The sequence below is a fragment of the Streptomyces sp. NPDC058701 genome (assembly GCF_042715295.1).
Classification (GTDB): domain Bacteria; phylum Actinomycetota; class Actinomycetes; order Streptomycetales; family Streptomycetaceae; genus Streptomyces.
In genome coordinates this window covers 49,476-103,932 of sequence record NZ_JBHXSY010000024.1, presented here as the reverse complement: position 1 = coordinate 103,932, position 54,457 = coordinate 49,476, and the positions used below count along the sequence as shown (strand labels likewise).

The following is a 54,457-nucleotide window of genomic DNA, read 5'->3' as shown; positions in this document are numbered from 1 at the left end:
GCGTCGTTCTCCACGTGCACCGGGCAGCGGAACGAGCGCCGCAACCGTTCGCCGAGCGGCAGCCCGGTCCAGCCGGGCAGTGCCGTGCCCAGGCGGACCGTGCCGTCCGCCTCCACGATGCCGGGGCTGCCGACCCCCACCGCCCGGAGGGAGTCCCGGGGCACCCCGGCCCGGCGCAGCAGGTCGGCGACGGCCGCGCGCACCCGATCCAGCCGTTCGTCTGCGGTCGCCGTCTCCGCGACCTCCTTCGTGCCCGCGCCGATGATCCGCCCGTTCAAGCCGGACAGCAGCACCGCGACCCGGTGCGAGCCGATCTCGATGCCGAGCAGATGGCCCGCCTCGGCACGGAACCGGAACCGGCGGGCCGGCCTGCCCTGCCGCCGCGCGCCCTCTTCGGCACCGGCCTCGACGACGAGCCCGGTCGCGATCAGACCCTCCACGACCCCTTCGACGGTCGGCCGGGAGAGTCCGGTCACCCGGGTGAGATCGGTGAGCGTCGGCGATTCGGCCGCGCGCAGTGCCCGCAACACCACGGCGGAATTGATCCGCCGGAGCAGTGACGGGTCACCGCCGGTCAGCTGCCCCAACGTGTGTCCTCCCAGCTAGCGACCCTGTGAGGCGGATCGTACTGCTCGTCCGCCACGGCGGCGAGAAGCAGCCCCCCATAGTCCGGAACCGACCCCTCCCCGCCCCGACTCTATGCGGGAGCGACGAACCCCGACTCGTAGGCCATGATCACGGCCTGGGTCCGGTCCCGCGCCCCGAGCTTCGCCAGGATCGCGCTGACGTGCGACTTCACCGTCTCCGTGCCGACGATCAGCTCGGCGGCGATCTCCACGTTCGTCAGCCCCCGCGCCATGAGCCGCAGCACCGCCTCCTCCCGCTCGGTCAGGGCGGCCCGCGTCAGCGCCGTCCGCGCCTGGCGGTTCCCGTACTCGGCGGCCAGGGCCCGCACCGCCGCCGGGAACAGCAGGGTCTCGCCCTCCGCGACCAGCCGGACCGCGTGCACGATCTCGGACGGCCGGGCCCGCTTCAGCAGGAACCCGTCGGCACCGGCCCGCAACGCCTGGTAGACGTACTCGTCGTTCTCGAAGGTGGTCACCACGAGGATCTTCGGCGGCGCGTCCACCGACCGCAGGACGGCCCGGGTGGCCTCGATCCCGTCGAGCAGCGGCATCCGGACGTCCATCGCCACCACGTCCGGCCGTAGCTGCCGTACGAGCGGGACGACCGAGGCACCGTCGCCGGCCTCCCCCACCACCTCGATGTCGGGCTGGGCCTCCAGGACGGCGCGCAGGCCCGCGCGCACCAGGGGTTCGTCGTCGACGAGCAGTACGGTAACCGGCATCCGGTCAGCGTATTCGCTCCAGCGGAAGTCGGGCGCGCACTCTCCAACCACCCTCGTACGGCCCGGTCTCGGCCTCACCGCCGAGCAGCGAGGCCCGTTCCCGCATCCCGCGCAGTCCGGAACCGCCGCGGGTCATGACGGCCGGCCGTTCCGGCAGCGGATTCGTGACCTCCAGCACCAGCCGGCCCGGACCCATCTCCACCCGCACCTTCACGGGCACGGGACCGCAGTGCCGCAGCACGTTCGTCAGCGCCTCCTGCAGGATGCGGTACGCCTCCCGGGTGACCGGTCCCGGCAACTTCTCCAGCGGACCAATCAGTTGCGCCTCCACGTCCGAGCCGGAGGCCCGGGCCGCGTCCAGCAGCCGGTCCGCCTCGACCAGCGTCGGCCGCTGCGAGGGCGGTTGCGCCGACTCCCGCAGCACCAGCAGTACCCGTTCAAGGTCCTCCAGTGCCACGCGACCCGTCTCCTCGATCGCGCTCAACGCCCGTTCCGTGAAGGCGGGGTCACCGGCGGCCCGCGCCGCTCCCGCCTGCACGACCGCCACGGTCAGGGCGTGCCCGATCGAGTCGTGCAGCTCCCGTGCGATACGGGTCCGCTCCAGCAACTGCTCGGTGCGCGCCTCCAGCGCGGTGAGGCGCTCGGCCGCCGAAGGCCCGAGCAGCCGCCGGGCGATCGCGGTGATCATCTCCCCGAGCGCGACGACCACGGTGACGAGCGCGATCAGCGGTACCGGCGCGAGCAGGGCGGCCGCCCAGCGCGGCGGGACCAGCGGCAGCATCGGATCGGACGTCAGGTGCTGCCCGAGTGCGGTCGCGACGAGCTCGACGGTCATCACCGGCAGGACGACGGTCGCCCACATGGCCGCGCCCGCCACGACGAGCCGTATCTCAAGCCAGACCAGGGTCCGCCAGCGGTCGTTCCAGTCGGCCGACGGTGCGACGGTGATGCTGTCGTCCGGGGCGTCCCCGCCGTGCGGGGTCAGCAGGAACTGGGCCTGTAGGCCCTCGGCCAGCCGGACCCACGGCACGAACCCGAACGGTATGACGATCAGTAGCGGAGCCCACGGCCACGCGGGATTGACGAACATCCAGAGGGCCAGGAGCAGGAGCGGAACGCAGAGGTGCAGCCAGCGCGAGTACGTCACCGGTCGCAACGGAGCACGGAGCAGTCGGTACATGTACCCATCGTGACAGTGCCCAGGTCGCGGGCGTCTCCCCCACGTGGGGGAGACGAGACCCCCGCGTGGGGGAGGGAAGGGGGAGGAGCGGTCGCGAGTCTTGAGTCATGAACCGCATCGAGATCCGCGAACTGACCAAGGACTACGGCCGCACCCGGGTCGTGGACCACCTCACCTTCGATGTCCTGCCCGGCCGGGTTACCGGCTTCCTGGGACCCAACGGCGCCGGAAAGACCACGACGATGCGGCTGTTGCTGGGGCTCGCCAGGCCCACCGCGGGCACCGCCACCCTCGGCGGTCGCCGTTTCACCGACCTTCGGGAACCGCTGCGCCACGTGGGGGCCCTGCTCGACCCGCAAGCGCCGTACGGCGGGCGCACTGCCCGCGACCACCTGCTCATCCTCGCCGCCGGCAACGGCATTCCGGAGGGGCGGGTGGGCACGGTGCTGGAGCAGTGCGGCATCACCCCGGTGGCACGTCGGCGGATCAAGACCTTCTCGCTAGGCATGCGCCAGCGGCTCGGCATCGCCGCCGCGCTGCTCGGAGACCCCCGAGTGCTCCTGCTGGACGAGCCGACGAACGGTCTGGACCCCGAGGGCATCCTCTGGATAAGGGAGTTGATGCGCCGACTCGCCGGAGAGGGCCGCACGGTCCTCGTCTCCAGCCACCTGATGGCGGAGACCGCGTCGTTCGCCGACCACTTGGTGGTGCTCGGGCAGGGCAGGCTCCTCGTCGACACCCCGACGGCGGAGTTCATCGACGCGCACAGCTCCCCCCGGGTCCGGCTGCGGACCTCCGACCCGGACCGGCTGCTCACCGCCCTGGCGCGCCGGGGACGCGAGCTGGTCCCCGCGGAGGACGGGCGGTGGACCGTCGACGGGATACGGGCCGAGGCGGTCGGGGCCCTCGCGGCCGGCGAAGGGATTCCGGTGCTGGAACTCTCCGACGAGCGGGCCTCGCTGGAGCAGGCCTATCTCGCCCTCACGGCAGGCCGCGCCGACTTCTCCGCGAAGGCGGCCTGACCGCCCTCCGCGTTCACCACCCCGACGCCCCGACTCTCATTGGAGACCCTGCCATGACCACAGCCGCCCTGCCCACCGCACCCGTTCTGCGCTCGGAATGGCTCAAGATACGAACCGCCCGGTCGATCCTCGGCTGCCTGACGGCCGTGTTCGGGGTCACGGTGGGGATCACCGCCCTCACCGCGGCGGCGATCGGCACCGCCGAGGAGGGAGCGATGGGAACGGACCCGCTGCTCGCCGCCTTCTACGGCATCAACTTCGGTCAAATAGCGGCCATCGCCTTCGGCGCCACCGCCCTCGCCGGGGAGTTCCGCGACGGGGCCCTGCGGGTCTCGCTCACCGCGGTGCCCGACCGGACCCGGTTCTACCTGTCGAAGGTGACCGTGGTCGCGGCGCTCGCCTTCCTGGTCGGACAGGTCACGGGGCTCGTCACGTTCGTCTCCGGGCAGGCCTTCATGGGGGAGTACGCCCTCGGACTGGGCGATCCGGGCACGCTGCGGGCGGTGTTCGGCAGCGGCGTCTACCTGATGCTGATGGCCTTGCTCGCGGCCGGCCTGACCGCGCTGGTGCGCAGCGGCACCCTGGTGATGAGCCTGCTCATACCCTTCGTCCTGATCGTTCCGTTCGTGGTCGGGCAGATGGTCGGCGGTGCCGGACGGTTCATGCCCGACCGGGCCGGCCAGGCGGTGATGCGGATGAATGCGGAGGGTTCGCTCGGCCCGTGGACCGGTCTCGGCGTCGCCGCCCTCTGGTCGCTCGCCGCGCTGACCGCAGGCTGGATAGCGGTACGCCGGAGGGACGCGTGACGCCAGGCCAGTTGTCAGTGGTGGCCGGGATACTGACGGTATGACCACGGCAGAGCACCTCGACACGATCGACCGGCTCCGGGGCCGGGAGTTCCCGACGGAGCACGTCCGGTGCGGCGGGATGCGCAGCGGCCCGGGATACCACCTGGTCCAGGTCGGCCGGGCCGAGGACGTCTGGGAGGACGGCGGTTCGGGGCGGGCAGCGGCAGCCGACCAGGTCACCGCCGAGTACGGAGCGCTCACCCAGGCCCTGGAAGCCCGGTGGGGGGAGGCCCAGATATTCAGCGTGGCCTCGCTCAGACACCGGGGGATCGAGGGGGAGGAGATACCCGAGCCGTGGGACGAGGTGAGCAGCACGACCGATCACGTGCACGCCTGGCGGGTGGGAGCGCAGTGGCTCGTGGCCTACGCGGCACATTGGGACGGCGGCGAACCCCACGGGCTGATGGCGGGCGTCACGGTGGTCGACCCTCCGTAACACCCGCATCCGCAACCGCACCCGCACCCCTCTAGCCGTCGTAGCGGCGGCCCCGGCCGGCGTCGGCCGCGTCCCTCGGGTCAGGTGTCGTCGGGGAATTCGGCGGCGACGCGCAGGCGGGCGTACTCCTGGGCCATGGACTCGGCGGTCCAGTGGGCGTTGAGACCGCTCGGGTTGGGGAGGGCCCAGATGCGGGTGGAGCCGATGGTCCGCTCCTGGGGGCCGATCTGGGCCCGGCGTTCCCCGAAGGCGGTCCGGTAGGCGGTCACGCCGACCACCGCCAGCCACTGGGGGCGCAGCAGCTCCACCTTGGCCGTCAGGATGCGGCCGCCCTCGCGGAACTCCTCGGCGCTCAGCTCGTCGGCGCGGGCCGTGGCACGGGCCACGACGTTGGTGATGCCGAGGCGGTGGGCGAGCAGCTCCTCCTGTTCCGACGGCGCGAAGCGGCGGGGGGTGAACCCGGACAGGTGCAGGACCGGCCAGAAGCGGTTGCCGGGCCGGGCGAAGTGGTGGCCCGTCGCGGCGGAGAGGAGACCCGGGTTGATACCGCAGAACAGCACACGGAGACCGCCCGCGACCACGTCCGGGAGGACGCGGTCGCGGGCGGCGTTCAGCTCCTCGGGGGTCAGAGGATCGACCCCGGCGCGTACCCGGCGGCCTCCGGGTGCTGCTTGGCGATCGCCTCGATGCGGGAGACCACCACCGCGACCTGGTCGGCCGCCGCCCCGGTGAAGGACAGCTTGTCGGACATGAGGGCGTCGAGCTGGGCCCGGTCCAGCGGCATCCGGTCGTCGGCGGCCAGCTTGTCCAGCAGCTCGTTGCGCTCCGCGCCCTGCTCGCGCATGGCGAGGGCCGAGGCCACCGCGTGCTCCTTGATGACCTCGTGCGCGACCTCGCGGCCCACCCCGGCCCGCACCGCGCCCATGAGGACCTTCGTGGTCGCGAGGAACGGCAGGTAGCGGTCCAGCTCGCGGGCGACGACCGCCGGGAAGGCGCCGAACTCGTCGAGGACCGTCAGGAAGGTCTCCAGCAGGCCGTCGAACGCGAAGAACGCGTCCGGCAGGGCGACCCGGCGGACCACGGAGCAGGAGACGTCGCCCTCGTTCCACTGGTCGCCGGCCAGCTCACCCGTCATCGAGGCGTAGCCGCGCAGGATGACCATGAGGCCGTTCACACGCTCGCAGGAGCGGGTGTTCATCTTGTGCGGCATCGCCGAGGAGCCGACCTGACCCGGCTTGAAGCCCTCGGTGACCAGCTCGTGGCCGGCCATCAGACGGATGGTCTTGGCGATCGACGAAGGCGCGGCGGCCAGCTGCACGAGCGCCGTGACCACGTCGTAGTCGAGCGAGCGCGGGTAGACCTGGCCCACCGAGGTGAAGGCCTGGCCGAAACCGAGGTGGGCGGCGATCCGCTGCTCGAGGTCGGCGAGCTTCGAGGCGTCGCCGCCGAGCAGGTCGAGCATGTCCTGGGCGGTGCCGACCGGGCCCTTGATGCCGCGCAGCGGGTAGCGGCCCAGCAGGTCCTCCAGACGGTCGTAGGCCACCAGCAGCTCGTCGGCCGCCGTGGCGAAGCGCTTGCCCAGCGTGGTCGCCTGCGCCGCCACGTTGTGGGAGCGGCCGGCCATGACCAGCTCGGCGTGCTCGCCGGCCAGCTTGCCGAGGCGGGCGAGCACGGCGACCGTGCGGTCCCGGGCCAGCTCCAGCGAGAGCCGGATCTGCAGCTGCTCGACGTTCTCCGTGAGGTCGCGGGACGTCATGCCCTTGTGGACCTGCTCGTGACCGGCGAGGGCGTTGAACTCCTCGATCCGGGCCTTCACGTCGTGCCGGGTGACCTTCTCGCGCTCGGCGATCGAGGCGAGGTCGACGGTCTCCAGGACGCGCTCGTAGTCGGCGAGGGCGGCGTCCGGGACCTCGATACCGAGGTCCTTCTGGGCGCGCAGCACGGCGAGCCACAGCCGCCGCTCCAGCGTCACCTTGTACTCGGGGGACCACAGGACGGCGAGCTCCGCGGAGGCGTAGCGGCCGGCCAGGACATTGGGGATGCGGGGCTTGGCTGTCACGTGGAGGGATTCTACTTGGGCCCCGGCTGTGTGTTTACGCAGGTAGGGGCGCCCCCGCTGATTGTGCCTTGCTACGAGAGCGGAGAGTGCTCGTACGGCAGCAGCTCGGGGCGCTTGGCGGGGCGCCCGTCTCCGCTGGAGCGGCCCGTCAGCCGGCGGCCCACCCAGGGCAGCAGGTGCTGCCGGGCGAAGCTGAGGTCCTGGGACCGGCGCACCGACCAGCCCGCCGGCGCCGCGGCCGGCAGCGCGGTGTGCCAGTCCTCCTCCGGCGGCAGGCCCAGAGCCTGCCAGACCGCCTCGGCCACCCGGCGGTGCCCCTCCGACGTCAGGTGCAGCCGGTCGACGTCCCACATGCGCGGGTCGCCGAGCGCCGGAGACCCGTACAGGTCCACCACCAGGGCCCCGTGCCGGGCGGCCAGCTCCTCGATGATGACGAAGAGCTCCTCCATCCGGGGCCGGAAGCGTTCCATCACCGGCCCGTTGCGCCCCGGGGAGCGCATCAGGACGAGCTGCCCGCACGAGGGAGCGAGGAGCTCCACGGCCGATTCCAGGTGGGCCCGGACCCGGCCCATGTCGACCTTGGGGCGCAGGGCGTCGTTCAGGCCGCCGACCAGGGTCACGACGTCGGCGCCCATGGCCGCGGCCGCGGGGGCCTGTTCCGCGGCGATCTGGCCGATCAGCTTCCCGCGCACCGCGAGGTTGGCGTAGCGGAAGCCGGGCTCGCGCGCCGCGAGGCGGGCGGCCAGCAGGTCCGCCCAGCCCCGGTAGGAGCCGTCCGGGAGCAGGTCGGACATGCCCTCGGTGAAGGAGTCGCCGACCGCGACGAAACTGGTGTAAGAGGCATTCATCTCCATGGCGGAGCGATGCTACCGCGCGGTACCCCCGGCCCACGGGGCCGGGGGACCACAGCTCGGGGCCGGCTACGCGGAGGCCGGCCTGGCGAACAGCTCGCGCAGCACGTCCTCCATCGTCACCAGGCCCGTCATGGCGCCGTCCGCCCCGAGCACGGCGGCCAGGTGCGTACGGCTGCGGCGCATCGCGGTGAGCACGTCGTCCAGCGGGGTCTCCGCCCGCACCTGGGCAATCTGCCGCAGCGCCGACACCGGGAAGGGCGCGTCCCGCTCCTGCGCCTGCGCGTCCAGCGCGTCCTTGACGTGCAGGTACCCCAGGATCCCGTGGTGGGCGTCGACCACCGGGAACCGGGAATACCCCGACTCGGCCGACAGCCGCTCCAGCCCGGCCGGGGTGATGCCCCGCCGCGCCGTGACCACCCGTTCCGCCGACAGCACCACGTCGGTCACCGGCCGACGGCCCAGCTCCAGAGCGTCGTGCAGCCGCTCGCTCGCCCGGTCGTCCAGGAGCCCCGCCTCGCTGGAGTCCCTGACCATCCGGGCCAGCTCGTCGTCCGAGAACGTCGCCGAGACCTCGTCCTTGACCTCCACCCGCAGCAGGCGCAGCAGCGCGTTGGCGAAGGCGTTGATCGCGAAGATCACCGGACGCAGGGCCCTGGTCACGGCCACCAGGGGCGGCCCCAGCAGCAGCGCGGTGCGCACCGGCTCGGACAGCGCCACGTTCTTCGGCACCATCTCGCCGAAGAGCATGTGCAGGTACGTGGCCAGCGCCAGCGCCACCACGAAGGAGATCGCGTGGGTCAGCCCGGCCGGCACACCGAAGAACTCGAACACCGGAGTCAGCAGGTGCGCGATGGCCGGCTCGGCCACCACGCCCAGCACCAGGGTGCACAGGGTGATGCCGAGCTGCGCAGCCGCCATCAGGGCCGACACGTGCTCCAGCCCCCACACGACGGCGCGGGCCCGCCGGTCGCCCTGCTCGGCGTACGGCTCGATCTGGCTGCGCCGGACCGAGATCAGCGCGAACTCCGCGCCGACGAAGAAGGCGTTGACGACCAGGGTCGCCAGGCCGATCAACAGCTGGATCACGGTCATCGTGACTCCTCCCCGCCGTCGGTCTCGGCGGCGCCGTCGGCGAAGCCGGGTCCGGCCGGGGCGTGCAGCAGCACCCGCGCCGCCCGCCGTCCGCCGGCGTCCACCACGTCGAGCCGCCAGCCGTCCAGCTCCATGCTGTCGCCGACGAGCGGGATGCGGCCCAGCTCGGTCGCCACCAAACCGGCCAGCGTCTCGTACGGGCCGTCCGGCACCCGCAGGCCGATCCGCTGGAGCTGGTCGGTGCGGGCGGCGCCGTCCGCCGAGTACAGCGGGCGTCCGGAGTCGTCCGTTCCGGCCGGTGCCAGATCCGCGGTCTCGTGCGGGTCGTGTTCGTCGCGGACCTCGCCGACGACCTCCTCGACGATGTCCTCCAGCGTGGCCACACCGGCCGTGCCGCCGTATTCGTCGATGACCACGGCCATCGTCTGCCGGCCGGACAGCCGGTCCAGCAGCCGGTCCACGGTCAGCGACTCCGGTACGAGGAGCGGCTCGCGCAGCAGCGACGCCACCGGATGGCGGTGGCGCTCCTCGGCGGGCAGCGCCAGCACGTCCTTGATGTGAACGGTGCCGACGACCGAGTCCAGGCTCCCCCGGTAGACGGGGAAACGGGACAGGCCGGTGGCCAGCGTCGCGTTCGCCACGTCCTCCGCGGTCGTCTGCAGGTCCAGCGCGGTCACCTGGACCCGCGGGGTCATCACGTTCTCCGCGGTCAGATCGGCCAGGTTCAAGGTGCGCACGAACAGCTCCGCGGTGTCCTTCTCCAGGGCTCCGGCCTTCGCCGAGTGCCGGGCCAGGGCCATCAGCTCCTGGGGGGTGCGGGCCGAGGCCAGCTCCTCGGCGGGCTCCATCCCGAAGCGGCGCACCATGTGGTTCGCCGTGGTGTTCAGATGGCTGATGAACGGCCTGAAGGCCCGGCTGAAGGCCCGCTGAACCATGGCCACGCGCTTGGCGATCGCCAGCGGCGAGGAGATCGCCCAGTTCTTGGGCACCAGCTCGCCGACCACCATCAGGACGACGGTCGACAGCACCGTGCCGAGGACCAGGGCCGTGGTGGAGGCGGCGCCGGGGGACAGCCCCATGGCCTCGAACGGGCCCTGCAGCAGCGCCGAGATCGACGGCTTGGAGAGCATGCCGATGACCAGACCGGTCACGGTGATGCCGAGCTGAGCGCCGGACAGCTGGAACGTCAGCGTCTTCACGGCGGCCAGGGCGCTGTCCGCACCCCGCTCGCCGCGCTCGACGGCCCGTTCGAGGTCGCTTCGCTCGACGGTGGTCAGCGAGAACTCGGCCGCGACGAAGACCCCGCAGACAAGACAGAGCAGCAGCGCCAGGAGGAGCAGGAGCACTTCCGTCATCGGTCGATCACCTCCGTCCCATGATCGGCCAGGAGGAGGGGTGCCGCGCGATGTCGCGGACGGGAGTGTCGTTCATCGGCAGGCTCGCCCATGGGCGGACGCTCACACCTTTCATGCGGGAAGAGGAGGGATCGGAGTCCGGGTTCCGGGTCCGAGAGGAGATCGTTTTTCCCTGCGGTAGGGAGACCGTTTTTCCACACGGTAGAGGAAGGCCGCAGGGCACCGGTCCCGCGGCGGCGCCCCGTCCCACGGAACGGAAGCCGCCGACGGGCCTGGCGCCGCCGTGCTCGGATTCCGATCATGAACCAGCTGCGCATACGGACCGCCGCCGCCGGCCGACGCCGCGGACGTGCTCGCCTCGTGAACGAACGGGCCCGGCAGGCGTGGGCCGCGGCCGGGTACCACCGCCAGGACCGCTGGCGGCGCTGGGTGAAACCGTTCGAGCCGGTACGGGACACCGGGCGCGGGCGCGCCGACGGCCCGGTCAACTGACGCGGCGGGCCGAGCCGAGCACGCAGTACGACGTCGGGAGGGCCGGGCCGCGCTCGGGCAGCCGGAAGGCGCGGTGGGAGACGATACGGAACCCGGCGGCCTCGATCGACGCGAGCGGGTCACGGGCGGTGTGGCAGCCGCCGAACAGGCGCGGCCAGACGGTCCGGTCGAGCGCGCGCTGGATGCCCGCCATGCCGGGGCCGGGGGCCAGACCGTGCTCGAAGAAGCGCAGCTCGGCGTCGGGGCGCAGGACGCGGTGCAGTTCGGCGAGGGAGCGGGGCAGGTCCCGTACGGTGCACAGCACCAGCGAGGCGACGGCGGCGTCGAAGGCCTCGCTCTTCACGGGCAGTGCCTCGGCGGCGCCCGGTACGACGTCCACCGGCACCTCGACGTGCTGTGCGGCGGCGGACGCGAGGCGGCGCAGGGTGCGTTCCGGTTCGACGGCGACGACCTCGGACACGGCGCGGGGGGAGTGCGCGAAGTTCAGGCCGTTGCCGGCGCCGATCTCGATGACGCGGCCGGACACGCCGTGCAGCAGCTCGCGCCGGAGGGGGGCGATGCCGGCGCGGGTCTCGGCGGTGGTGCTGGCGCGGGCGTAGAACCGCGCGAAGAGGGGGTGGTGGACCGGGTCGTGGGGCGGTGCCGGTGCCGGGCTACGGCGGGGCATGGGCATGTGGGCCTCCGGGGCGGTGGCGGTGCCGGTACTTCCAGGGTGCCCGGTCGGCGGGGCCTCATCCCTGCCGGTGCCTGTCCGGGGGGCCGCCGGTTTCGGGGCCCCGCCGTGCCGCTGGCGCGACGGCGCGGCGGGAGCAGCGGGGGCGTGGTTCCGCGGCTCCGGCTCGTGGCTCCGCCCCGTGGCTCCGCGCCTCAATCGCCGGCGGGGCTGGGCGGGGCCAGGACGCTCATGCCGGTGCATGCGGTGAGGTCGTGGTTCCGGGGCCCCGCCGGGGCTCCGGCCCCGCGCGCCCGCGCCGCTGACGTCGGCGGGGCTGTATGTGCCGGCTCGGTGCCGGGATGTGCCGGATCCAGCCTCGTGGATGCGTGCCGGCCCCCCGGCCGGCCCCCCGGCCCCGGGCCCCGGCGGTCAGGCGGGCCAGGCGGTGAGGAAGGCGGTGGCGGACCAGGTGCCCGACAGGGCGGGGGAGAGCCAGGTCGGGGCCGCCGCGCGGAACCGGTCCGGCGGGAGGGTGCCCGAGCCCTCGGGGACCGCGCCCAGCAGCGGCAGGCCGGAGACCACCGGGAGGTCGGCCAGGTTGCAGCGGGAGGCCAGGTCCGGCGCGGCCGGCCAGCTGCCGACGACGACGCCCAGCGCGGTCAGCCCCCGCGCCCGCAGGGCCTCCGCGGTGAGGGCGGTCGCGTTGAGGGTGCCGAGGCCCGCCGGGGCGACGACCAGTGTCGGCGCGCCGAGCAGCCGGGCCGCGTCGGCCAGGGTGCGGCCCGCCTCGTCGAAGCGGACGAGCAGCCCGCCCGCCCCCTCGACCAGCACCAGGTCGTGCGTGAGCGCCAACCGGGTGGCCGCCTCGGCGATCGCCGCCGGGGAGAGGGTCGCCAGCCCCGAGCGCCGGGCCGCCGTGTCCGGGGCCAACGGCTCCGGGTAGCGGGCCAGTTCGAGCGGCGTCACCGACGGCCCGGCCAGCCGCACCACCTCGGCGGCGTCTCCCGGCTCATCCGGGTTCACGCCGGTCTGCGCCGGCTTGAGCACCGCCACCGAGCGCCCGGCCGCGACCGCGGCGGCCGCGACCGCCGCGGTGACCACCGTCTTGCCGATCTCGGTGCCCGTGCCGGACACCACCAGTACGGACATCTCAGCCCTCCTGAGCAGCCGCGACCACCGCGCGGCAGATGCGGGCCACGTCGGCGTCGCCCGTGACGTACGGCGGCATGGTGTAGATCAGGTCCCGGAACGGCCGCAGCCAGACGCCCTCCCGGACCGCCGCCCGGGTCGCCGCCGCCATGTCGACGTCGTGCGTCAGCTGGACCACCCCGATCGCGCCGAGGACGCGCACCTCCCGTACGCCGGGCAGCGCGGCGGCCGGAGCGAGGCCCTCGCGCAGACCCGCCTCGATCCGCTTGACCTCGCCCGCCCAGTCCCGGTCGAGCAGCAGGTCGACGGAGGCCAGCGCCACGGCCGTCGCGAGCGGGTTGCCCATGAAGGTCGGGCCGTGCGCGAGCACCGGTACCTCCCCCCGCGAGATGCCGTCGGCCACCCGGCTCGTGCACAGGGTCGCCGCCAGCGAGAGGTAGCCGCCCGTCAGGGCCTTGCCCAGGCACAGCACGTCGGGGGTGATCCCGGCGTGGTCGGCCGCGAAGAGGGCGCCCGTACGGCCGAAGCCCGTCGCGATCTCGTCCAGGATCAGCAGGACCCCGTACTCGTCGCACAGCTCGCGCAGCACGCGCAGGTAGCCGGGGTTGTGGAAGCGCATGCCGCCGGCGCCCTGCACCACCGGTTCCACGATCACCGCGGCCAGCTCGTCCGCGTGGGCGGCGATCAGAGCGCGCAGGTGGTCGGCGTACGCCGGGTCGACGGGCGTGTCGAAGTCGCCGGGCGGCGCGTCCGCGAAGACCTGCCGGGGCAGATGGCCCTGCCACAGCTCGTGCATCCCGCCCTCGGGATCGCAGACGGCCATCGGCTGCCAGGTGTCCCCGTGGTAGCCGCCGCGCCAGGTGAGCAGCCGGGTCTTGCCCGTCCGCCCCACCGAACGCCAGTACTGCAGGCACATCTTGACGGCGACTTCGACGGCGACCGAGCCCGAGTCCGACAGGAACACGTGCTCCAGACCCGCCGGGGTGATCTCGACCAGCCGCGCGGAGAGCCGGACGGCGGGCTCGTGGGTGAGCCCGCCGAACATCACGTGCGACATCCGGCCCAACTGGGACGTCACGGCCTCGTTCAGCACCGGGTGGTTGTAGCCGTGGACGGCCGACCACCAGGAGGACATGCCGTCGACCAGCTCTTCGTGCCCCTGCCCGCGGGCCGGGTCGGCGAGCCGCAGCCGGACACCCGAGGCGGAGGCGACGACCAGCGGCTCCTGCCGTCCGGGCATGGGGCCGTACGGGTGCCAGACGTGCTGCCGGTCCAGCGCGAGGAGTTCCGCGCCGGCCGGCGGCGGGTGGAGCGGATCAGGCATTGGGGGCGATGTCCGTCCCCGCGCCGCGACGGCGGACCGACACCAGGTCGGACCGGACGCCGCCGGCGTCGGCCTGCGCCCGTACGGGAGCCGCCTCGGCGTGCCCCGAGCAGCCGCCGCACGCCGAACCGCAGCCGGCCGCCTCCGCACCGTCGGCGGGCGCCGCGGAACCGCAGACCGAGGCGCCGCCGCCGTGCGAGCCGCAGCCGCCGGCCGGAGCCGCCGCCGCCCCGGTGTCCGCCGCCAGGTCGGAGCGGTGGGCGGGCAGGGTCGTCGTACCGGCGCCCTCCACCTCGAAACCGGCGTCCGCGATCATGTCGAGGTCGGCCTGACCGGCCTGGCCCTCACTGGTCAGGTAGTCGCCCAGGAAGATCGAGTTGACCAGGTGCAGGGCCAGCGGCTGCATCGAGCGCAGGTGCACCTCGCGCCCGCCCGCGAGGCGGACCTCGACGTCGGGACAGACGAAGCGGACCATCGCGAGGATGCGCAGGGCGCGCTGCGGGGTGAGGTTCCACTCCTTGGCCAGCGGGGTGCCCTCGAACGGGATCAGGAAGTTGACCGGCACCGAGTCGGGGTCGAGCCCGCGCAGCGAGTACACGACGTCGACCAGGTCCTCGTCGCTCTCGCCCATGCCCGCGATCAGGCCGGAACAGGCGGACAGGCCGGCGGCGTGCGCCTTCTGCACCGTGTCGACGCGGTCGGCGTACGTGTGGGTCTTGGTGATCTGCCCGTAGGTGGCCTCGGAGGTGTTGAGGTTGTGGTTGTACGCGTCGGCGCCGGCGTCCTTCAGGCGCTCCGCCTGACCGTCCGAGAGCAGGCCCAGGCAGGCGCAGACCTCGACGCCCTCGTTCTGCTCCTTGATCGCGGCGATCGTCTTGCCGACCCGGTCCACGTCCCGGTCCGTCGGCCCGCGGCCGCTCGCGACCAGACAGACCCGCTTCGCGCCGCCCGCGACACCGGCGGCCGCGGCCTGGGAGGCCTCCTCCGGCTTCAGCCAGGTGTACTTGAGGATCTCGGCCTTCGACCCCAGGCGCTGGGAGCAGTACGAGCAGTCCTCCGGGCACAGGCCCGACTTCAGGTTGACCAGATAGTTCAGCTTCACCCGACGTCCGAACCACTGACGGCGCACCTTGCCGGCCGCGGCCACCACGTCGAGCAGTTCGTCGTCAGAAGTCGCCAGTACGGCGAGCGCCTCTTCGCGGGTCGGCAGCTCGCGCCGCAGCCCCTTGTCCACCAGGGTGTTCAGCAGGTCCATGACGCCGATCCTGGCCTACACGACCACTCCCGGCCAAGGAGAGATGACACAACATGGCCGGATGGGAGTGTGTGTATCGCCACACATGACCCGCTGGTCACGCCCGGATAGGGTCGGGCTGGTCTGTGGACTGCCGACAAAAACGAGGACCCCCCGATGCCCGAGCACATTTCCGCCCCCGCGGACGTCTTCGCCTGGATCGACGACGCGGAACAGGCGCGCGAGCGGGCCGGGCTGGTCCGCACCCTGCGCCCGAGGCCGGCGTCCTCACCGCTCCTGGACCTCGCGAGCAACGACTACCTCGGACTGTCCCGGCACCCCGAGACCGTACGGGGCGCCCGGGACGCGGCCGAGCGCTGGGGCGCCGGCGCCACCGGCTCCCGCCTGGTCACCGGCACCACCGAACTGCACGCCGAGCTGGAGCGCGAGCTCGCCGCCTTCTGCGAGTTCGAGGCGGCGCTGGTCCTCTCCTCCGGGTACGCGGCCAACCTCGCCGCCGTCACCGCGCTGAGCGACCGGGGCACCCTCGTCGTCTCCGACGCGGGCAACCACGCCTCGATCGTCGACGGCTGCCGCCTCTCGCGCGCCGAGACCGCCGTGATCCCGCACTCCGACCCGGACACCGCGCGCAAGACGCTCGCCGCGCACGGCGGGCGGGCGCTGCTGGTCAGCGACTCGGTGTTCTCCGTCGACGGGGACGCGGCACCGCTCGCCGCGTACGCCGCCGCCTGCCGAGACGAGGGGGCCGCCCTGGTCGTCGACGACGCGCACGGGCTGGGCGTGCTGGGCGAGGGGGGCCGCGGCGCGCTGTACGCCGCCGGGCTCGCGGGCGCGCCCGGCGTGGTCGCGACGATGACGCTCTCGAAGTCCCTGGGCAGTCAGGGTGGAGCCGTCCTCGGCCCGGCCAAGGTGATCCGGCACCTGGTGAACACCGCCAGGACCTTCATCTTCGACACCGGGCTCGCCCCGGCCGCCGCGGGCGCCGCGCTGGCCGGCCTGCGCCTGCTGCGGCGGGAGCCGGAGCGGGCCGGCCGCGCCCGCGAGGTGGCCGACCGGCTGTACGGGCTGCTCACCGCGTCCGGCCTGACCGCGGCCCGGCCGGACGCGGCCGTCGTGTCGGTACGGGCCCCGTCGGCTTCGGCGGCACTGCGCTGGGCCGCCGACTGCCGCGAGGCAGGACTGTCCGTGGGGTGCTTCCGGCCGCCGTCGGTGCCGGACGGCATTTCCCGGCTCCGGCTCACCGCCCGGGCCGATCTCACGGGGGAGGAGATCGGCCGGGCCGTGTCGACGATCCTGCGCACCGCTCCGGCCGGAGCCACGAACCGGTAGGCGTGGCTACAGGTGTGCGTCCGCCCGTACCCGGGCGAGGAATCCGCTCCAGGCCGCCGCGGTGAAGAGCACGGCCGGGCCGTCCGCCCGCTTGGAGTCGCGGACGGCCAGCAGACCGCCGGTGAGGGCGGCCGCTTCCACGCAGTTGTTCATTCCGGTGCTGCGGCTGCTCCGCCGCCACCGCGCGCCGTTCAGAAGTCCGCTGGTGGCCAAGAGGGGTGCGGACACGGGGGTGCCTCCTTACGCGTCGTCAGCGAGTGAGCTGATGAGACCCGACGAGTCCCGGGGCGGGAGGGCGTGCGCCTGGATGGTGCGGAACGCGGCGCTGTACGCCTCGAGGTCTTCCTTCCGCTCGAGATAGAGGCTACTCGTCAAATGGTCGAGTACCACCACATCCAGATCGGCGATGTTCGGAAATGAGAAGATGACGAACGGTCCTGTGAGGCCGAGATGTCCCCCCACGCTGAACGGCAGCACCTGGAGGCTCACCTGGGGCAGCCGGGACACCTCCACCAGGTGCCGCAACTGCTCCGCCATCACCCCCGCGCCGCCGATCTGGCGGCGCAGCACCGCCTCGTCGAGCACCGCGCTCAGCTCCAGCGGTGGATCGGACCGCAGGACCGCCTGCCGCGCCAGACGTACGTCGACCAGGGCGTCCACCTTCGGCTCGGGCAGCCCGCCCAGCGCGGCGCGGGTCACGGCCCGCGCGTACTCCGGTGTCTGGAGCAGCCCCGGCACCACCGACAGTTCGACGGTGCGCGCCGACCGGGCCCCGGCCTCCAGGCTGATGAAGTCCCGGTACTCCTGCGGCAGCAGCCCCCGGTAGTCGTGCCACCAGTGCCGTCCCCGCCCCGTGGCGTCCCCTGCGGCGGGACCGGACGCCGAGGCGGACAGCGCCTCCAGCAGCGCGCGCTGCTGCGGACTCACGATCTCCCCGTACACGTCGAGCAGCACGCGGATGTCCTCCGCTTTCACGCCGCTGCGACCCGTCTCGATACGGCTGATTTTCGACTGGTGCCATCCCGCGATCCGGGCGGCCTCACCACTGGTGAGTCCGGACCGATCGCGCAGGGCACGCAGTTCCTCGCCGAGCTTGCGCCGACGCACCGCAGGACCGTGCTGCACACCCGCCTCCTTCCACCGGCACAGCTCGCACCAGTCTGCCGTCCAAATACGCTCTTCCGTAGCAGAGTTCACCGCATTGAGCGACAGATATATGCATGACTTGAGGGAACGGCAGAAACCTCGGCACGATGGGTGACACTCTGGCGTCCAGCACAGATCCGGGGCGGTTTCGCCCCGGTGGGAAAGGGACCGTCGCCATGGCAGACCACCAGGAAGCATCCATCACTCTGCCGAGCGAGCCCGCCTCGGTCGCCACCGCCCGACGCTTCGTGGCGGAGGTGCTGCGCGAATGGGGACTGCCCGACGACGCCGACACCGCGGACAGTGTCCGGCTGATCGTCTCGGAGCTCGCCACCAACGCCGTACAGCACACGTTCGGCCAGTCGCCCACCTTCACCGTCGACGTCCTGCTCGAACGCGGCGAGTGGCTCCGCGTCGGCGTGACCGACAGTCACCCGCGCTGGCCCAAGCGGCTCCCCGCGGCCGTGCAGCAGGACAACGGCCGGGGCATGGTCATCATTCGCTGGCTGACCGTCGAGGCGGGCGGCCGGCTGACGGTCAGCCCCACCGACGACGGCGGCAAGACGGTGTGGATCGCGCTGCCCTGGACGGTCGGACTGCCGGTGACGAGCCCCACCGGCTGCTGAACGCGCGCGGGGGGCGACGGGCCCGGCCGCCCGTCTCCCCGGCGACCGCTCAGGACAGGCCGCGCTCCGAGGCACTGCGCTCGATGCACAGCTCGTTGCCCTCCGGGTCGGTGAGCACGACCCAGCCCATGACGCCGTCCGGCGCGCGCCGGTCGTCGACGACCTCCGCGCCGAGCGCGACGAGCCGTCCGACGGTCTCGTCCCGGGTGCCGGACGCCGGCTGGATGTCCAGGTGCACCCGGTTCTTGACGGACTTCGCGTCCGGGACCCGGATGAACAACAGGCCGGGCACGCCCGGCTGTCCGGGCTCCAGCAGGACCTCGTCGTCTCCGTCCACGTCGTCCGGATGGATGGGGAAGCCGGTGACCGCGGACCAGAACTCGGCCGTCCTGTAGGGGTCGACTGCGTCGAAGGTGATGTGGCGGACGGGGTTGATGAACATGCGTCTCCTCGGAAGGGGCCGTGTGGGGCTTCGTATACGGAACCGGGCGCCGGGGACCCGGGAGCAGAACCGGGTGCCTCCCCGAAACGTGGGTTAACCCAACGGAAAAGCGGGGCGCATAGCGTGGCGCCACGTTCGACCGCCAATGATCACCCATCATCCGGTAAAGCGGCGGTGGGCGGGACGGAAAGCCTTTCCCCGCGTTGGGCAAGACACGCCTGGCCCGGATATGAGCTGGTCAACAGAGCGTTGGCACCCCGTACCGTTCGGCCCGGCGCGACGTCGACCTTGTCCTGGAAGCCTGGTGATAGCTGTGCAACTGACACCGCACGAGCAGGAGCGACTGCTCATCCATGTGGCCGCCGACGTGGCGGCGAAGCGGAGGGCGCGCGGTGTGCTCCTCAACCACCCCGAGGCGATCGCCCTCATCACCTCGCACCTCCTCGAAGGCGCCCGCGACGGGCGGACGGTGGCCGAGCTGATGGCCTCCGGCCGCACCGTCCTGCGGCGCGGTGACGTCATGGAGGGGATCCCCGAGATGATCCACGACGTCCAGGTCGAGGCGACCTTCCCGGACGGCACCAAGCTCGTCACCGTCCACGATCCGATCGTCTGAGGAGAAGACCCGCCATGATCCCCGGCGAAATCGCCCACGGGGACGGTCCGGTGCGCCTCAACGAGGGCCGCCCCGTCACCCGCCTCACCGTGCTCAACGCGGCCGACCGGCCCGTCCAGGTCGGCTCCCACTACCACTTCGCCGAGGCCAACCCCGGTCTCGACTTCGACCGGGCCGCCGCGCGCGGGCTGCGGCTGAACATCGCCGCCGGCACCGCCGTCCGCTTCGAACCCGGTATCCCGGTCGCCGTGGAGCTCGTACCCCTGGGCGGGCTGCGCACCGTACCGGGGCTGCGCGGGGAGACCGGAGGGCCGCTCGATGGCTGAGATCTCCCGCCAGGTGTACGCCGACCTCTTCGGGCCGACCGCCGGGGACCGGATCAGGCTGGCCGACACGGACCTCTTCGTCGAGATCGAGCAGGACCTCAGCGGCGGCCCCGGACGGGCCGGCGACGAGGCCGTCTTCGGCGGCGGCAAGGTGATCCGCGAGTCCATGGGCCAGGCCCGTACCACCCGGGCCGAGGGCGCCCCGGACACCGTGATCACCGGGGTGGTCGTCCTCGACCACTGGGGCATCGTCAAGGCCGACCTCGGCATCCGCGACGGCCGCATCTGCGGCATCGGGAAGGCCGGCAACCCCGACACCATGGACGGGGTCGAGCCCACGCTCGTGATCGGCCCCGAGACGGAGATCATCGCGGGCAACGGGAAGATCGTCACCGCCGGCGCCGTCGACGCGCACGTGCACTTCATCTCCCCGACCGTCATCGAGGAGGCCCTCGTCTCGGGCATCACCACCCTCGTCGGCGGCGGTACCGGACCGGCCGAGGGCACCAAGGCCACCACGATCACCCCCGGCCCGTGGCACCTGGCCAGGATGTTCGCCGCCCTGGAGGCCTACCCCGTCAACATCGGCCTGCTCGGCAAGGGCAACACGATGTCCCGCGAGGCCATGCACTCCCAACTGCGCGGAGGAGCGCTCGGTTTCAAGATCCACGAGGACTGGGGGGCCACCCCCGCCGTGATCGACGCCTGCCTCGGGGTCTGCGACGAGACCGGCGCCCAGCTCGCCATCCACACCGACACCCTCAACGAGGCCGGCTTCGTCGCCGACACCCTCGCGGCCATCGGCGGGCGGACCATCCACTCGTACCACACGGAGGGTGCGGGCGGAGGTCACGCCCCGGACATCATCACCGTGGTCTCCGAGCCGAACGTACTGCCCAGTTCCACCAACCCGACCCGGCCGCACACCGTCAACACCGTCGAGGAGCACCTCGACATGCTGATGGTCTGCCACCACCTCAACCCCGCGGTCCCCGAGGACCTCGCCTTCGCCGAGTCCCGCATCCGGCCCTCGACGATCGCCGCCGAGGACGTCCTGCACGACCTCGGTGCCATCTCCATCATCTCCTCCGACTCCCAGGCCATGGGCCGGGTCGGCGAGGTCGTCCTGCGGACCTGGCAGACCGCCCACGTGATGAAGAGGCGCCGCGGCTTCCTGCCCGGCGACGGACCCGCCGACAACCACCGGGCCCGCCGCTACGTCGCCAAGTACACGATCAACCCCGCCGTCGCGCAGGGGCTCGCCCGCGAGATCGGCTCCGTCGAGACCGGCAAGCTCGCCGACCTCGTGCTGTGGAACCCCGCCTTCTTCGGCGTCAAGCCCGAACTCGTCATCAAAGGCGGCCAGATCGCCTACGCCCAGATGGGCGACGCCAACGCCTCCATCCCCACCCCGCAACCGGTGCTGCCCCGCCCGATGTTCGGGAGCCTGGGCCGCGCCCCCGGACTGAACTCGCTCAACTTCACCGCGCAGGCCGCCCTCGACGACAACCTCCCCGAACGGCTCTGCCTCGCGAAGCCGTTCACGGCCATCGAAAGCACCCGCAAGGTGAGCAAGACGGACATGCGCAACAACGACGCCATGCCCCGGGTCGAGGTCGACGCGGACACCTTCACCGTCACCATCGACGGCGAGGCCGTGGAACCGGCGCCCGCCGCCGAACTGCCCATGGCACAGCGATACTTCCTGTTCTGAGAAGGGGACAGCTCCGATGAGCCTCGCCGCGCTGCTCGTCCTCGCCGACGGACGCTTCCCCGCCGGGGGACACGCCCACTCCGGCGGGGCCGAGGCCGCCTGCAAGGCGGGCCGCATCCACGACGCCGCCACCCTGGAGGACTTCTGCCGGGGCCGGCTGCACACCGCGGGGCTCACCGCCGCCGGACTCGCCGCGGCCGCCGCCCTCGGGCTCGACCCGGCCGGGCTCGACGACGCCGCCGACGCCCGCACCCCCTCGCCCGCCCTGCGCACCGCGGGCAGGCGGCTGGGCCGCCAGCTGCTGCGGGCCGCCCGGGCCACCTGGCCGTCACCGGAACTCGACGCGCTGGCGGCCGCCTTCCCGCGCGGCGCCCACCAGCCCGTCGTCCTCGGGCTCACCGCCCGGGCGGCCGGGCTCGGGCCGGACGGCGCCGCGCAGGTGGCGGCGTACGAGAGCGTCGGCGGGCCCGCGACCGCGACCGTGCGGCTGCTCGGCCTGGACCCCTTCGAGGCGAGCGGGGTGCTGGCCCGCCTGGCCCCCGAACTCGACGCCGTCGCGGCCCGGGCGGCGGCGGCCGCCCTGCAGGCGCGCACGGACGGCACGGACGCCCTGCCCGCGGCCTCCTCGCCGCTGCTGGAGATCGCGGCCGAGGCCCATGCCGACTGGCCGGTACGGCTCTTCGCGTCCTGAACACCCGCCCCGCACCCCGCCGACACCTCGGACACCTCCAAGGAGACCCCCGTGCACCTCGACCACGGCGTGACCTACCCCCAGCGGCACACCCACAGCGCCGAGCCCGTCCGCGCCGACGGCACCCGCCGCGCCCTGCGCATCGGACTCGGCGGCCCCGTCGGCTCCGGCAAGACGGCCACCGTCGCCGCCCTGTGCCGCGCGCTGCGCACCGAACTGTCCATGGCGGTGGTCACCAACGACATCTACACCCGGGAGGACGCAGAGTTCCTGCTCCGCGAGGCCGTCCTGCCGCCCGAGCGGATCACCGCCGTCGAGACCGGGGCCTGCCCGCACACCGCGATCCGCGACGACATCTCCGCCAACCTGGAGGCCGTCGAGGAGCTGGAGGAGAGCGTCGGCCCGCTCGACCTGATCCTCATCGAGTCCGGCGGGGACAACCTCACCGCCACCTTCTCCAGGGGACTCGTCGACGCCCAGGTCTTCGTCATCGACGTGGCCGGAGGCGACGACATCCCGCGCAAGGGCGGCCCCGGCGTCACCACCGCCGACCTCCTCGTCGTCAACAAGACCGACCTCGCCCCGTACGTCGGCTCCGACCTGGACCGGATGGCCCGGGACGCCGCCCAGCAGCGCGGCGAGCTGCCGATCGCCTTCCAGTCGCTGCGCGGCGCCGACGGAGTGGCGCCGGTGGCGGACTGGGTGCGCGAGCGGATCGCCGCATGGATCGTACGGTGACCGGCGCGGCCCCCGCCCCCGCCCCGGCGGCGGGCCTGCGGGCCACCGCCCGGATCCGCGCCGCCGCCGACGGGCGGGGCGGCACCGCCCTGCCCCTGCTGGCCGGGGAGGGACCGCTCGCCCTGCGGCGCACCCGCGCGACGCGCCCCGAGGCCGGGGTCGTGCTGGTCGGCGCGATGAGCGCCCCGCTGGGCGGCGACCACCTCACGGTCGAGGCCGTCGCCGGACCCGGGGCCCACCTCGCCCTCGGGTCGGCGGCGGCCACCCTCGCGCTGCCCGGCCGCGGCGGCGAGCCCGCACGGTACGACGTCCGCCTCACCCTGGAGGACGCGGCGTCGGTGCGGTGGCTGCCGGAGCCGCTGGTGTCCGTGCGCGGCAGCGACCTGCGGGTGCGCACACGGGTCGCGCTGGCCCCCACGGCCCGGCTGCTGCTGCGCGAGGAGCAGGTGCTGGGCCGCAGCGGGGAGGCGCCGGGGCTGTTGCGCAGCCGGCTCGGCGTCACCCGGGACGGCCGTCCGCTCCTCGACCAGGAGGTCGCCTGCGGACCGGGCGCGCCCGGCGGCTGGGACGGACCGGCCGGCCTCGCGGGGCACCGGGCGCTCGGTCAGCTCCTGGTCGTGGACCCGGAGTTCGCCGCGGCCCCGCCGGCGGCCGCCGTGCTGGGGGAGTTCGCCGCGGTGACCCCGCTGGCCGGCCCGGCGGTCCTCGTGACGGTGCTGGCCCCGGACGCCCTGCGGCTGCGCGAGCTGCTCGACGCGGCGCGTGCCACGTACGGCTGGTGAGGTCCCGCCGCATCGTGATCCGCTGAGCGGTACACGCCTCGCCGGTTATCGGGTTGGCAAAGAACAGCGCCCCGCCCTGTCGCCGGGGCCCCGCCGGAGGACAGGATCGCCGTGCACGCCGTCGACCGAACCCGACCGAAACCGGCCGCCCGCGGCGGCACTTGACGCAGGGGGAACAATCACGTGATACGCACCGCGGCGCTGGGGAGCGCCGCCACTCTGATCACCGGCACGCTGGCGGCGAGCCTGCTGCTCGCGCCGACCGCCACGGCCGCCACCGCCGGCCGCGACAACGGGTCCGCGGAAGCGGCGGGCGTACGGATCGCCGCCGCCCGCGCCGCCCGCACCGGGATCGAGTGGAAGGACTGTCCCGCCGACTGGGGCCTGGAGAAGCCCATCCAGTGCGGCTGGGTCAAGGTCCCGCTCGACTACTCCAAGCCGTTCGGCAAGACCATCGAGCTCGCGGTCGACCGGATCGGAAGCACCGGTACTGCGCAGGAGCGCCAGGGCGCGCTCGTCTACAACCCCGGAGGCCCCGGCGGCTCCGGCATGCGCTTCCCGCGCCGGGTCACCACCAAGAGCCCGCTGTGGGTCAACACCTCCAAGGCGTACGACTTCGTGGGCTTCGACCCCCGCGGCGTCGGCCATTCGGCGCCCATCTCCTGCGTCGACCCGCAGGAGTTCGTCAAGGCCCCCAAGGCCGACCCGGTGCCCGGGAGCGAGGCCGACAAGCGCGCCCAGCGCAAGCTCGCCGCCGAGTACGCGGACGGCTGCAAGGAGCGCAGCGGCGAGATGCTGCCGCACATGACCACGCCGAACACCGCGCGCGACCTCGACGTGATCCGCGCCGCCCTCGGCGAGAAGAAGCTGAACTTCCTCGGCGTCTCCTACGGCACCTACATCGGCGGGGTCTACGCGACCCTCTTCCCGGCCCACGTGCGCCGCATGGTCGTCGACAGCGTCGTCGACCCGGACCAGGACAACATCTGGTACGAGGCCAACCTCGGCCAGAACGTCGCCTTCCAGACCCGCTGGAACGACTGGCAGGACTGGGTCGCCGAGAACGACGCCGCCTTCCACATCGGCGACACCCGCGCCAAGGTCGAGGCGAAGTACCAGGAGCTGCGCGCGACCGCCAAGGCCAACCCGATCGGCGGGGTCGTCGGCCCGGCCGAGCTGATCGGCTTCTTCCAGGGCGCCCCGTACTACGACTCCTCCTGGGTGCCCGTCGCCCGTACCTGGGCCGCCTACCTCGCCGGCGACACGCAGGCCCTGGTCGACGCGATCGCCCCGGACATGTCGGACACGGCCGGCAACGCCGCCGCTGAGAACGGCAACGCCGTCTACACGGCCGTGGAGTGCGCCGACGCCAAGTGGCCGACCAGCTGGGCCAAGTGGGACCGGGACAACAGCAGGCTGCACCAGAAGTACCCGTTCCTGACCTGGTCCAACGCGTGGATGAACCTGCCCTGCGCGACCTGGAAGTCCCGGCAGAGCACCCCGATCGAGGTCGGCGTCAAGCGCGGCCTGGCGCCGGTGCTGATCGTCCAGTCCGAGCGGGACGCGGCCACGCCGTACGCGGGCGCGGTCTCGCTGCACCGCCGCCTCGCCGGATCGCGCCTGATCACCGAGCAGAACGCCGGCTCGCACGGGGTCACCGGCCTGGTGAACCCCTGCATCAACACACGCGTCGACGCCTACCTGCTCACCGGCACGGTGGACGCCGAGGACGTGAAGTGCGGTCCGCACGCGACCCCGGTCGCCCCGGTGCCCGCCGCCGCGAAGTCCTCCGCGCAGGCCCCGGGGTCGGACCTCCCGGCCCGCGAGGAGCTCCCGGCCGTCCGCTAGGCCCGCTCCGGCCGGCGGGCCCCGGGGCCCGCCACCCGGTCCGGCCGTACGGGAGGAGGCTCAGCGCGACCGGCGCCGGGCCTTCTTCCGCTCCTCCTCTTCCTCGGCCTTGACGTCGCCCGCGTACCGGTCGACGTACTCCTGGCCGGACAGTTCGAGGATCGCGTACATGATCTCGTCCGTGACGGCCCGCAGGACGGCCCGCTCGCCCTCCAGCCCGGCGTACCGGGAGAAGTCCATCGGCGCGCCGAAGCGGATCGTGACCCGCCTGATCTTCGGGATCTTCTGGCCGGGGGGCTGGATCTCGAAGGTGCCGACCATCGCGCACGGCACGACGGGCACACCCGCGCCCAGCGCCATCGCGGCCACGCCCACCTTGCCCTTGTACAGCCGCCCGTCGTGCGAGCGGGTGCCCTCCGGGTAGATGCCGAGCAGTTCGTCCTCGGCCAGCACGCCCAGCCCCTCGCGCAGCGCCGCCTGCCCGGCGTTCTTCCCGGAGCGGTCCACGGGGATCTGCCCGGCGCTGCGGAAGAAGGCGGCGGTGAGACGGCCCTTGAGCCCGGGGCCGGTGAAGTACTCGGCCTTCGCGAGGAAGGTGATCCGCCGCTTCAGGATCGCCGGCATCAGGAAGTGGTCGGAGAACGACAGGTGGTTGCCCGCGATGATCGCGGCCCCCTCCTCCGGGATGTTCTCCAGGCCCTCGATCCTCGGCCTGAAGAGCAGCCGCAGCAGCGGACCGAGCAGCACGTGCTTGAGCAAGTGGTAGAACACCAGGTCGCTCCTGTCGCCGGCCGGGGCCGGACATGCGGGAATCACGGGAAAGATCCAGTCTAGGGTCCGTCCGACACCCCGTCACGGGGCGGGCACCGACCGTCCGCGGAAGGGGCGCGTCCCGGGTCCTCCACCCACCACCGCTCCCGATGGCCGCGGCGGCCCCGCGGGGCGCGCGCCGGCGGTCCCGCGGGCCGCGGCCGGGGCGTACGGATCCCACCGGGACACGGGCTCCGCAGGGCAGGACGGTGCGCACGGGGAACGGGGCGCCGGGCCCCGCCGTGCGGGAACCCCACCGGACGGCGCGCGGCCGTCGGGAGGTCAGGCGCCGCGGGAGGCGGCCATCCCCGCGGTCAGCAGCCCCAGCACCACCCAGCCGAACCACAGCCAGCCGTTGCTGCCGAGGGCCACGGAGTACGCGGCTACGGCCACCAGAGCGGCGAAGGTCGTGACGGCCATCGCCTTAACGGATCCGGTCATGCCCCATGGTGGCGCGCGAAGGCGGTCCCGCGCTACTGGCCACGCGCTTGCAGCGAGGCGAGATACGCGTTGTACGCCGCGAGCTCCTGGTCGCCGTCGCGGTCCGCGGCCCGGTCGGAGCGCTTCGCGGCCCGCTGCTCGGAGTGGTACCACTGATAGACGAGCGCGATTAGCACCAGCACCGAGGGGATCTCGCTGAAGGCCCAGGCGATGCCGCCGCCCCACTGCTGGTCGAGGAGCGGGTCGATGCGGAGGGAGGCGGGCGGGTTCGCGTACGTCTTGATCATCGGCTCGCTCGCCATCATCAGGGCGATCCCGAAGAAGGCGTGGAAGGGCATGCCCGCGAAGAGCTCCAGCATCCGCATCACGTAGCCGGGGCGGTGCGGGCCGGGGTCGATGCCCATGATCGGCCAGAAGAAGACCAGGCCGACGGCGAGGAAGTGCAGCATCATCGCGATGTGCCCGGTCCGGCTCCCCATGAGGAAGTCGAAGAGCGGGGTGAAGTACAGGCCGTAGAGGCTGGCGATGAACATCGGGATGGTGAACGCCGGGTGGGTGATCACCCGCATGTAGCGGCTGTGCAGCAGCACGAGCAGCAGCTCGCGCGGCCCCCTGCGGCCGCGGGGGGCGGGCGGCAGGGCCCGCAGGGCGAGGGTCATCGGGGCGCCGAGCAGCAGCAGGATCGGCGTGATCATGCTGATGACCATGTGCTGGACCATGTGCACGCTGAACATGACCATGCCGTAGTCGTTCAGCTTGGTGCACATCACCAGCACCACGGTCAGCACGCCGAGCGTGAACGCGGTCGTGCGGCCCGGCGGCCAGGAGTCCCCGCGCCGGCGCAGGCGCAGCACGCCCCACGCGTACAGGGCGAGCCCCAGCAGCGAGCCGAACAGGAAGAACGCGTCGAAGGAGAACTCCAGCCCGCGCCCGAGAGTGAACGGCGGCAGGTCCATGTCCATGTCCATGCCGTGCCCGTTGTGGTCCATCTGTTCACTCCCTTGACTGTGGCGCCCCACCACAGTAGTGCCGCCCCCGTACGCTCCTGCGCGCGGGGGCGGCGGTAACGGGCATACGGTCACAGAACCGTCTGGGCCTCGGCGTACCGCTCGGCCGGGACCGTCTTGAGGGTCGAGGTCGCCTCGGCGAGCGGCACCATCACTATGTCCGTGCCGCGCAGGGCGGTCAGCATGCCGAACTCGCCGCGGTGGGCGGCCTCCACGGCGTGCCAGCCGAAGCGGGTCGCCAGGACGCGGTCGTACGCGGTGGGTGTGCCGCCGCGCTGGACGTGGCCCAGGATCACGGGCCGGGCCTCCTTGCCCAGCCGGTGCTCCAGCTCCACGGCGAGGCGGTTGCCGATGCCGGCGAACCGCTCGTGCCCGTACATGTCGGTGCCGCCCTCCTCCAGGGCCATCGAGCCGCCCGGGGCGGGCTTGGCGCCCTCGGCGACCACGACGATCGCGAACCGCTTGCCCGCGGAGAACCGCTCGCCGACGATCGCCGTCAGCTCCTCGATGTCGAAGGGACGCTCGGGCACGACGATCGCGTGCGCACCGGCCGCCATGCCCGAGTGCAGGGCGATCCAGCCCGTGTGGCGGCCCATGACCTCCACCACCATCACGCGCTGGTGGGACTCGGCGGTGGTCTTCAGACGGTCCAGTGCCTCGGTGGCCACGCCCACGGCGGTGTCGAAGCCGAAGGTGACGTCGGTGGACGAGATGTCGTTGTCGATGGTCTTGGGGACCCCGACGATCGGCAGGCCCGCCTCCGCGAGCAGGTGCGCGGCCTTCAGGGTGCCCTCGCCGCCGATCGGGATGATCGCGTCGAGGCCGAGGTCGGCGACGTGGCCGCGGGCCCGCTCCACGCCGTCGCGCAGGTGCGCGGGCTGGACCCGGGAGGAGCCGAGGATGGTGCCGCCGCGGGCGAGGATGCCGCCCACCGCGTCGAGGTCGAGCTTGCGGTAGTCCGCCTCCAGCAGACCCTTCCACCCGTCGAGGAAGCCGATCACCTCGTCGCCGTGGTCGACGACGGCGCGGTGCACGACGGAGCGGATGACGGCATTCAGACCGGGGCAGTCGCCACCGGAGGTGAGCACACCTATGCGCATGGCAGGAAGAGACCTTTGCAACGTGGGCCGACGACCGGACCACGTCGTCCGGTGGGAACTAGACGTCACCCTACAAGTGGAAGCCGGGTTGGCTGAACCATCCTCCACATGCTGGTCCCGGCCGTCGTGCGAACGCACGTCGGCCCGGCTCCCACCTGGGGAACCGGGCCGACGGCGAGGTGCCGGAGTGCTGCCGCGCGGGTCTAGGCCGGCTGTGTGGCGGCCGAAATGCGCTCGGTGCGCAGCGCCTCGTACCACCGGTCGTCCAGGCCCGGCAGCGCGTTCACGTCGAGGGCCAGCTTCAGCAGCAGGTCGGCGACCAGCGGGTTGCGGGCCAGCACGGGGCCGTGCATGTAGGTGCCGAACACCGTGTCGTTGTACGCGCCTTCGGTACCGTCTCCGGTGCCGTTGCCGCGGCCCATGCTCAGCCGCGCGAACGGCCGTGCGGTGGGCCCGAGGTGGGTGATGCCCTGGTGGTTCTCGAAGCCCGTCAGCTGGGGCAGCCCCAGGCGCGGGTCGATGTCGGCGAGGACGTCGCCGACGCACCGCTCGCCCTCGCCGCGGACGGTGACCACATCCAGCAGGCCGAGGCCCTCCTGGCGCTGGCCGACGTCGTTGACGAACTCCTTGCCGAGGATCTGGTACCCGGCGCAGACGGAGAAGACGATCGCCCCGTTGGAGACGGCACGCTCCAGACCGCCGTCGCGCACCAGGCGCTCGGCGGCCAGCCGCTGCGGGCGGTCCTCACCGCCGCCGATCAGGTAGATGTCGCCCGAGGTGGGGATCGGCTGGTCGCTGCGGACGTCCACGCGCTGCACGTCCAGGCCGCGCTGGCGCGCCCGGCGCTCCACCACGAGGGCGTTGCCCTGGTCCCCGTACGTGCTCAGCAGGTCGGGGTAGATCCACACCAGACGCAGGCTGTTGTCGCTCATGCTCGTGTCCTTATGGGTACTAGTTGCCGACGCGGCGGCGCACGTCTTGGAAGGCGGTGTAGTTGGCGATCAGCTCGATCTGTCCGGGCGGAGCCAGCTGCACGGCCTCGTCGAGGGTCTCGCAGACGCGGAAGTCCAGCCCCGCGACCTCCAGGCGGACCGCGAGGTCCAGCTTCCGGTCGCCGATCACAAAGATCGGGTGGCCGGCCAGGCGCGTGTAGTCCACGTCCCACAGCCAGGAGGTGTCGGTGCCGTCCGCGCCGCGGGCGTTCACGGACAGGACCACCGGGGTCGGCGGCGGGTCGATCAGCGAGAACGTCTCCAGCCAGCCGGCCGGGTTCTTGGCGAGCAGCAGCCGCACTTCGCGGCCCAGGAAGTTCACCACGTCGTAGCGGCCGGCGACGGCCTGCACCTGGTACATCCGCTCCAGCGCGACCTGCGGCGGGACGCCGAAGACGGCGGCCACGGCGGCCGAGGTGGCGGCGTTCGCCTTGTTGGCGCGGCCGGGAAGCTGGAGGTGGATCGGCCAGGCCGAGCCGTGCGGGTCCAGGACGTGGTCGCCGGAGAGCACCCAGCTGGGCGTCGGGCGGCGGAAGCCGCACTCACCGCAGAACCAGTCGTCGCCCGGGCGCTGCATCACGCCGCCGCAGGAGGGGCACGACCAGGCGTCGTCCTTCCACTCCTGGCCGGCCGCGACCCAGACCACGTTCTGCGACGAGGAGGCGGACCACACGATCAGCGGGTCGTCGCAGTTCGCGACGATGACCGCCTTGGAGCCCGAGAGGCCCTCGCGCCACTTCTCCGCGAGCATGCGGGTCTCGGCGGCGCGGTCCAGCTGGTCGCGGGAGAGGTTGAGCAGGGCGATCACCTTGGGGGTGACGTCCCGGGCCACTCCGGCCAGGTACTTCTCGTCGACCTCGATGACGCCGTACTTGGCGTCCGAACCGCCCGCCAGCGCCGAGGTGATGCCGGCCGGCATGTTCGCGCCGAGCGCGTTGGAGACGACGGGACCGCTGGCCCGCAGGGCCTCGGCGATCAGCCGGGTCGTCGTGGTCTTGCCGTTCGTCGCGGAGACGAGGACGACGTCGAGATGTTGCGCGAGCGCTCCGAGGAGATCGGGGTCGAGCCTGAGCGCGACCTTGCCCCCGATCACCGATCCGCTTCCGCGTCCCGCGGCCCGCGACACCGCCGCCGCGGCCTTGCCCGCCGTCACGGCCAGCTTGGCCCGCGGCGAAAGCGGCTCCGTGTTGCCTGCCATCGTCCCTTGTCCTCCTTGCGTCGGTCGGCCCCAGCCTATCCAGTACATGCCGGAGCCTTGACCGCGGCGCCCCCGGGACGCGGTGGATCTCCTCATATATTCGCCCGTCGTACCCTTACGGCCATGCGACAGCGCCCCATTCCCGGCACCACCGGACTCGTCCGCACCATGAGCCTGCTGGGCGATCCGGTGCTCCATTCCGTTTGCGCGGAGGTCACCGAGTTCGGGCCCGCGCTCGACCGGCTCGTGGAGGACATGTTCGCCACGATGTACGCCGCCGAGGGGGTCGGCCTCGCCGCGAACCAGATCGGCGTCGGGCGGCGGGTGTTCGTGTACGACTGCCCCGACGACGAGGACGTGCGGCACGTCGGACACGTCGTCAACCCCCGCCTGGTGACGGCCGACGGGGAGGAGTTCACCGGCCCCGAGGGCTGCCTGTCGCTGCCCGGGCTGGAGGCCGGTACGGCCCGCTTCGACCGGGCGGTCGTCGAAGGGGTCACCACCGCCGGGGCGCCGGTGCGGATCGAGGGCACCGGGTTCTTCGCCCGGTGCCTGCAGCACGAGTGCGACCACCTGGACGGCACCGTGTACGCGGACCGCGTCACGGGGCTGCGGGCCCGCCGCCTGCGGCGGGCGATCCGGAAGGCCCCGTGGGGTGCGGACACGGCAGCGCCGCGGGGCTGAGCGCCGCGGGGCCGGGTCCGAGGGGCGGTACGGAACGCCGACGTGACCGGCCGCGGTCAGAAGCCGGGGCCGTCCGCCCGGTTCCCCGCGGTCGCGAGGCGGCCCCACAGCAGGTCGGTGAGGCCCGCGACCAGTTCGGCGCGGTCGCACGGACGCTCGCCGAGCCACCAGTCGCCCGCCGCGTGCATCATGCCGACGATGCCGTGTCCCCAGATCCGCGCGAGGCGTTCGCCGTCGGGGCCGAGGTCCACGCGCTCGCCGACCACCTGGGCCAGTTCCTCGCCCAGCCGGCGCAGCAGCGGCGCCGAGTGCAGGCCGACGTCGAAGCCGCGCTCGGCGGCCTGCGAGTCCTCGGCCGGGTGCATCAGGAACCGGTACACCTGGGGGCGGGCCTCGATGGCCGCGAGGTAGGTGTCCAGGGTGGCCTCCACCCTGCGGCGGCGCTCCGCCGGGGCGTCGAGCGCCGCCCGCAGCGAGTCGAGGAGGGCGTCGGTGTGGCGGACGGCGAGCGCCTGGTAGAGCCCGGCCTTGTCGCCGAAGTGCCGGTAGAGGATGGGCTTGGTGATGCCGGCCTCCGCCGCGATGGCGTTCATGGAGGCCTTCGGGCCGTCCCTGAGCACGACCCGGTCGGCGGCTTCGAGCAGCTCGCGCCGCCGCCGCTCGGCCGTCCCGGGCTCGCCTGCGTGCTGCGTGGTCTCCATGGTGTTTCTCTCCCCGCCCTTACGATGTGCGTGACGCCCACGCAACGTAACACCCCGCACACCCCCGTGATCGACGCGGCGGGTGCCGCCGTCCCGGGCGGGGAGCGGATCGGCTCTGCTTGACAGTGCTTACTCGCCGGTAACAGACTGTGGCGATCGGGCGGGTTACCGCTAGTAACCCACATCTGGGCGAGAACAGACAGCTGGAGGGGACATGGCGGAGTTCACCATGGAGCTCAACGACGACCAGATTCAGGTCCGCGACTGGATCCACGGCTTCGCGGCCGACGTGATCCGGCCCGCGGCCGCGGAGTGGGACGAGCGCGAAGAGACTCCCTGGCCCGTCATCCAGGAGGCCGCCAAGGTCGGCATCTACTCGCTGGACTTCTACGCCCAGCAGTTCTTCGACCCCACCGGCCTCGGCATCCCGATGGCGATGGAGGAGCTCTTCTGGGGCGACGCGGGCATCGCGCTGTCCATCGTCGGCACCGGGCTCGCCGCGATCGGCGTCGTCGCCAACGGCACCGAGGAGCAGATCGGCACCTGGATTCCCCAGATGTACGGCGACGCGAACGACGTCAAGGTCGCCGCCTTCTGCTCCTCCGAGCCGGACGCCGGCTCCGACGTCGGCGCCATGCGCACCCGCGCCGTGTACGACCAGGCCAAGGACGAATGGGTGCTCAACGGCACCAAGACCTGGGCGACCAACGGCGGCATCGCCAACGTCCACATCGTCGTCGCCGTCGTCGACGCGGAGCTCGGCACCAAGGGGCACGCCTCCTTCATCGTGCCGCCGAACACGCCGGGCCTGTCCCAGGGGCAGAAGTTCAAGAAGCACGGGATCCGCGCCTCGCACACCGCCGAGGTGGTGCTGGAGGACGTGCGCGTCCCCGGCTCCTGCCTGCTCGGCGGCAAGGAGAAGCTGGACGACCGCCTCGCGCGGGCCCGCGAGCGGGCGCGCAGCGGCGGCGCCGGCGAGCGCGTGAAGAACGCGGCCATGGCCACCTTCGAGGCCTCGCGGCCGGCGGTCGGGGCCATGGCGGTGGGCACCGCGCGCGCGGCGTACGAGGTCGCCCTGGACTACGCCAAGACCCGTACGCAGTTCGGCCGTCCGATCATCGACAACCAGGGCGTGGCCTTCCAGCTCGCCGACATGCGGACCCGGATCGACGCGGCACGGCTGCTGGTCTGGCGCGCCTCGTGGATGGCGGCCGCGGGCCGGCCCTTCACCTCGGCGGAGGGCTCGATGTCGAAGCTCTTCGCGAGCGAGACGGCCAAGGAGGTCACCGCCCAGGCCGTCCAGATCCTCGGCGGCAACGGCTACACCCGGGAGTACCCGGTGGAGCGGATGCACCGGGACAGCGCGATCTACACGATCTTCGAGGGGACGAGCGAGATCCAGCGGCTGGTGATCGCTCGCACCCTCTCCGACATGCCGATCCGCTAGGGGGCGTCGTCACCGTCGTTTCGTACGCCCTGAAGGCGGCCCGTGCGTGCCGGGCGCCGCACGGCAGGAACGAGTTCGACGACACCCGCCAGGGCGAGACGGCCCGGGGACGGCCGCGAAGACCGTCCCCGGGGCGGGCCTCAGCGCAGCGGCCTGAGGCAGCTCGCCGTCCGGCCGCCCGGGCCGTACTCCAGGCGCGCGATGTACTCGCCGTCCGCGCAGGCGACCCCGGGCGCGTCCAGCAGCCGGGTGACCTCGAACTCGGCGCTGACCGAACCGCACTCCGTGACCCGCAGGTCCTGGTCGCGCCAGTCGCCGGCGTTGCGCACGCACTGCCCGACGGCGAGGGGCGCCCGCTTCCCGTCGCCGCCCACCACGGCGACCAGGACGAGGACCGGGAACGCGAGGGCCACCAGCGCCATCGGGACGAGCACGGCGACCGCCGCCGGACGCCGCCACAGCGGCCGTCCCGGGTCGAGCGGGGCCACGGCGCCGCCCGTCGGCGGCCCGAGCCGGCGCAGCCTGCCCCACGGGGCGAGGTTCGTCAGCAGGACCACCGGCGTGACGAACAGGGACAGCGGGCCCCACCAGCCCTGCCACAGGGTCTTGGCCGACATGTCGCGCACGATGCGCAGGCCGCAGTCGCGGCAGAAGGGCCCCCGCCGGCTCAGGAACCGCATCAGCACCACCATGCCCTGGTGGCCGTACACGGTCGTGTCCGCGACGGGCAGCGACCCGCAGACCCGGCACCCGTACGCCCCCTCCTCCGGCGTGCGGGGCGCGTACGCCCCGTACACGGGGGCCTGCGGCGTCCCGTCCGGGGCGAAGGCGCCGTCCCGCGGCGGGAACGGCGCCTGGTGCGGGTGCGGGCCGGGCCCGGGGTACCGGCCCTGCTGCGGAGGTGGCGGGGTGGCCACGGACATCCCCCTCGGTTCTCGCGGTGATCACCGGTCGTGGTGACGGGGGGAACCCTAACCCGGGCCCCGCGGACGCAACATGCCGCGAAGCGCCCGCCCGAAGACCGCCCGGCCCGCCGCGTCGACCACCGGGTCCAGGAGGCGCGGGAAGCCGCGCAGGCGCAGGTGTTCGCGCCAGTGCACCTCCGTGCCGCCCCCGGGCAGCGGGCGGACCTCGATCTCGGCCCAGCCCGTCACCACCCGCCCGCGCTTCTCCAGCCGCACCAGTCCCGCCGCGCCGGGGCCAGGGGGGCGCCAGAGGGTCACTTCCATCGGGTCGTCGAAGGTGATCCCGCCCACTCCGGTGCGCGCCGTGAAGACCGTTCCGACGTGCGTGGGAGGAGCCGTGGAGACGACCGTCCGGGTGAGGGGGACCTGCGCGCCGTGGCGCTCCCAGTCCGTGAGCCGGTGCCAGGCCTCGGCCGGCGGGAGGGGCGTGCGGTGAATGATCCGGATGCCGGGCATGAGCGCATCGTAATCGGGCATACACACCGTGAACTGGGCGGCCGATATGGGTTCCGCCCAGGGGTGGCGATCAGCAATACTCACCGCCACCGTGGATCGCGGATTCGACCGGGTGACCACCGGCCCTCCCGCCCCACTTTGCGAGGAGGTGCGCCATGTGCTCCCACCAGCCCCCCTGCCCTGCCGTAGACAGCGCCGACCACGAGACCGCCCGCGTGGTGGCCTTCCATCCCGAACAGGGCTGGAGCCTGCTGTGCAACGGCGCCGTCGTCTTCGACGACACCGGTGAACTGCTCCCCGACGGCCGAACGGTGGAACCCCGCCGCCCTGCCCTGGTCTGAGCCGAGGAGGCAGCATGCGCCAGCAGCTGATCCGCAAGCCCGTCCCGAAGCCCGCCCCCCGAGACCTGGACCTGCGCACACCGTCGGGCAGACCCCTCCCGTACTGACGGGAGCCCCGACGCGGTCCATCGCCGCCGCACACCGCCCACCGGCTGGGGCTCAGCCGGTGGGTGCCGCCGCGCCGCCCAGGAACGCCGCCTCGTACGCGGCGTCGCCGATCGCCGCGCGGGCCTGCCGCTCGCCCCGGTCCCGCAGGGCCGTCAGCGAGGGCGAGCCGCCCATCTGCGGCCGGCCCACCGTGCGCCACCAGGCGTGCCCGGTGCCCAACAGGCGCGCCGCCAGCTCTCCGTCGCCCAGCCCGGCCACCGCCGCCGCCAGCACGTCCAGGCCGAGCGCGATGCCGAACCGGTCGCCGAGCAGCCGCTTGCCGGACAGCATGGCCCGTACGTGGCGGGCCGCCTCCCCGTGGTCGCCCAGGCCCAGCGCGGCCACCGCCAGGATGTAGTCCGCGTACGCCCGCAGCCACCGCTCGCCCAGCTCCGCGCAGGCCTCCCGCAGGGATCGCGCCTCCGCGGTGGCCTCCTCGTACCGCTCCAGGTCGCACAGCGCGTAGCCGGTGGCCAGTTTGCACAGCAGCCAGCCGGGGGCGGTGGTGCGTCCGCCGTGGGCGGCCCTGGCCCGCGGGCCGGCCAGCGCGAGGGCCCGTACGGGATCGCCGGGCATCAGGACCGACACCGCCGACAGGTACGCCGCGCGCAGCTCCCGCTCCGGGTCCGCCAGGCGGGCCGCCGCGCTGGTGCACCGGATGCCGATCTCCCGGGCCGCGTCCATGTCGCCCTGGAGCAGCGCCGTGAGCCCGAGCGCCCACTGGGCCTGGTTGTACGCGGCGCCGGTGGGCGGGGCGGCCCGCAGGGCCCGTTCCAGGAAGCCCCGGCCCTCGCGGACGTGCCCGCACGCGAACCAGTGGAACCAGAGCGCGCCGGCCATCTCCAGGGCCGCCGTCGGGTCCGCGCCCAGCAGGTGCTCCAGGGCCGTGCGCAGCTGGGCGCGCTCGGCGGTCATCCTGCGGTACCAGTCCAGCTGACCGGGGCCCAGCCAGCCCTGGTCGGCGGCGCGGGCGAGCGCGGCGTACCAGTGGGCGTGCCGGTCGGCGACGAGCCGGTCCTCGCCGAGTTCGGCGAGCCAGCCGTGCCCGTACTCGCGGATCGTGTCGAGCATCCGGAAGCGGGCCCCGGTACCCCGTTCCTCGGTGCGCCGCACCACCGACTTGGCGACCAGGCCGGCCAGCACCCGTTCCACCCGGGCGGCGGGCAGCGGTCCCCCCGCGCACACGGCACGGGCGGCCGCGGCGTCGAAGTCCCCGCTGAAGACCGAGAGCCGGGCCCAGAGCAGCCGCTCCACCGGCTCGCACAGCTCGTGGCTCCAGCCGATCGCGGTCCGCATGGTCCGGTGCCGGGGCGGCCGGGCGCCGCGGCTGTCGGCGAGCACGTCGAACCGCGCGCCGAGCCGTTCGACCATCTGTTCCAGGCTCCACCGGCGCATGCGGGCGCCGGCCAGCTCCAGGGCGAGCGGGATGCCGTCCAGACGGCGGCAGACGTCGGCGGCGACCCGGGCCCGGTCCGGGTCGGCGAAGACGGCGGCCGCCCGCGGGGCGGCGGTGAGGGCCCGGGCGCGGAAGAGGGCGAGGGCGTCGCTGTCCGGGCCGTCGCAGGGCAGCGGGCGGACGTCGACGACCCGCTCCCTGGGGGAGCCGAGCGGCTCCCGGGAGGTGACCAGGACCGTCAACCCGGGTGCGGACTGCAGGAGTTCGCCCACGAGGTGGCGGCAGTCGGCCACCAGGTGCTCGCAGGTGTCCAGGACGAGGAGCAGGGTCCTGTCCGCCATCCAGGCGCACAGCTCCTCGTCGAGCGGGGCCGCGGAGTGGTCGGCGAGGCCGACGGCGTGGGCGACGGTGGCGGTGAGCAGCCGGGGGTCGCGCAGCGGCGACAGCTCGACCCACCAGACGCCGTCGGGATGCCCGCGGCGGGCGCGGGCGGCGGCCCGCAGGGCGAGCCGGGACTTGCCGACACCGCCCACTCCGGTCAGGGTGATCAGCCGTCGCTCGCGCAACAGCTGGTCCAGCAGGCCGAGTTCGCGCTCCCGGCCGACGAAGCTCGCCGATTCCGGCGGCAGGTTTCCCGGCACGGCGCCTGATTCTGGCTGAGGGCCGCCGACCGCCGGATCTGCCTGATTGTTGTTGACCGAGTACTCACCGAACACGGAAGCATTGTGCGTGATCTTCTGGTCCGTACGTGCGGTTCGGGGCGAATTGCCGTCGTATCTCAGGGGGCGAGGGTGACTTCGCGCTCCGCGGAGAAGGCGCCCCAGTTGCCGTCGGGCAGCCTGGCGCGGAGCTTGATCCGCCACACGGTGCCGGCGGGCTCCGTCACGGTGAGCCGGTGTTCCACCCGGCCGACGGGCACCGCGCCCGCGCCGAACTGGACGGTCGTCATGAGGCGCCCGTTGAGGTGGAGTTCGTAGTCGCTCGTCTCGCGGCCCGTGTCCGGGGCGGTCCAGGAGAGGGTCACCGTGCCGGGGGAGGCGGTCGCGGTGAATCCGGAGGGGGCGGTGCCCGGTCCGCCGCCCGCGGCGGGAGGGGTGGTGACGTCCACGGCCGGGCCGTCGGGGGAGGCGTTGTCGCCGCCGTCCCGGGCCCGCACGGTGAAGGTGTAGACGGTGTCGGGCTGGAGGCCGGTCAGGGTGGTCGAGGTCTCGCCCGGGCCGGCGGTGTGGATGCGTACGCCGCCCTGGTGGACGTCGTACGCCGTCACGCCCGTGTCGTCGGCGGCCGCGGTCCACGTCAGCTGCGCGGACCGGGGCCCGGTCGCCCGGCCCGTGGTGGTGGCCGGGGCGGTGGGGGCCGAGCGGTCCTCCGCCTTCGCCGCCGGGGTGGTCGCCTCGACGGCGGGTCCGGCCGCGGAGACGTTCCCGGCGGCGTCCCGGGCCCGGACGGTGAAGGCGTACGCGGTCTGCGGCGCGAGGCCGGTGACGTCCACCATGGTCTTCTCCGCGGGGAGTTCCCGCACCAGCTCCCCGGCCCGGAAGACCTGGTAGCCGCTCACCCCGTCGCCGTCCGCCGCCGCGTCCCACATGACGTGCACGCTGGTGGCGCTGCCCGCCTGGGCGGTCAGTCCGCCGGGGGCGGGAGGGGCCTGGGTATCGGCCGCGGTACACGCCGCCAGGCCGGTCAGGGCCAGGCAGAGGGTGAGCGTGGGGGCGCTGCGTCGCACGGGGGTGCCATCCTCGGCTCTCGAACCGCTTAAAGGTCTAGACATATATGGCACGAGGGTCGCGGGCCGGGCAAGACCCCTGCCGCTGCCGAGGTGGCGAAAGGGCCGCCCGGGGACCGGTTCGACTCCTTCTGATCGGATCTGGCATTATTGCCACTCCTTTGCAATAGCGGATGATCATGAACAGGGATGTGTGCAGCATGGCGGCCCGGACAGTACGGGGAGTGGCCCGCGCGACGATGGCCGTCGCCCTCATCACGGGCGTGGCGGCCTGCTCCCCACCCGGCGGGGGCGAGGGCGGGGAATCCGCGGACTCCGCCGTGGTCGGCATCGCGACCGAACCGGAGAGCCTGAGCCCGCTGCTCGGCTACGGCAAGGACGGCAACTCCAAGATCTTCGACGGGCTGCTCGCGCACGACGCGGACATGAAGCTGAAGCCCGCACTGGCCGAGGCCCTTCCCGAGGTCTCCGCGGACGGGCTCACCTACACGTACAAGCTGCGCCGGGGCGTGAAGTTCAGCGACGGGGAGCCCTTCTCCGCCGAGGACGTCCTCTTCACCTACCGGACGATCCTCGACGCGAAGACGAACAACGCGTCCAAGACCGAACTGGACGCGATCGCGGGCGTCGAGGCGCGCGGCGCGGACACGGTCGTCTTCACCCTCAAGTACCCCTACGCCCCGTTCGCCGAGCGGACCGTACTGCCGATCGCCCCCGAGCACGTCGCGGGCCGCCAGGACGTCAACAGCGGCGACTTCGCCACCCGGCCCGTCGGCACCGGTCCCTACCTGCTCACCGGCTGGTCCAAGGGCGAGAAGCTCAGCTTCTCGGCCAACCCCGGCTACTGGGGCGGCGAGCCCACGGTGAAGAAGTTCACCATGGCCGTCATCAAGGACGACGACGTCCGCGCGACCCGGCTGCGCTCCGGCGAACTCGACGCGGCGATCCTGCCGCCGAACCTCGCCAAGGGGTTCGCCGCGGACACGGCGCGCACGACGCTCGCCGCCAAGACCTTCGACTACCGCACCGTCACCCTCCCGACGCACCACCCGGTCACCGGGGACGTCGCCGTCCGCCGGGCGCTGGACACCGCCGTCGACCGCACCACCATGGTCGACAAGCTCCTGGAGGGCGCGGGCAAGCCCGCCTTCGGGCCGGTCCCCACCGGCAGCCCGTGGTTCACGGCCGGCACCGAGCGCGCGCACGACCTGGGGAAGGCACGGCAGATCCTCGACGAGGCGGGCTGGAAGCCCGGCGCGGACGGCGTCCGCGTCAAGGACGGGGTCCGGGCCGCCTTCCCGCTCTGGTACACCTCCGGCGACAAGATCCGCCAGGACCACGCGCTCGCCTTCGCCTCCGACGCCAAGAAGGCCGGCATCGAGGTCAAGACCGAGGCGGGGACCTGGGAGGTCATCGAGCCCCGGATGAAGACCGACGCCGTCCTCGCCGGCGGCGGCTCCCCGGCCGACCCCGACTTCGACCAGTACCTGCTGCTGACCTCCTCCCTCGCGGGCGACGGCTTCAACAACATGGCCCGGTACGACAACCCGACCGTCGACCTCGCCCTGACCGAGGGCCGCCGCAGCGGGGACCCGGCCGCCCGCAAGGCCGCGTACGACACCGTGCAGCGGGAGCTCGTCGCGAACCCGGGCTACGTCTTCCTCACCCACATCGACCACCTGTACGTGGTGAACGACAAGTGGGACGGCCTCACCACGCAGGTCGAGCCGCACGACCACGGCCTCGGCTCCGGCCCCTGGTGGAACGTCGAGACCTGGAAGCCGAAGCAGAAGTGAGCAACCCGACGTGACCTCCCGCTCCGGCCGCCTCCCCTGGGCGCCGATGGCGCGCATGGCGGGGCGGCGGACGCTGTTCGCCGCCCCCGTCCTGCTCGTCGTCACCTTCGGGGTCTTCGCCATCGCGGCGCTGTCCCCCTTCGACCCCGTCAAGGCCTACGCCGGCACGGCGGGACTGACCGCATCCCAGGCCCGGCTCGACCAGCTGCGCGTCAATCTGGGAGCCGACCAGCCGCTCGTCGCGCGCTGGTGGGACTGGCTCACCTCGGCGCTCACCGGTGACTTCGGCACCTCCGCCGTGATGCGCCAGCCCGTCGCCGACGTGATCGGGGAACGGCTGGGCTGGTCCGTGCTGCTCGCCGCGAGCGCCTTCGCGGTGGCCGTGCTGCTGGGCACCGCGCTGGGCGTCCTGGCCGCGCGCCGTCAGGGCGGCCTCCTGGACCGGGCCGTCACCTCGCTCGCCTACATCCTGGAGGCGGCTCCCGCGTTCTGGCTGGGGCTGCTGGCCATCTGGTTCTTCTCGGTGCACCTGGGCGTGCTGCCCGCGGGCGGCCTCACGGACGCGGGCAGCGACGTGGTCGGCTTCGGACAGGTCGCCCCGCACCTGGTGCTGCCCGCTCTGGTGCTGGGGATCTCCCAGTTCCCCTGGTTCCACCTGTACGTCCGCCAGGGCGTGGCCGACGCACTGGAGGAGGACCCCGTACGCGGCGCCCGCGCGCGGGGACTGGCCGAACGGGGCGTCCTGCTGGGGCACGCGTTGCGTTCCGGGATGCTGCCGATGCTCACGCTGGTCGGTTCCCGGGTACCGGAACTGATCACCGGCGCGCTGCTGGTGGAGACCGTCTTCAGCTGGCCGGGCATCGCGGCGGCGACCGTACAGGCCGCGACCTCGGTGGACTTCCCGCTGCTGGCGGCGCTGACGGTGCTGGCCACGGCGGCGGTGCTCGCCGGGAACCTGCTGTCCGACCTGCTGTACGGGCTGGCGGACCCGAGGGTGGGCTTCGATGGCTGAACCGGTGGCCGAACGGGTGCGCGGGGCCGCGGGGACGGCGGCGCGGACCGGGGCCGTGTGGAAGTCCTCCGGGGCCGCGCGGAGTTCCGCGCGGACCCTGCGCGTGCGGGTATCGGCCGCGGTCGTGCTGCTGATCGCGCTCGCGGTCCTGCTGGTGCCGCCCCTGGCGCAACTGGACCAGCAGGCGGTCGACCTGTCGGCGAAGCTGCTGCCGCCCTCGTGGGCGCACCCCTTCGGGACCGACGACGTCGGACGCGACCTGCTGCTCCGCTGCGTCTACGGGCTGCGGGTCTCGCTGCTGGTGGGCCTGGTGGCGGCGCTCGTCGCCAGCGTGCTCGGCACGGCGGTGGGAGCGGCCGCGGGGGCGCTCGGCGGGTGGACCGACCGGCTGGTGATGCGGGCCGTGGACACCCTGTCCTCGATCCCGCACCTGCTGCTCGGCATCTTCATCGTCGCGATGTTCCGCCCGGGCGTCTGGCCCGTCGTCGTCTCCGTGGCCGTCACCCACTGGCTGTCGACGGCCCGCATCGTCCGCGCCGAGGTCCTCTCCCTGCGCGGCCGCCCGTACGTGGACGCCGCCATCTCCGGCGGCGCCTCGCGGTGGCGGGTCGCCGTCCGGCACCTGGTCCCCGGGGTGCTCCCGCAGGCGGGGCTGGCCGCGGTGCTGATGGTCCCGCACGCCATGTGGCACGAGTCAGCCCTGTCGTTCCTCGGCCTCGGGCTGCCGGCGCACCAGGCCAGCCTGGGCAACCTGGTCCAGAGCGCCCGCGGCTCGCTGCTCGCCGGGGACTGGTGGCCCACCCTCTTCCCGGGGCTCCTGCTGATCATCCCGACCCTGGCCATCGCCGGACTCGCGGGAGCCTGGCGCGACCGCCTCAACCCCCGCCGCCGCTCGGAGCTGACCCTGTGACCCGCCGCCACCCCGCCGACGGCACCGGGGTCCGCCCCGGGAACCCGGGCCCCACCGGTGCCGACGCCGCCACCGGTCCCGACGCCGGTCCCTGTCCCGACGCCGCGGGCGGCGCCGGTGCGCCCGTGCTCGCCGTCGACGGGCTCTCCGTCCGCTTCCGCATGCGCGCGGGCCGCCACGTGGAGGCCGTCACCGGGGCCTCCTTCCGACTCGCCCCCGGCGAGTGCCTCGCCCTCGTCGGCGAGAGCGGCTGCGGCAAGTCCGTGCTCGCCTCGGCCCTGCTCGGCCTGCTCCCCGGCAACGCCGAGACCTCCGGATCGGCCCGGCTCGCCGACGGGCTCGACCTGCTCGACGCCGACGAGCGCACGCTCGCCCGGACCGTACGGGGCCGCCGCGTCGGCCTGGTCCCGCAGAGCCCGGCCGCGCACCTCACCCCGGTCCGCACCGTCCGGGCCCACCTCGAGGAGACCGTCCGCGCACTGGTCCGCCCGGCCGTGCCCGCCCCGCGCCGGCGCCGGGGCGTTCAGGCGCTGCGCGCCGCCGCGGAGGCCGCGGCCGCACGGGCCGCCTTCCCCGCCGACCACCTCGACCGCTACCCCCACGAACTCTCCGGAGGCCTCGCCCAGCGCGCCGCCACCGCGCTCGCCCTCATCGGCGACGCCCCGCTCCTCCTCGCGGACGAGCCGACCACCGGCCTCGACCGGGAGCTCGTCCACCGCACCGTCGACGAGCTGCGCGCCCACACCCGCGACGCCGGCCGGGCCCTGCTGATGATCACCCACGACCTGGCCGCCGCCGAACGGATCGCCGACACCGTCGCCGTCATGTACGCCGGACGGATCGTCGAACTGCGTCCCGCCGCCGCCTTCTTCGGCGCGCCCGGCCCCCGCCACCCCTACGCCGCCGGGCTCCTCGACGCCCTGCCCGAGCGGGCCTTCGCCCCCATCCCCGGAGATCCGCCCGAGCTCGGCGCGCTGCCGCCCGGCTGTGCCTTCGCCGCCCGCTGCGCCCGCGCCGACGACGCATGCCGCGCCGAACGCCCCGCGCTCACCGAAGGGGTGGCCTGCCACCATGCTTGAGCTCACCGGGATCACCGCCGGCTACGACCGCCGCGCCCCCGTCGTCCGCGGCGCGCACCTCGCCCTGCACCCCGGCGAGTCCCTGGGGCTCCTGGGACCCAGCGGCTGCGGCAAGTCCACCCTCGCCCGCGTCGCCGCCCTCCTGCACCGCCCGGACCGCGGGACCGTGTCCCTGGACGGTCGCGCCGTCACCGGTTTCCGGCACCGGGCCCCGCGCGACCTGCGGACCTCCGTCGGCGTCGTCTTCCAGCAGCCCCGGCTCTCCGCCGACCCGCGCCTGCGGCTGCGCGACCTCGTCGCGGAACCCCTCCGCGCCACGGGACGCCGTACGGAAGCGGACGCGGCCGTCGCCGCGTTGACCGAGCGTGTCGGACTCGGCCGGGATCTGCTCACCCGCCGTGCCCACGAGGTCAGCGACGGCCAGCTGCAACGCGCCTGCCTGGCCCGCGCGCTGATCCTGCGACCGCGCTGGCTGGTCTGCGACGAGATGACCGCGATGCTGGACGCCTCCACCACAGCGGCCCTGGTCAGGGTGGTCGAGGAGTACCGGGCCGACTCCGGCGCCGGCCTGCTCGCGGTCGGCCACGACCCGGTGCTGCTCACGCGCTGGTGCGACCGTACGACCCACTGGGACGAGATCGTCAAGGACTGACCGCCCGTCACGGACCGTCAACACCCGTACGGCGGACACGACTTTGGCCCGAGGGTGCCTCCTCCTGCGCCACCATGACGCCGCACAAGGAGGTTCCGATGGTGATTTCCCTCTCCGTGGTCGTCCTGCTGCTCGTCCTCGCGTGCGTCTTGGTGCGCAGCGGCGCCCTCAAGTTCTCCCACGCCCTCGTCTGCGTGCTGCTCGGCTTCCTCCTCGCGAGCAGCAGCATGGCCGCGACCATCCACGACGGCCTCGCGGCCACCGCGAACGCGCTGTCCGGCCTCGGCCCCTGACCCGCGCCCGTAGGCCGTGTCTTTCGGATCACGGCGGGCCCGGGGTGTCCGGCACCGCGCCTAGACCGACTGTTGCGCCTTCGTGAATCATCCGCCCCTTCCATGGACTCCTCGGGCACCGCGATCTAGCGTCTGGCGGCGGCGCGACGTCAGACACGATGTCAACAGGACCGAAGAGAGAGGGAGGAAGTGCGGATGCTCCGAAGAGCGCTGAACTGCGCTGTGGTCCCGGTCGTCGTCGCCTTCACGGCGATGTACGGCATCACGCCGGCCCAGGCCGAGGAGATACCCAAGGCACCCGGGCACCGCCTGGTCAGCCACTACGAGGGCAGCCCCGCGACCGCGCACCCGCTGCCCGGCGAAGCACCGCCCCAGCACCCCTTCCTCGCGCCCAACGGCCGCAGCGGCATGCACTCCGACGCCGCCGGCAGCGCGACCTCGCCCTGGTCCGGGCCGCTCGGCAAGAACCCGCAGGTGACCAGCGAGAAGATCGCCGCCCTCGGCGGGGAGTGCGCCACCGCCACCTTCGACTCGGGCGGCCGCCTGGTCACCGTCTGCGGCACGTTCTCCGGCTTCAAGGTCAAGCTGCTGGAACCCCGCACGCTCGCCACGCTCGCGGAGTACCGGCTCCCGCAGCGTTCCTCGACGGTCGAGGCGATCACCTCGCTCGACTTCGCGAAGATCTTCAAGGACACCTCGGGCGGCGCCTACTTCTACCTCGACCACCAGGACCGGGCCGTGCTGGCCGACTCCCGCCAGCACATCCTGCGCCTCTCCCACGCGCAGAACCCGGACGGCAGCTGGAAGTTCACCGTCGACGACGACTGGGACCTCACCGGTCAGGTCCCGCACGACTGCGTGACCTGGACCAACCTGTGGCCCAGCGGCACCTGCGACCCCGTCACGTCGGTGATGCCCGACTGGAACGGCCGCATCTGGTGGGTCACCCGCCAGGGACGCGTCGGCACCGTGGACCCGGTGACCTCGCAGATCCGCTCCGTACGACTTGAGGGCGAGGAGATCCAGAACTCCTTCTCGGTCGCCGAGGACGGCGTCTCCATCGTCACCGATCACGCCCTGTACAGCTTCCGGGCCACCCCCGACGGAACGCCCGAGGCGCAGTGGCGCCAGACCTACGACCGCGGCACCAAGGCCAAGCCCGGTTCCGTGAACCAGGGTTCGGGCACCACCCCGGACCTGTTCGGCAACGGCTACGTCGCCATCACCGACAACGCCGACGACCGGATGAACGTCCTCGTCTACCGGCGGGGCACGGACGTCACCGCGGACCAGCGGCTCGTCTGCAAGGTGCCCGTCTTCGGCTCGGGCGCCTCGACCACGGACAACTCCCTGATCACCTGGGGCAACAGCATCGTCGTCGAGAACAACTACGGCTACGAGAACCCCGCCACCCTGCTCCTCGGCACGTCCGTCGTGGGCGGCGTCAGCCGCGTCGACGTCCGGGCCGACGGCAGCGGCTGCGACACGGTGTGGCAGAGCGCGATCCGCTCGCCCTCCGTCGTCCCCAAGCTCTCCACCGCGAACGGGCTGCTCTACTTCTACGAGAAGGAGCCCAACGTCTGGGGCATCGACGCCTGGTACCTCACCGCGGTGGACTTCCGCACCGGTGAGCGCCGCTGGCGCCGGCTGACCGGGACGGGCCCGCTGTACGACAACAACTGGGCCCCGATCACCCTGGGTCCGGACGGCACGGCCTACGTCGGCGTCTTCAACGGCATCGTCGCGGTGCGCGACGGCGGCTGAGCCCGCCGGAGCGGGGAGGGGCGGCGCCGGCGGGGGCGCCGCCCCTCCCGTACGCCCGCCCCGCGCACGGAGGCCCGTACGCCGGCCCGGTCACCGGTCGGAGTGCTCCCACAGCGGGTGCTCGCGCGCGGCCCACTCGCGCTCCACGGAGCCCGTGCGCATGCCGCGCCGGGCCTCCGGGTCGGCCAGGGCCTTGCCGATGTGACCGGCGAGGACCACGGCCACGGCGAGGGCCAGCCAGTCGTGGACGAAGGTGGCGCCGGTCCGCCAGACCAGCGGGGCGAGGTCGGTGAACCACATCAGCAGCCCCGTGCCGAGCATGACGAGCACGGCTCCGGCCAGCCAGCCCGCGTACACCTTCTGCCCCGCGTTGAACTTGCCGGCGGGCCGGGGTCCGCGCTCACGGCGCAGCGCCGAGCGCAGCCACTGCCGGTCGTGCGGCCCGAACCGGTTCAGCCGGCGCAGGTCGGCGCGGAATGCACGGGAGGCGAGACCGAGCAGGAAGGGGAGCGGGGTCAGCAGGCCCGACCACTCGTGGACGAGGACCACCAGACGTCGGCGGCCGACGAGTTCCGCGAGCGGCGGCAGGTACAGGCAGGCGGCGGAGGCGACGCACACGAGGGCCAGCCACGCCGTCGTCCGGTGGACCCGGCGCTGTCCGGTGCTGAACCGGCGTACGCGCGATCGGCGTTCAGGCGGTGGGGGCATCGTCACGTCCGTTCGAGCGGCCGACCCAGGCGTCGACGTCGTAGCCGAGCCGTTCCCAGTAGCCCGGTTCGACCCGGTCGGTGAGGGTGATGCCGGAGAGCCACTTCGCCGACTTGTAGAAGTACATCGGGGCGACGTACAGCCGCACCGGGCCGCCGTGGCTGTGGCCCAGCGGCCGGTCCTGCATCCGCAGCGCCACCAGGACGTCGTCCCGCCGCGCCTGCGCGAGCGTGAGGCTCTCGGTGTACGTGCCGTCGAAGCAGTCGAAGCGCACGGCCCGGGCCTGCGGCTGCACCCCGGCGGCGTCGAGCAGCCGGGACAGCGGCACGCCCTCGAAGGGGGTGGAGGGAACCCGCCAGCCGGTCACGCACTGGACGTCGCGGACCAGCCGGGTCTGTGGGAGCCCCCGCAGGGCGTCCAGGGAGTACGTCGCCGGGCGCTCGACCAGGCCGTCCACGGTGAGCCGGTAGTCCTGCGGGCCGCGCTCGGGGACGGAGGAGGCCACCGAGTAGTAGCGGAACCCGCCGCCGTTCGGCAGCAGCGCGGTCAGCCCGGTGGGGTCCCGTCCGGTGACGGCTTCGAGGCCGCGCTGCACGTGGGGGGCGGCGACCAGCCCGGCGGCACCGAGGCCGAGCATCCCGAGGACCAGCCGGCGCCCGACCGGCGCGCCCCGGCCGTCGGGGCCCCCGGGGTCCGTGCGTTCTTCTGTGCTCACCCGCCGATTCGACCACCGCCGGACCCCCGGCGCCAGGGGCCGCGGCGGTCCGTCAGACTTCCGTCACACCTGCCCGCCGCCGGGGGCCGGACCGCGGAGCGGCCGGGGCCCAGGTCCTGCTCGCCCCGGGTGCAGGGCGAGCAGGACACCGGCCGCCCGGGTGGCCCGGAAGGGCCAACGCCTCCGGATGGAAGGGAACGGGGTGGGGATCAGAGCCAGGGGAGCTGGTCCGCGGCGTACCGGTAGGCGCGGAATACCGAGTTCTGGGCGCCCCCGGAGGACTCCAGTCCGACGCCTTCCCCGAAGGCCCGGAACTGCGGGACGACGAACTCCCACACCACGTCCCCGTCCGGCGTCACCTCGAAGAGCCGCCCGAAGGAGCCCTCCGCGATGAAGGTGTTCCCGTTGGGGAGGCGCTGGGCGCTGGACATGTACGGGCTGAAGAAGTTCTGCGGTGGATTGTCCTCGTACGACCAGACCTCCTTTCCGGTGTGCGGGTCGAGCTCCAGCACCCGCGAGTACGGGACGGAGGTGTGGTCGCGGTAGGTCCCGTTGTCGAAGACCAGGATGGTGCCGCCGGGCAGCTCGTGCGGGTGGTGCTGCTGGGCCAGGACGTCGGGGCCGATGCGCCAGCGCACGGAACCGTCCGCGCGGTCGACCGCCACGGTGGTGGAGGCGCTGCGGAAGCCCACCACCAGCGAGCCGTCCGCGAGTTCGTTGACGGTGTTCGCCATCGGCCAGTGCTCGCGGGCGAAGTGCGGGTTCAGCGGCAGCTCCTCGGGGTCCAGGTGCTCGATGGCGGCCCAGCGCCACACGACCTCGCCGTCCCACGTCAGCTCGTACACCACGTCCCCGTAGATCACGCCGCCCTCGGCCTCGGAGCCGGGGATGCCGCCGCGGATCCGGGCCGCGTCGGAGGGGGACAGCGGCTCGACGCCGGTGACGACGAGGTTCCCGTTGCGCAGTACGGACGCGTCGTGGTGGTGGAAGGGGTGCCGGGCCTCGCGCACGACCGTGGAGTCGGGGGCCAGCTCTTGGAAGATGCCGCCGTGGTAGACGTCCCAGATGGGGAAGAGGGTGGGGCCGCTCGTGTCCTTGGCCGCGTAGAAGAGGTTGCCGTTCGGCAGGAGCTGGGCCTGACGGCCGGGCGGGTGGGGGGAGTTCCAGGTGTGGACGGGGCGTCCCTCGATGTCGACGAGGTGGATCTCGCCGGCGCTGGTGATGGGCGTGTAGAGGGTGTAGCCGCCGTAACTGCGCTCGGGGTCGTGGGCGACGAGGCCGGTGCCGCGGCGGCGCAGGGTGTTCTGGTCGATGCTCATGCGTCTCTCCTGGGCGGGTGGGTGTGCGGGGTGTGGGGCGGGGCCGGTCAGCCGGCGGCGGTGACGGTGACGGCGCCCGGAGCGGCGGCCGCCAGCGGCCCCGGGTTCAGGTAGGCCGAGAGTGCCGCGCGGTCGGCGGCTCCCGGCATGCCCTGGGCGGTCTTGGCCCAGGCGGCCTCCTCCGTCAACTGCGTGAGCAGCTCGGGGGAGAGGGTGGCGCCGTAGGTGTAGCGGGGCTGGAACGCCTCGACGTACGCGGCTTCGAGCGCTCCCTTGGACTGGGCGAGGACGGCCCGGCGGGCGGCGGCCGGGTCCTCGCCGATCTCGCGCTGGGCCCGCAGCAGGGTACGGAGCACGGCGGCCGTGCCCTGCGGGGTGGCCGAGGGGCCGGCGACGAGCAGGGTCCTGGCCGTGTAGCCGGAGTACGGGAGCTCGGCGTAACGGTCGCCGAGGGCGGTGCGCGCCGCGCCGTAGAAGCTGGGGAAGGTGACGCCGGCGTCGACGTCACCACGGGCCAGTGCCGAAGTGACCTGGTTCGGGGCGAGGTTGACCAGGGTGACGTCCGCGGCCGTGAGCCGGGCGGAGGCGAGCATCCGCGACAGCGCGTACTCGACGTTGGTGCCCCGGGGCACCCCGACCTTGCGGCCCTTCAGGGCGGCGAACCCGCCGACGCCCGCGTCGGTACGGGTGAGCAGGCGCCAGTCGGAGAACCGGGACAGGTCGGCGACGATCCGCAGGTCGCGGCCGCCCAGCGCGGCGGTCACCGCGGGCAGGTCGCCCACGACGCCGAACTGGGCCTGGCCGCCGAGCACGGCGTTGAGGGCATCGCGGCCGGAGGGCTGGGTGGTGACGGTGGCGTCGACGCCCTCGGCGGACCACAGCGCATGCTCCTGCGCCACGTAGACGGGCGCGCCGCCGAGGTGGTCACTGGCGGCGAGGGTGACGGGGGGACGGCCGCCGTCGCTCCGGCCGGAGCCGCCGGCGCACGCGGTGGCAAGGGTGGAGAGCAGCGCCGCGAGCAGCAGGGCGGTCACCGCGCGGGGTCTGCGGGACCCGCGGGGAGCGGGGCCGGGAGCGGAGGCGGGGGAGGGCATGGCGGAACCTTTCGCGGAACGGGAAACGGGGGAACGGCAGATCGGGGAAGCCGGAAGGGCGGGAACGAGGGACGGGGGCGGGACGGGGCGGGTGGGCGGCTGGTCGCCGGACGTGGGCCCGTCGGCGGAGTGACCTACCGGTCGCCGGTGACCCGTCGGCGGGCCGGACCGGTGCGATCGCGCCCCGGGGTCACTCGGCGCCGAGGTGGCGGGCGATCAGCGACCGCAGGTCCGGGTCGGGCGGTCCGGCGGGAACGGGATGGTCGGCCAGCACGCGCCCGGGGGCGCCGCCGAGGACGACGACCCGCCCGGCGAGCGCCAGCGCCTCGTCGATGTCGTGGGTGACGAACAGGACGGTGGTGCCGCGGCGCTGCCACAGCTCCCGCAGCAGGCCCTGCATCCGGGTGCGCGTCAGGGCGTCCAGCGCCCCGAACGGCTCGTCCATCAGCAGCACTTCGGGTTCCGCGGCCAGCGCCCGGGCGAGGGCCACGCGTTGTTGCATGCCGCCGGACAGCTGCGCCGGGTACTTCGCGGCGCCGTCCGCCAGACCGACCTCGGCCAGCGCGGCCAGGGCGCGCCGGCGCCGCTCCGCGCGCGGGAGGCCGAGCCGTTTCAGGGCGAACTCGACGTTGCCGCGCGCCGTGCGCCAGGGGAAGAGCGCGTAGTGCTGGAAGACCACACCGCGGTCCGGGCCCGGCCCGAGCACCGGGGCGGATCCGGCCGTCACCCGTCCGCCGGTGGGCTTCACGAACCCCGCGACCGCGCCCAGCACCGTGGACTTCCCGCACCCGCTCGGCCCGAGCAGCGCCGTGAACGAGCCCGCAGGCAGGTCCAGTTCGGTGCGCTCCAGCACGGGCGTGCCCCCGTACGCGACGGACAGCCCCTCCAGCCGCACCCCGAGGCTCATGACGCGCCCCAGTGCACGAACCGGCGGCCTATCGAGGCCAGCGCCAGGTCCACGGCGACGCCGAGGAGGCCGAGCACGAGCAGGCCGGCGAACATCCGGTCCACCCGCAGGAACTGCCCGTCCACCTGTAGCCGGTACGCCAACCCGCTCTCCGCGCCGCCCAGTTCCGCGGCCACCAGGGCGAGCAGTGCCACCGAGGCGCCGTAGCGCAGCGCCGCGAGCAGGGCGGGTGCCGCGGCCGGCAGCAGGACCTCGGTGAACCGCCGGTGCAGCGGGGCCCCGAGGGTGCGGGCGGCGCGCAGGTGGGTGGCCGGTATCCGGGACACCCCGTCGTGGACGTAGAGCCAGACGGCGAGGAGGACGGCGTACGCGATGAGCAGCCGCTTGGCCGTCTCGCCGATGCCGAACCAGGCCGTGGCCAGCGGCACCAGGGCGATGGCCGGGATCGGGCGCAGGAAGGAGACGATCGGGGTGACGGCGGCGGACACCTTCGGCAGGTAGCCGGTGGTGAAGCCGAGCGCGCTGCCGATCACCGCGCCGAGGGCGAAGCCCTGCCCCGCCCGGGCCGTGCTGGCGCCCAGGTCCTCGGCCAGGACCCCGCTGCGGGCGCCGTCCGCCAGCGCGGCCGCGGTCTCGGCCGGTGTCGGCAGCAGTCCCGGAGCCGCCCCGCCGGTCCGGGCGACCAGGTACCAGAGCGCCAGCACGGCGGCGGCCGCGCCCAGGGCCGGGGCGAGCCGGCCCAGGGTCCGGCCGGGCCGGCCCGGAGTCCGGCCGGGCGGTGAGGGGGTGGCGTGCACGGGGCTGCTCCTCGGTCGTCGATAAGTGAGGTCAATAATTGACGACGCTTATGACGAGAGTGTTGCAGCGGTGCGAAACCTCTCCGGGCCCTCCGGCCGCCCGATCACGATGGGGTACGTTCACCTGCGTGTCTCGACCCGAACCCACGCCCGAAGCGATCGAGGTCGGGCGGGTGATCCGCGGCTGCCGCAAGCGGCGCGGCGTTTCCATGGCCATCCTCGCCACCCGCTCCGGCCTCTCCCAGCCCTTCCTCAGTCAGCTGGAACGCGGACTCGCCACGCCCAGCCTCAGCTCGATCTACCGGATCGCCGAGGCGCTGGACGTCGCCCCCGGGACCTTTCTGCGGCCCCCCGCCCGGCCCGGCGCGGTCAGCCACGAGAGCGACCCGCAGGTGATCCGGGTGAACGAGGCTGCGGGACAGACCGCCCGCGTGCTGATCCCCGGCGGGCGGAGCACGCTGATGGAGGCGTACGAGCACCACTTCGAGCCCGGCCGGGGCGAGCGCGGCTGGTTCGAGCACCCAGGCGAGGACTTCCTGTACGTCCTGGAGGGCGAGATCCTCCTGGAGGTCGAGGGCGAGGAACCGCTGGCCCTGCGGGCGGGCCAGAGCGCCCACCACCGCGGCGAGGTCCCGCACCGCTGCCGCCTGGGCGGTCCGGACGGGGCCCGCACGCTCCTGGTCATCGCCGGGTCCTGACCGGCCGTCGGCCACGGATCCCCCGCCGGGGCGCCGCCCGCCCCCGCGCGGGATCCGCGGGCCCCGCACCGCCCGCTACGGAGCACCCGCGTCGGCGCAGTCGGGCACCCCCGGCAGCCACTCCGGCCCCTGGACGTAGATGTTCGTCATCCACGCCCCGTAGTCGGGGAGGTAGGACCACGCGTCGTTGGTGTACCCGTCGGAGGTGACCCGCTCCGCGTGCTTCTGGCAGCCGACGCGGATCTCCGTCGGGCCGGGGAACGCGTACACGCGGGCGGCCTTCAGCGACGGCTCCGCCTTGGTCCACACCCCCGTGCCCCAGGTCGTGAACACGTGTCCGGTCACCGGCCCGGGGTCGATGCGCACGGCGCCGTGGTAGTCGCCGCCCAGCCGTACGTCACTGACCATCAGCTTGGTGCCGGACTGCCGCGCCTCGGCCATCTTGCCCGCGCCGAGGTAGACGGCGATGTGGTGCAGGTCCCGCGGGGTGCCCCAGACCAGCAGGTCCCCGGGGAGCAGCGGGGCCAGGCCCCGGTCGGCGCCGAAGCGGGCGGCCGCGCGGGTCGTGTAGTACTGCGCGCTCGCCACCCCGTTCAGGATGTCCGACCCGGCCGCCTGCGCCCAGGCGTACCGGACCAGGCCCGAGCAGTCGAAACCGATCCGTTCGGGATCGTGTTCGCTGGCGGGGTCGGTCGGATCGACCTGCCCGTACGTGGGACCCGGGCGGGCGCCGTGACCGCCGCCCCACGTGTACCAGACGTCGGCGTCGACCTGGGCGCAGGCCGCGGCGACCGCCCGCTCGGCGGCCGGCGAGGCACCCGGGGAGCGGACGGCGCAGGCCCCGGCGGGCGCGCCGCCCGCGGCGGCCGCGGCCGGTGGCACGTGCGCCCAGAGCAGGACGGCCAGCAACGCGGCGACCGCGCCCGGCAGTCCGGAACGGCGGTGGACCATGGGAGGACCTCGATTCGTGGTGCGGTGGGATGGCAGCAGCCTGCGCCCCGCACCCCCCGCGCGGCGAGGGGCGGGCGCGGCCCCGTCCGGACGGGCAACGGGAAACCCTCCGGGAAACCCCCGCCGACCAGGGCGTTCACCGGATCCCGCCCGGGGCCGTGTGTTCACCGGATCCCGCCCGGGGCCGTGTTCAGCCCCGCGGGCAGTGGGGGTCCCGGGAGACGGCCACCCCGGGCACCGGCGCCCGGTGTTCCCGCGGGGCGCCGTCCGCGGCCAGCCGGCACAGCTCGGCCAGCCGGGCCCGTACGTCCAGGTCCCACAGCCGTACCGTGCCGTCGGTGCTGCTGCTGGCGACGGTCCGGCCGCCGGGCGCGAAGGCGACCCCCCACACCGCGTTCCCGTGGCCGGCCAGCGCCGCCAGCGCCCGGCGTCCGGGCACGTCCCAGAGCCGCACCGTGCGGTCGTTGCCGCTGCTCGCCAGGGTCCGGCCGTCGGGGGAGAAGGCGATGCCCCGCGCGGAACCGGTGTGCCCGGACAGGGCCGCCTCGAAGCGGTGGCTCCGGGCGTCCCACAGCCGTACGGTCCCGTCGTTGCCGCTGCTGGCGAGCGACCGCCCGTCCGGGCTGAAGGCCACGGCGCGGACCGCGCCCGTGTGGCCCGTCAGCGTGTCCAGCGGACTGCGCGCCGCGACGTCCCACAGACGTACCGTCAGATCGTCCCCGGCACTCGCCAGCGTGTGCCCGTCGGGGCTGAACACCACGTCGTTGGCGAAGTCCGTGTGCCCGGCGAGGAGGGCCAGCGGACGGCGCGCGGCGACGTCCCACAGCCGGATCGTCCCGTCCGAGCCGGCCGAGGCCAGGGTTCTGCCGTCGGGGGAGAAGGCCACCGAGAACACGGTGCCGCCCATGCTGGTGAGGGTCGCGGACGCGGCGCGCGCGGCCACGTCCCACAGCCGGACCGTGCCGTCGGAGCCGGCCGAGGCCAGGGTTCTGCCGTCGGGGGAGAAGGCCACCGAGAACACGGA

58 protein-coding genes (1 of these 58 running past the window's edge) are annotated in these 54,457 nt (G+C 73.6%); 24 read left to right on the top strand and 34 right to left on the bottom strand.

The window, feature by feature from the left end; translation table 11 throughout:
* The 3 genes from ACFWW8_RS24310 to ACFWW8_RS24300 form a co-directional block, all read right to left on the bottom strand.
* Nucleotides 1-587, bottom strand: partial view of an ROK family transcriptional regulator gene (locus ACFWW8_RS24310; protein WP_386531229.1) — the 5' portion only. Its footprint begins 568 nt before the window's first position; 587 of the gene's 1,155 nt are visible here — the first part of the coding sequence; the start codon lies at nt 585-587; the stop codon falls past the left edge of the window.
* A 110-nt stretch (nt 588-697) separates the two neighbouring features.
* Nucleotides 698-1,348: a response regulator gene (locus ACFWW8_RS24305; protein ID WP_386531227.1), complete on the bottom strand. Its 651-nt coding sequence runs from the start codon at nt 1,346-1,348 to the stop codon at nt 698-700.
* A gap of 4 nt (nt 1,349-1,352) precedes the next feature.
* A complete protein-coding gene (locus ACFWW8_RS24300; RefSeq protein WP_386531225.1) occupies nt 1,353-2,528 on the bottom strand; it encodes a sensor histidine kinase in 1,176 nt (391 codons plus the stop codon).
* 107 nt (nt 2,529-2,635) lie between these two features.
* Between ACFWW8_RS24300 and ACFWW8_RS24295 the strand changes: the two genes are divergently transcribed.
* From ACFWW8_RS24295 to ACFWW8_RS24285, 3 genes are read left to right on the top strand one after another with little or no spacing between them, the layout of a single operon-like run.
* A complete protein-coding gene (locus ACFWW8_RS24295; RefSeq protein WP_386531223.1) occupies nt 2,636-3,550 on the top strand; it encodes an ABC transporter ATP-binding protein in 915 nt (304 codons plus the stop codon).
* Nucleotides 3,551-3,603: 53 nt separating this feature from the next.
* Nucleotides 3,604-4,356, top strand: a complete 753-nt coding sequence (locus ACFWW8_RS24290; protein WP_386531221.1) for an ABC transporter permease subunit — start codon at nt 3,604-3,606, stop codon at nt 4,354-4,356.
* A gap of 40 nt (nt 4,357-4,396) precedes the next feature.
* Nucleotides 4,397-4,834, top strand: coding sequence for a hypothetical protein (locus ACFWW8_RS24285; RefSeq protein ID WP_386531218.1), 438 nt, complete (start codon nt 4,397-4,399; stop codon nt 4,832-4,834).
* Between the two features lie 80 nt (nt 4,835-4,914).
* On the opposite strand, the gene mug is transcribed toward ACFWW8_RS24285, so the two are convergent.
* The 5 genes from mug to ACFWW8_RS24260 form a co-directional block, all read right to left on the bottom strand.
* Entirely contained in the window at nt 4,915-5,463 is a 549-nt protein-coding gene (gene mug / locus ACFWW8_RS24280; protein ID WP_386531255.1) for a G/U mismatch-specific DNA glycosylase, read from the bottom strand.
* A complete protein-coding gene (gene purB / locus ACFWW8_RS24275) occupies nt 5,460-6,893 on the bottom strand; it encodes an adenylosuccinate lyase (protein ID WP_386531216.1) in 1,434 nt (477 codons plus the stop codon). The genes mug and purB overlap by 4 nt, the downstream gene beginning before the upstream one ends.
* Before the next feature lie 71 nt (nt 6,894-6,964).
* Nucleotides 6,965-7,747: an SGNH/GDSL hydrolase family protein gene (locus ACFWW8_RS24270; RefSeq protein WP_386531214.1), complete on the bottom strand. Its 783-nt coding sequence runs from the start codon at nt 7,745-7,747 to the stop codon at nt 6,965-6,967.
* A 66-nt stretch (nt 7,748-7,813) separates the two neighbouring features.
* Nucleotides 7,814-8,839, bottom strand: a complete 1,026-nt coding sequence (locus tag ACFWW8_RS24265) for a hemolysin family protein (protein WP_386531212.1) — start codon at nt 8,837-8,839, stop codon at nt 7,814-7,816.
* Entirely contained in the window at nt 8,836-10,194 is a 1,359-nt protein-coding gene (locus ACFWW8_RS24260) for a hemolysin family protein (protein WP_386531210.1), read from the bottom strand. The genes ACFWW8_RS24265 and ACFWW8_RS24260 overlap by 4 nt, the downstream gene beginning before the upstream one ends.
* 300 nt (nt 10,195-10,494) lie before the next feature.
* Here ACFWW8_RS24260 and ACFWW8_RS24255 point away from each other — a divergent pair, with 300 nt between their 5' ends.
* Nucleotides 10,495-10,686 carry a hypothetical protein gene (locus ACFWW8_RS24255; RefSeq protein ID WP_386531208.1) on the top strand — a complete coding sequence of 64 codons (192 nt, stop codon included), beginning with the start codon at nt 10,495-10,497 and terminating at the stop codon, nt 10,684-10,686.
* On the opposite strand, the gene ACFWW8_RS24250 is transcribed toward ACFWW8_RS24255, so the two are convergent.
* The 4 genes from ACFWW8_RS24250 to bioB form a co-directional block, all read right to left on the bottom strand.
* Entirely contained in the window at nt 10,679-11,353 is a 675-nt protein-coding gene (locus ACFWW8_RS24250) for a class I SAM-dependent methyltransferase (protein WP_386531254.1), read from the bottom strand. The genes ACFWW8_RS24255 and ACFWW8_RS24250 overlap by 8 nt on opposite strands.
* 417 nt (nt 11,354-11,770) lie before the next feature.
* Nucleotides 11,771-12,490 carry a dethiobiotin synthase gene (gene bioD / locus ACFWW8_RS24245; protein WP_386531206.1) on the bottom strand — a complete coding sequence of 240 codons (720 nt, stop codon included), beginning with the start codon at nt 12,488-12,490 and terminating at the stop codon, nt 11,771-11,773.
* A 1-nt stretch (nt 12,491) separates the two neighbouring features.
* Nucleotides 12,492-13,814 (bottom strand): adenosylmethionine--8-amino-7-oxononanoate transaminase, encoded by a 1,323-nt coding sequence (locus ACFWW8_RS24240; protein ID WP_386531204.1) that lies wholly within the window; start codon nt 13,812-13,814, stop codon nt 12,492-12,494.
* The gene (bioB, locus tag ACFWW8_RS24235) at nt 13,807-15,069 is read right to left on the bottom strand and encodes a biotin synthase BioB (protein ID WP_386531202.1); all 1,263 of its coding nucleotides are present in this window, start codon (nt 15,067-15,069) and stop codon (nt 13,807-13,809) included. Before bioB ends, ACFWW8_RS24240 begins: the two co-directional genes overlap by 8 nt.
* Before the next feature lie 156 nt (nt 15,070-15,225).
* Here bioB and ACFWW8_RS24230 point away from each other — a divergent pair, with 156 nt between their 5' ends.
* Nucleotides 15,226-16,398 carry an 8-amino-7-oxononanoate synthase gene (locus tag ACFWW8_RS24230; RefSeq protein WP_386531200.1) on the top strand — a complete coding sequence of 391 codons (1,173 nt, stop codon included), beginning with the start codon at nt 15,226-15,228 and terminating at the stop codon, nt 16,396-16,398.
* A 6-nt stretch (nt 16,399-16,404) separates the two neighbouring features.
* Here ACFWW8_RS24230 and ACFWW8_RS24225 read toward each other — a convergent pair whose 3' ends face one another.
* Both ACFWW8_RS24225 and ACFWW8_RS24220 read right to left on the bottom strand, forming a co-directional pair.
* Nucleotides 16,405-16,626 (bottom strand): DUF397 domain-containing protein, encoded by a 222-nt coding sequence (locus tag ACFWW8_RS24225; protein WP_386531198.1) that lies wholly within the window; start codon nt 16,624-16,626, stop codon nt 16,405-16,407.
* 12 nt (nt 16,627-16,638) lie between these two features.
* Nucleotides 16,639-17,523: a helix-turn-helix domain-containing protein gene (locus ACFWW8_RS24220; protein WP_386531196.1), complete on the bottom strand. Its 885-nt coding sequence runs from the start codon at nt 17,521-17,523 to the stop codon at nt 16,639-16,641.
* A gap of 197 nt (nt 17,524-17,720) precedes the next feature.
* Between ACFWW8_RS24220 and ACFWW8_RS24215 the strand changes: the two genes are divergently transcribed.
* Entirely contained in the window at nt 17,721-18,170 is a 450-nt protein-coding gene (locus tag ACFWW8_RS24215) for an ATP-binding protein (RefSeq protein ID WP_386531194.1), read from the top strand.
* Nucleotides 18,171-18,219: 49 nt separating this feature from the next.
* On the opposite strand, the gene ACFWW8_RS24210 is transcribed toward ACFWW8_RS24215, so the two are convergent.
* Nucleotides 18,220-18,612 carry a VOC family protein gene (locus ACFWW8_RS24210; protein WP_386531192.1) on the bottom strand — a complete coding sequence of 131 codons (393 nt, stop codon included), beginning with the start codon at nt 18,610-18,612 and terminating at the stop codon, nt 18,220-18,222.
* A 313-nt stretch (nt 18,613-18,925) separates the two neighbouring features.
* Here ACFWW8_RS24210 and ACFWW8_RS24205 point away from each other — a divergent pair, with 313 nt between their 5' ends.
* From ACFWW8_RS24205 to ACFWW8_RS24175, 7 genes are all read left to right on the top strand, one after another.
* Nucleotides 18,926-19,228 (top strand): urease subunit gamma, encoded by a 303-nt coding sequence (locus ACFWW8_RS24205; RefSeq protein ID WP_386531253.1) that lies wholly within the window; start codon nt 18,926-18,928, stop codon nt 19,226-19,228.
* Between the two features lie 14 nt (nt 19,229-19,242).
* Nucleotides 19,243-19,554: an urease subunit beta gene (locus ACFWW8_RS24200; RefSeq protein WP_386531190.1), complete on the top strand. Its 312-nt coding sequence runs from the start codon at nt 19,243-19,245 to the stop codon at nt 19,552-19,554.
* Nucleotides 19,547-21,268: an urease subunit alpha gene (locus tag ACFWW8_RS24195; protein ID WP_386531188.1), complete on the top strand. Its 1,722-nt coding sequence runs from the start codon at nt 19,547-19,549 to the stop codon at nt 21,266-21,268. Before ACFWW8_RS24200 ends, ACFWW8_RS24195 begins: the two co-directional genes overlap by 8 nt.
* Nucleotides 21,269-21,284: 16 nt before the next feature.
* Nucleotides 21,285-21,959, top strand: a complete 675-nt coding sequence (locus ACFWW8_RS24190; RefSeq protein WP_386531186.1) for an urease accessory protein UreF — start codon at nt 21,285-21,287, stop codon at nt 21,957-21,959.
* 51 nt (nt 21,960-22,010) lie between these two features.
* Nucleotides 22,011-22,697 carry an urease accessory protein UreG gene (gene ureG / locus ACFWW8_RS24185; RefSeq protein ID WP_386531183.1) on the top strand — a complete coding sequence of 229 codons (687 nt, stop codon included), beginning with the start codon at nt 22,011-22,013 and terminating at the stop codon, nt 22,695-22,697.
* Nucleotides 22,682-23,479 (top strand): urease accessory protein UreD, encoded by a 798-nt coding sequence (locus ACFWW8_RS24180; protein ID WP_386531181.1) that lies wholly within the window; start codon nt 22,682-22,684, stop codon nt 23,477-23,479. The genes ureG and ACFWW8_RS24180 overlap by 16 nt, the downstream gene beginning before the upstream one ends.
* Nucleotides 23,480-23,662: 183 nt before the next feature.
* Nucleotides 23,663-25,327, top strand: coding sequence for an alpha/beta hydrolase (locus ACFWW8_RS24175; RefSeq protein ID WP_386531179.1), 1,665 nt, complete (start codon nt 23,663-23,665; stop codon nt 25,325-25,327).
* Nucleotides 25,328-25,387: 60 nt separating this feature from the next.
* Here ACFWW8_RS24175 and ACFWW8_RS24170 read toward each other — a convergent pair whose 3' ends face one another.
* The 6 genes from ACFWW8_RS24170 to ACFWW8_RS24145 all read right to left on the bottom strand — a co-directional run bounded on the left by ACFWW8_RS24170 (nt 25,388) and on the right by ACFWW8_RS24145 (nt 30,875).
* A complete protein-coding gene (locus ACFWW8_RS24170) occupies nt 25,388-26,098 on the bottom strand; it encodes a lysophospholipid acyltransferase family protein (RefSeq protein ID WP_386531176.1) in 711 nt (236 codons plus the stop codon).
* 321 nt (nt 26,099-26,419) lie between these two features.
* The gene (locus ACFWW8_RS24165; RefSeq protein ID WP_167536860.1) at nt 26,420-26,578 is read right to left on the bottom strand and encodes a hypothetical protein; all 159 of its coding nucleotides are present in this window, start codon (nt 26,576-26,578) and stop codon (nt 26,420-26,422) included.
* Between the two features lie 32 nt (nt 26,579-26,610).
* Nucleotides 26,611-27,567 carry a cytochrome c oxidase assembly protein gene (locus ACFWW8_RS24160; RefSeq protein WP_386531174.1) on the bottom strand — a complete coding sequence of 319 codons (957 nt, stop codon included), beginning with the start codon at nt 27,565-27,567 and terminating at the stop codon, nt 26,611-26,613.
* Between the two features lie 89 nt (nt 27,568-27,656).
* Nucleotides 27,657-28,685, bottom strand: a complete 1,029-nt coding sequence (locus tag ACFWW8_RS24155) for a 6-phosphofructokinase (RefSeq protein ID WP_386531172.1) — start codon at nt 28,683-28,685, stop codon at nt 27,657-27,659.
* Between the two features lie 203 nt (nt 28,686-28,888).
* Nucleotides 28,889-29,617, bottom strand: coding sequence for a type 1 glutamine amidotransferase (locus tag ACFWW8_RS24150; RefSeq protein WP_386531170.1), 729 nt, complete (start codon nt 29,615-29,617; stop codon nt 28,889-28,891).
* 19 nt (nt 29,618-29,636) lie between these two features.
* On the bottom strand, nt 29,637-30,875 hold the full coding sequence (locus tag ACFWW8_RS24145) for a MurT ligase domain-containing protein (protein WP_351282796.1): 1,239 nt from the start codon (nt 30,873-30,875) through the stop codon (nt 29,637-29,639).
* A 123-nt stretch (nt 30,876-30,998) separates the two neighbouring features.
* On the opposite strand from ACFWW8_RS24145, the gene def reads away from it, so the two are divergent.
* Entirely contained in the window at nt 30,999-31,559 is a 561-nt protein-coding gene (gene def / locus ACFWW8_RS24140; protein ID WP_386531167.1) for a peptide deformylase, read from the top strand.
* A 56-nt stretch (nt 31,560-31,615) separates the two neighbouring features.
* Here the strand turns inward: def and ACFWW8_RS24135 are convergent, their stop codons facing one another.
* Entirely contained in the window at nt 31,616-32,260 is a 645-nt protein-coding gene (locus tag ACFWW8_RS24135; RefSeq protein ID WP_386531165.1) for a TetR family transcriptional regulator, read from the bottom strand.
* A gap of 214 nt (nt 32,261-32,474) precedes the next feature.
* Between ACFWW8_RS24135 and ACFWW8_RS24130 the strand changes: the two genes are divergently transcribed.
* Nucleotides 32,475-33,707 (top strand): acyl-CoA dehydrogenase family protein, encoded by a 1,233-nt coding sequence (locus tag ACFWW8_RS24130; protein ID WP_386531163.1) that lies wholly within the window; start codon nt 32,475-32,477, stop codon nt 33,705-33,707.
* 140 nt (nt 33,708-33,847) lie between these two features.
* On the opposite strand, the gene ACFWW8_RS24125 is transcribed toward ACFWW8_RS24130, so the two are convergent.
* Both ACFWW8_RS24125 and ACFWW8_RS24120 read right to left on the bottom strand, forming a co-directional pair.
* Nucleotides 33,848-34,624, bottom strand: coding sequence for a hypothetical protein (locus tag ACFWW8_RS24125; RefSeq protein WP_386531161.1), 777 nt, complete (start codon nt 34,622-34,624; stop codon nt 33,848-33,850).
* Between the two features lie 54 nt (nt 34,625-34,678).
* Nucleotides 34,679-35,128, bottom strand: a complete 450-nt coding sequence (locus ACFWW8_RS24120) for an SRPBCC family protein (RefSeq protein ID WP_386531159.1) — start codon at nt 35,126-35,128, stop codon at nt 34,679-34,681.
* Nucleotides 35,129-35,283: 155 nt separating this feature from the next.
* On the opposite strand from ACFWW8_RS24120, the gene ACFWW8_RS24115 reads away from it, so the two are divergent.
* On the top strand, nt 35,284-35,469 hold the full coding sequence (locus ACFWW8_RS24115) for a DUF5999 family protein (protein WP_267839760.1): 186 nt from the start codon (nt 35,284-35,286) through the stop codon (nt 35,467-35,469).
* A 159-nt stretch (nt 35,470-35,628) separates the two neighbouring features.
* Here the strand turns inward: ACFWW8_RS24115 and ACFWW8_RS24110 are convergent, their stop codons facing one another.
* Complete coding sequence (locus ACFWW8_RS24110; protein ID WP_386531156.1) at nt 35,629-37,653, bottom strand: ATP-binding protein; 2,025 nt, start codon at nt 37,651-37,653, stop codon at nt 35,629-35,631.
* 137 nt (nt 37,654-37,790) lie between these two features.
* On the bottom strand, nt 37,791-38,738 hold the full coding sequence (locus ACFWW8_RS24105; RefSeq protein WP_386531154.1) for a fibronectin type III domain-containing protein: 948 nt from the start codon (nt 38,736-38,738) through the stop codon (nt 37,791-37,793).
* A 200-nt stretch (nt 38,739-38,938) separates the two neighbouring features.
* Between ACFWW8_RS24105 and ACFWW8_RS24100 the strand changes: the two genes are divergently transcribed.
* The 7 genes from ACFWW8_RS24100 (at nt 38,939) to ACFWW8_RS24070 (ending at nt 46,244) form a co-directional block, all read left to right on the top strand.
* A complete protein-coding gene (locus tag ACFWW8_RS24100) occupies nt 38,939-40,534 on the top strand; it encodes an ABC transporter substrate-binding protein (protein ID WP_386531152.1) in 1,596 nt (531 codons plus the stop codon).
* Nucleotides 40,535-40,580: 46 nt separating this feature from the next.
* On the top strand, nt 40,581-41,546 hold the full coding sequence (locus ACFWW8_RS24095) for an ABC transporter permease (RefSeq protein WP_386531251.1): 966 nt from the start codon (nt 40,581-40,583) through the stop codon (nt 41,544-41,546).
* Nucleotides 41,539-42,456, top strand: a complete 918-nt coding sequence (locus ACFWW8_RS24090) for an ABC transporter permease (RefSeq protein ID WP_386531150.1) — start codon at nt 41,539-41,541, stop codon at nt 42,454-42,456. The genes ACFWW8_RS24095 and ACFWW8_RS24090 overlap by 8 nt, the downstream gene beginning before the upstream one ends.
* Nucleotides 42,453-43,535 carry an ABC transporter ATP-binding protein gene (locus ACFWW8_RS24085; RefSeq protein WP_386531148.1) on the top strand — a complete coding sequence of 361 codons (1,083 nt, stop codon included), beginning with the start codon at nt 42,453-42,455 and terminating at the stop codon, nt 43,533-43,535. Before ACFWW8_RS24090 ends, ACFWW8_RS24085 begins: the two co-directional genes overlap by 4 nt.
* Nucleotides 43,528-44,187: an ABC transporter ATP-binding protein gene (locus tag ACFWW8_RS24080; RefSeq protein ID WP_386531145.1), complete on the top strand. Its 660-nt coding sequence runs from the start codon at nt 43,528-43,530 to the stop codon at nt 44,185-44,187. The genes ACFWW8_RS24085 and ACFWW8_RS24080 overlap by 8 nt, the downstream gene beginning before the upstream one ends.
* Nucleotides 44,188-44,285: 98 nt before the next feature.
* On the top strand, nt 44,286-44,480 hold the full coding sequence (locus ACFWW8_RS24075; RefSeq protein WP_386531143.1) for a hypothetical protein: 195 nt from the start codon (nt 44,286-44,288) through the stop codon (nt 44,478-44,480).
* Between the two features lie 195 nt (nt 44,481-44,675).
* Nucleotides 44,676-46,244 (top strand): hypothetical protein, encoded by a 1,569-nt coding sequence (locus ACFWW8_RS24070; protein WP_386531141.1) that lies wholly within the window; start codon nt 44,676-44,678, stop codon nt 46,242-46,244.
* Nucleotides 46,245-46,334: 90 nt separating this feature from the next.
* Here the strand turns inward: ACFWW8_RS24070 and ACFWW8_RS24065 are convergent, their stop codons facing one another.
* The 6 genes from ACFWW8_RS24065 to ACFWW8_RS24040 all read right to left on the bottom strand — a co-directional run bounded on the left by ACFWW8_RS24065 (nt 46,335) and on the right by ACFWW8_RS24040 (nt 51,784).
* Nucleotides 46,335-46,952 (bottom strand): cytochrome b/b6 domain-containing protein, encoded by a 618-nt coding sequence (locus ACFWW8_RS24065; RefSeq protein ID WP_386531139.1) that lies wholly within the window; start codon nt 46,950-46,952, stop codon nt 46,335-46,337.
* Nucleotides 46,936-47,589, bottom strand: a complete 654-nt coding sequence (locus tag ACFWW8_RS24060) for a molybdopterin-dependent oxidoreductase (protein ID WP_386531250.1) — start codon at nt 47,587-47,589, stop codon at nt 46,936-46,938. Before ACFWW8_RS24060 ends, ACFWW8_RS24065 begins: the two co-directional genes overlap by 17 nt.
* A gap of 287 nt (nt 47,590-47,876) precedes the next feature.
* Nucleotides 47,877-48,986: an aryl-sulfate sulfotransferase gene (locus ACFWW8_RS24055; protein WP_386531137.1), complete on the bottom strand. Its 1,110-nt coding sequence runs from the start codon at nt 48,984-48,986 to the stop codon at nt 47,877-47,879.
* Between the two features lie 47 nt (nt 48,987-49,033).
* Nucleotides 49,034-50,080, bottom strand: a complete 1,047-nt coding sequence (locus tag ACFWW8_RS24050; protein WP_386531135.1) for an ABC transporter substrate-binding protein — start codon at nt 50,078-50,080, stop codon at nt 49,034-49,036.
* A gap of 190 nt (nt 50,081-50,270) precedes the next feature.
* Nucleotides 50,271-50,987, bottom strand: coding sequence for an ABC transporter ATP-binding protein (locus ACFWW8_RS24045; RefSeq protein ID WP_386531133.1), 717 nt, complete (start codon nt 50,985-50,987; stop codon nt 50,271-50,273).
* A complete protein-coding gene (locus ACFWW8_RS24040) occupies nt 50,984-51,784 on the bottom strand; it encodes an ABC transporter permease (protein ID WP_386531131.1) in 801 nt (266 codons plus the stop codon). Before ACFWW8_RS24040 ends, ACFWW8_RS24045 begins: the two co-directional genes overlap by 4 nt.
* A gap of 128 nt (nt 51,785-51,912) precedes the next feature.
* On the opposite strand from ACFWW8_RS24040, the gene ACFWW8_RS24035 reads away from it, so the two are divergent.
* Complete coding sequence (locus ACFWW8_RS24035; protein ID WP_386531129.1) at nt 51,913-52,482, top strand: helix-turn-helix domain-containing protein; 570 nt, start codon at nt 51,913-51,915, stop codon at nt 52,480-52,482.
* A 75-nt stretch (nt 52,483-52,557) separates the two neighbouring features.
* Here ACFWW8_RS24035 and ACFWW8_RS24030 read toward each other — a convergent pair whose 3' ends face one another.
* Both ACFWW8_RS24030 and ACFWW8_RS24025 read right to left on the bottom strand, forming a co-directional pair.
* Complete coding sequence (locus tag ACFWW8_RS24030; RefSeq protein ID WP_386531127.1) at nt 52,558-53,433, bottom strand: C40 family peptidase; 876 nt, start codon at nt 53,431-53,433, stop codon at nt 52,558-52,560.
* A gap of 190 nt (nt 53,434-53,623) precedes the next feature.
* A partial coding sequence (locus tag ACFWW8_RS24025) for a WD40 repeat domain-containing protein (RefSeq protein WP_386531125.1) occupies nt 53,624-54,457 on the bottom strand: 834 nt, incomplete at its 5' end.

Excerpts from the sequence above, each read along its gene's own strand:
- ACFWW8_RS24255 (WP_386531208.1), top strand. The coding sequence starts at position 10,495 with ATGAACCAGCTGCGCATACGGACCGCCGCCGCCGGCCGACGCCGCGGA.
- ACFWW8_RS24065 (WP_386531139.1), bottom strand. The coding sequence starts at position 46,952 with ATGCCCCCACCGCCTGAACGCCGATCGCGCGTACGCCGGTTCAGCACC.
- ACFWW8_RS24115 (WP_267839760.1), top strand. The coding sequence starts at position 35,284 with ATGTGCTCCCACCAGCCCCCCTGCCCTGCCGTAGACAGCGCCGACCAC.
- ACFWW8_RS24290 (WP_386531221.1), top strand. The coding sequence starts at position 3,604 with ATGACCACAGCCGCCCTGCCCACCGCACCCGTTCTGCGCTCGGAATGG.
- ACFWW8_RS24230 (WP_386531200.1), top strand. The coding sequence starts at position 15,226 with ATGCCCGAGCACATTTCCGCCCCCGCGGACGTCTTCGCCTGGATCGAC.
- ACFWW8_RS24090 (WP_386531150.1), top strand. The coding sequence starts at position 41,539 with ATGGCTGAACCGGTGGCCGAACGGGTGCGCGGGGCCGCGGGGACGGCG.
- bioD (WP_386531206.1), bottom strand. The coding sequence starts at position 12,490 with ATGTCCGTACTGGTGGTGTCCGGCACGGGCACCGAGATCGGCAAGACG.
- bioB (WP_386531202.1), bottom strand. The coding sequence starts at position 15,069 with ATGGACCTGCTGAACACCCTGGTGGACAAGGGGCTGCGGCGCGAGCTG.
- ACFWW8_RS24285 (WP_386531218.1), top strand. The coding sequence starts at position 4,397 with ATGACCACGGCAGAGCACCTCGACACGATCGACCGGCTCCGGGGCCGG.
- ACFWW8_RS24100 (WP_386531152.1), top strand. The coding sequence starts at position 38,939 with ATGGCGGCCCGGACAGTACGGGGAGTGGCCCGCGCGACGATGGCCGTC.
- ACFWW8_RS24080 (WP_386531145.1), top strand. The coding sequence starts at position 43,528 with ATGCTTGAGCTCACCGGGATCACCGCCGGCTACGACCGCCGCGCCCCC.
- ACFWW8_RS24165 (WP_167536860.1), bottom strand. The coding sequence starts at position 26,578 with ATGACCGGATCCGTTAAGGCGATGGCCGTCACGACCTTCGCCGCTCTG.
- ACFWW8_RS24135 (WP_386531165.1), bottom strand. The coding sequence starts at position 32,260 with ATGGAGACCACGCAGCACGCAGGCGAGCCCGGGACGGCCGAGCGGCGG.
- ACFWW8_RS24195 (WP_386531188.1), top strand. The coding sequence starts at position 19,547 with ATGGCTGAGATCTCCCGCCAGGTGTACGCCGACCTCTTCGGGCCGACC.
- ACFWW8_RS24160 (WP_386531174.1), bottom strand. The coding sequence starts at position 27,567 with ATGGACCACAACGGGCACGGCATGGACATGGACATGGACCTGCCGCCG.
- ACFWW8_RS24215 (WP_386531194.1), top strand. The coding sequence starts at position 17,721 with ATGGCAGACCACCAGGAAGCATCCATCACTCTGCCGAGCGAGCCCGCC.
- ACFWW8_RS24270 (WP_386531214.1), bottom strand. The coding sequence starts at position 7,747 with ATGGAGATGAATGCCTCTTACACCAGTTTCGTCGCGGTCGGCGACTCC.
- ACFWW8_RS24200 (WP_386531190.1), top strand. The coding sequence starts at position 19,243 with ATGATCCCCGGCGAAATCGCCCACGGGGACGGTCCGGTGCGCCTCAAC.
- ACFWW8_RS24095 (WP_386531251.1), top strand. The coding sequence starts at position 40,581 with ATGGCGCGCATGGCGGGGCGGCGGACGCTGTTCGCCGCCCCCGTCCTG.
- ACFWW8_RS24120 (WP_386531159.1), bottom strand. The coding sequence starts at position 35,128 with ATGCCCGGCATCCGGATCATTCACCGCACGCCCCTCCCGCCGGCCGAG.
- ACFWW8_RS24190 (WP_386531186.1), top strand. The coding sequence starts at position 21,285 with ATGAGCCTCGCCGCGCTGCTCGTCCTCGCCGACGGACGCTTCCCCGCC.
- ACFWW8_RS24070 (WP_386531141.1), top strand. The coding sequence starts at position 44,676 with ATGCTCCGAAGAGCGCTGAACTGCGCTGTGGTCCCGGTCGTCGTCGCC.
- ACFWW8_RS24030 (WP_386531127.1), bottom strand. The coding sequence starts at position 53,433 with ATGGTCCACCGCCGTTCCGGACTGCCGGGCGCGGTCGCCGCGTTGCTG.
- ACFWW8_RS24300 (WP_386531225.1), bottom strand. The coding sequence starts at position 2,528 with ATGTACCGACTGCTCCGTGCTCCGTTGCGACCGGTGACGTACTCGCGC.
- ACFWW8_RS24045 (WP_386531133.1), bottom strand. The coding sequence starts at position 50,987 with ATGAGCCTCGGGGTGCGGCTGGAGGGGCTGTCCGTCGCGTACGGGGGC.
- ACFWW8_RS24050 (WP_386531135.1), bottom strand. The coding sequence starts at position 50,080 with ATGCCCTCCCCCGCCTCCGCTCCCGGCCCCGCTCCCCGCGGGTCCCGC.
- ACFWW8_RS24305 (WP_386531227.1), bottom strand. The coding sequence starts at position 1,348 with ATGCCGGTTACCGTACTGCTCGTCGACGACGAACCCCTGGTGCGCGCG.
- ACFWW8_RS24150 (WP_386531170.1), bottom strand. The coding sequence starts at position 29,617 with ATGAGCGACAACAGCCTGCGTCTGGTGTGGATCTACCCCGACCTGCTG.
- ACFWW8_RS24265 (WP_386531212.1), bottom strand. The coding sequence starts at position 8,839 with ATGACCGTGATCCAGCTGTTGATCGGCCTGGCGACCCTGGTCGTCAAC.
- ACFWW8_RS24295 (WP_386531223.1), top strand. The coding sequence starts at position 2,636 with ATGAACCGCATCGAGATCCGCGAACTGACCAAGGACTACGGCCGCACC.
- ACFWW8_RS24145 (WP_351282796.1), bottom strand. The coding sequence starts at position 30,875 with ATGGCAGGCAACACGGAGCCGCTTTCGCCGCGGGCCAAGCTGGCCGTG.
- ACFWW8_RS24155 (WP_386531172.1), bottom strand. The coding sequence starts at position 28,685 with ATGCGCATAGGTGTGCTCACCTCCGGTGGCGACTGCCCCGGTCTGAAT.
- ACFWW8_RS24060 (WP_386531250.1), bottom strand. The coding sequence starts at position 47,589 with ATGCTCGGCCTCGGTGCCGCCGGGCTGGTCGCCGCCCCCCACGTGCAG.
- ACFWW8_RS24180 (WP_386531181.1), top strand. The coding sequence starts at position 22,682 with ATGGATCGTACGGTGACCGGCGCGGCCCCCGCCCCCGCCCCGGCGGCG.
- ACFWW8_RS24130 (WP_386531163.1), top strand. The coding sequence starts at position 32,475 with ATGGCGGAGTTCACCATGGAGCTCAACGACGACCAGATTCAGGTCCGC.
- ACFWW8_RS24075 (WP_386531143.1), top strand. The coding sequence starts at position 44,286 with ATGGTGATTTCCCTCTCCGTGGTCGTCCTGCTGCTCGTCCTCGCGTGC.
- def (WP_386531167.1), top strand. The coding sequence starts at position 30,999 with ATGCGACAGCGCCCCATTCCCGGCACCACCGGACTCGTCCGCACCATG.
- ACFWW8_RS24250 (WP_386531254.1), bottom strand. The coding sequence starts at position 11,353 with ATGCCCCGCCGTAGCCCGGCACCGGCACCGCCCCACGACCCGGTCCAC.
- ACFWW8_RS24210 (WP_386531192.1), bottom strand. The coding sequence starts at position 18,612 with ATGTTCATCAACCCCGTCCGCCACATCACCTTCGACGCAGTCGACCCC.
- ACFWW8_RS24240 (WP_386531204.1), bottom strand. The coding sequence starts at position 13,814 with ATGCCTGATCCGCTCCACCCGCCGCCGGCCGGCGCGGAACTCCTCGCG.
- ACFWW8_RS24260 (WP_386531210.1), bottom strand. The coding sequence starts at position 10,194 with ATGACGGAAGTGCTCCTGCTCCTCCTGGCGCTGCTGCTCTGTCTTGTC.
- ACFWW8_RS24055 (WP_386531137.1), bottom strand. The coding sequence starts at position 48,986 with ATGAGCATCGACCAGAACACCCTGCGCCGCCGCGGCACCGGCCTCGTC.